This window comes from Mucilaginibacter flavus (genome assembly GCF_030409315.1).
GTDB classification, from domain to species: domain Bacteria; phylum Bacteroidota; class Bacteroidia; order Sphingobacteriales; family Sphingobacteriaceae; genus Mucilaginibacter; species Mucilaginibacter flavus.
On sequence record NZ_JAUFPS010000020.1, the window covers coordinates 57,672 to 115,342 of the forward strand.

48 protein-coding genes are annotated in these 57,671 nt (G+C 42.7%); 25 read left to right on the top strand and 23 right to left on the bottom strand.

All coding sequences use genetic code 11. From position 1 onward, the window contains the following. Positions 1 to 233 precede the first annotated feature (233 nt). Both QWZ17_RS06960 and QWZ17_RS06965 read right to left on the bottom strand, forming a co-directional pair. On the bottom strand, positions 234 to 1,427 hold the full coding sequence (locus QWZ17_RS06960) for a CapA family protein (protein ID WP_290304352.1): 1,194 nt from the start codon (positions 1,425 to 1,427) through the stop codon (positions 234 to 236). Between the two features lie 44 nt (positions 1,428 to 1,471). After that, positions 1,472 to 2,062, bottom strand: a complete 591-nt coding sequence (locus QWZ17_RS06965; RefSeq protein ID WP_290304354.1) for a C40 family peptidase — start codon at positions 2,060 to 2,062, stop codon at positions 1,472 to 1,474. 507 nt (positions 2,063 to 2,569) lie between these two features. On the opposite strand from QWZ17_RS06965, the gene pdhA reads away from it, so the two are divergent. Together pdhA and QWZ17_RS06975 are read left to right on the top strand one after the other, a co-directional pair. Next, a complete protein-coding gene (gene pdhA / locus QWZ17_RS06970; protein ID WP_290304356.1) occupies positions 2,570 to 3,565 on the top strand; it encodes a pyruvate dehydrogenase (acetyl-transferring) E1 component subunit alpha in 996 nt (331 codons plus the stop codon). A 105-nt stretch (positions 3,566 to 3,670) separates the two neighbouring features. Beyond that, entirely contained in the window at positions 3,671 to 5,314 is a 1,644-nt protein-coding gene (locus tag QWZ17_RS06975) for a 2-oxo acid dehydrogenase subunit E2 (RefSeq protein WP_290304358.1), read from the top strand. A gap of 329 nt (positions 5,315 to 5,643) precedes the next feature. Here QWZ17_RS06975 and QWZ17_RS06980 read toward each other — a convergent pair whose 3' ends face one another. Beyond that, the gene (locus tag QWZ17_RS06980; protein WP_290304359.1) at positions 5,644 to 5,895 is read right to left on the bottom strand and encodes a hypothetical protein; all 252 of its coding nucleotides are present in this window, start codon (positions 5,893 to 5,895) and stop codon (positions 5,644 to 5,646) included. Between the two features lie 14 nt (positions 5,896 to 5,909). Then, a complete protein-coding gene (locus tag QWZ17_RS06985) occupies positions 5,910 to 7,121 on the bottom strand; it encodes a PQQ-dependent sugar dehydrogenase (protein WP_290304360.1) in 1,212 nt (403 codons plus the stop codon). 225 nt (positions 7,122 to 7,346) lie between these two features. On the opposite strand from QWZ17_RS06985, the gene QWZ17_RS06990 reads away from it, so the two are divergent. Together QWZ17_RS06990 and QWZ17_RS06995 are read left to right on the top strand one after the other, a co-directional pair. Continuing rightward, positions 7,347 to 8,159 carry a hypothetical protein gene (locus QWZ17_RS06990; RefSeq protein WP_290304361.1) on the top strand — a complete coding sequence of 271 codons (813 nt, stop codon included), beginning with the start codon at positions 7,347 to 7,349 and terminating at the stop codon, positions 8,157 to 8,159. 266 nt (positions 8,160 to 8,425) lie between these two features. Then, positions 8,426 to 9,541 (top strand): DUF2911 domain-containing protein, encoded by a 1,116-nt coding sequence (locus QWZ17_RS06995; RefSeq protein ID WP_290304362.1) that lies wholly within the window; start codon positions 8,426 to 8,428, stop codon positions 9,539 to 9,541. Between the two features lie 54 nt (positions 9,542 to 9,595). On the opposite strand, the gene cfa is transcribed toward QWZ17_RS06995, so the two are convergent. The 5 genes from cfa to QWZ17_RS07020 all read right to left on the bottom strand — a co-directional run bounded on the left by cfa (position 9,596) and on the right by QWZ17_RS07020 (position 16,668). Further along, positions 9,596 to 10,711 carry a cyclopropane fatty acyl phospholipid synthase gene (gene cfa, locus QWZ17_RS07000; RefSeq protein WP_290304363.1) on the bottom strand — a complete coding sequence of 372 codons (1,116 nt, stop codon included), beginning with the start codon at positions 10,709 to 10,711 and terminating at the stop codon, positions 9,596 to 9,598. A 351-nt stretch (positions 10,712 to 11,062) separates the two neighbouring features. Then, complete coding sequence (locus QWZ17_RS07005; RefSeq protein WP_290304365.1) at positions 11,063 to 11,878, bottom strand: alpha/beta hydrolase fold domain-containing protein; 816 nt, start codon at positions 11,876 to 11,878, stop codon at positions 11,063 to 11,065. 103 nt (positions 11,879 to 11,981) lie between these two features. Next, positions 11,982 to 12,563: a Crp/Fnr family transcriptional regulator gene (locus tag QWZ17_RS07010; RefSeq protein WP_290304366.1), complete on the bottom strand. Its 582-nt coding sequence runs from the start codon at positions 12,561 to 12,563 to the stop codon at positions 11,982 to 11,984. A gap of 161 nt (positions 12,564 to 12,724) precedes the next feature. Then, the gene (locus tag QWZ17_RS07015) at positions 12,725 to 14,989 is read right to left on the bottom strand and encodes a Tex family protein (RefSeq protein WP_290304367.1); all 2,265 of its coding nucleotides are present in this window, start codon (positions 14,987 to 14,989) and stop codon (positions 12,725 to 12,727) included. Between the two features lie 602 nt (positions 14,990 to 15,591). Further along, entirely contained in the window at positions 15,592 to 16,668 is a 1,077-nt protein-coding gene (locus QWZ17_RS07020) for an acyltransferase (RefSeq protein WP_290304368.1), read from the bottom strand. 216 nt (positions 16,669 to 16,884) lie between these two features. Here QWZ17_RS07020 and QWZ17_RS07025 point away from each other — a divergent pair, with 216 nt between their 5' ends. After that, positions 16,885 to 17,667 carry a DUF5995 family protein gene (locus QWZ17_RS07025; RefSeq protein WP_290304369.1) on the top strand — a complete coding sequence of 261 codons (783 nt, stop codon included), beginning with the start codon at positions 16,885 to 16,887 and terminating at the stop codon, positions 17,665 to 17,667. Positions 17,668 to 17,722: 55 nt separating this feature from the next. Here the strand turns inward: QWZ17_RS07025 and QWZ17_RS07030 are convergent, their stop codons facing one another. Beyond that, on the bottom strand, positions 17,723 to 18,277 hold the full coding sequence (locus tag QWZ17_RS07030) for a hypothetical protein (RefSeq protein ID WP_290304371.1): 555 nt from the start codon (positions 18,275 to 18,277) through the stop codon (positions 17,723 to 17,725). A gap of 285 nt (positions 18,278 to 18,562) precedes the next feature. On the opposite strand from QWZ17_RS07030, the gene mnmL reads away from it, so the two are divergent. After that, positions 18,563 to 19,513 carry a tRNA modification radical SAM protein MnmL/YtqA gene (mnmL, locus tag QWZ17_RS07035; protein WP_290304372.1) on the top strand — a complete coding sequence of 317 codons (951 nt, stop codon included), beginning with the start codon at positions 18,563 to 18,565 and terminating at the stop codon, positions 19,511 to 19,513. Positions 19,514 to 19,775: 262 nt separating this feature from the next. On the opposite strand, the gene QWZ17_RS07040 is transcribed toward mnmL, so the two are convergent. Further along, positions 19,776 to 20,648: a hypothetical protein gene (locus tag QWZ17_RS07040; protein WP_290304374.1), complete on the bottom strand. Its 873-nt coding sequence runs from the start codon at positions 20,646 to 20,648 to the stop codon at positions 19,776 to 19,778. A 163-nt stretch (positions 20,649 to 20,811) separates the two neighbouring features. Between QWZ17_RS07040 and QWZ17_RS07045 the strand changes: the two genes are divergently transcribed. From QWZ17_RS07045 to QWZ17_RS07070, 6 genes are all read left to right on the top strand, one after another. Further along, on the top strand, positions 20,812 to 22,044 hold the full coding sequence (locus tag QWZ17_RS07045) for an acyltransferase family protein (RefSeq protein ID WP_290304375.1): 1,233 nt from the start codon (positions 20,812 to 20,814) through the stop codon (positions 22,042 to 22,044). Positions 22,045 to 22,053: 9 nt separating this feature from the next. Next, on the top strand, positions 22,054 to 23,388 hold the full coding sequence (locus QWZ17_RS07050; RefSeq protein ID WP_290304377.1) for an acetylxylan esterase: 1,335 nt from the start codon (positions 22,054 to 22,056) through the stop codon (positions 23,386 to 23,388). Positions 23,389 to 23,410: 22 nt separating this feature from the next. Next, positions 23,411 to 24,292 (top strand): hypothetical protein, encoded by an 882-nt coding sequence (locus QWZ17_RS07055; RefSeq protein ID WP_290304378.1) that lies wholly within the window; start codon positions 23,411 to 23,413, stop codon positions 24,290 to 24,292. A 31-nt stretch (positions 24,293 to 24,323) separates the two neighbouring features. Continuing rightward, entirely contained in the window at positions 24,324 to 25,640 is a 1,317-nt protein-coding gene (locus QWZ17_RS07060; protein WP_290304379.1) for an acetylxylan esterase, read from the top strand. A 128-nt stretch (positions 25,641 to 25,768) separates the two neighbouring features. Further along, complete coding sequence (locus QWZ17_RS07065; RefSeq protein ID WP_290304380.1) at positions 25,769 to 25,960, top strand: hypothetical protein; 192 nt, start codon at positions 25,769 to 25,771, stop codon at positions 25,958 to 25,960. Between the two features lie 108 nt (positions 25,961 to 26,068). Next, positions 26,069 to 27,781 carry a sodium:solute symporter family protein gene (locus tag QWZ17_RS07070; protein ID WP_290304381.1) on the top strand — a complete coding sequence of 571 codons (1,713 nt, stop codon included), beginning with the start codon at positions 26,069 to 26,071 and terminating at the stop codon, positions 27,779 to 27,781. Positions 27,782 to 27,995: 214 nt separating this feature from the next. Here QWZ17_RS07070 and QWZ17_RS07075 read toward each other — a convergent pair whose 3' ends face one another. The 3 genes from QWZ17_RS07075 to QWZ17_RS07085 all read right to left on the bottom strand — a co-directional run bounded on the left by QWZ17_RS07075 (position 27,996) and on the right by QWZ17_RS07085 (position 29,774). Continuing rightward, on the bottom strand, positions 27,996 to 28,844 hold the full coding sequence (locus tag QWZ17_RS07075; protein WP_290304382.1) for a DUF2911 domain-containing protein: 849 nt from the start codon (positions 28,842 to 28,844) through the stop codon (positions 27,996 to 27,998). Between the two features lie 149 nt (positions 28,845 to 28,993). Beyond that, entirely contained in the window at positions 28,994 to 29,338 is a 345-nt protein-coding gene (locus QWZ17_RS07080) for a VOC family protein (protein WP_290304383.1), read from the bottom strand. Between the two features lie 49 nt (positions 29,339 to 29,387). Beyond that, positions 29,388 to 29,774, bottom strand: a complete 387-nt coding sequence (locus QWZ17_RS07085) for a VOC family protein (RefSeq protein ID WP_290304384.1) — start codon at positions 29,772 to 29,774, stop codon at positions 29,388 to 29,390. Positions 29,775 to 29,979: 205 nt separating this feature from the next. On the opposite strand from QWZ17_RS07085, the gene QWZ17_RS07090 reads away from it, so the two are divergent. Beyond that, positions 29,980 to 31,167, top strand: a complete 1,188-nt coding sequence (locus QWZ17_RS07090) for a class I SAM-dependent rRNA methyltransferase (RefSeq protein ID WP_290304385.1) — start codon at positions 29,980 to 29,982, stop codon at positions 31,165 to 31,167. 260 nt (positions 31,168 to 31,427) lie between these two features. Further along, positions 31,428 to 33,023: a hydroxymethylbilane synthase gene (gene hemC, locus QWZ17_RS07095; protein ID WP_290304387.1), complete on the top strand. Its 1,596-nt coding sequence runs from the start codon at positions 31,428 to 31,430 to the stop codon at positions 33,021 to 33,023. Between the two features lie 60 nt (positions 33,024 to 33,083). Here hemC and QWZ17_RS07100 read toward each other — a convergent pair whose 3' ends face one another. Further along, entirely contained in the window at positions 33,084 to 34,037 is a 954-nt protein-coding gene (locus tag QWZ17_RS07100; protein ID WP_290304388.1) for a DNRLRE domain-containing protein, read from the bottom strand. A gap of 187 nt (positions 34,038 to 34,224) precedes the next feature. Between QWZ17_RS07100 and hemB the strand changes: the two genes are divergently transcribed. The 7 genes from hemB (at position 34,225) to QWZ17_RS07135 (ending at position 40,800) form a co-directional block, all read left to right on the top strand. Next, positions 34,225 to 35,196, top strand: a complete 972-nt coding sequence (hemB, locus tag QWZ17_RS07105) for a porphobilinogen synthase (RefSeq protein WP_290304390.1) — start codon at positions 34,225 to 34,227, stop codon at positions 35,194 to 35,196. Between the two features lie 199 nt (positions 35,197 to 35,395). Continuing rightward, on the top strand, positions 35,396 to 36,766 hold the full coding sequence (gene hemL / locus QWZ17_RS07110) for a glutamate-1-semialdehyde 2,1-aminomutase (RefSeq protein WP_290304391.1): 1,371 nt from the start codon (positions 35,396 to 35,398) through the stop codon (positions 36,764 to 36,766). A gap of 87 nt (positions 36,767 to 36,853) precedes the next feature. Next, on the top strand, positions 36,854 to 37,729 hold the full coding sequence (locus QWZ17_RS07115) for a sensor histidine kinase (RefSeq protein WP_290304393.1): 876 nt from the start codon (positions 36,854 to 36,856) through the stop codon (positions 37,727 to 37,729). Between the two features lie 10 nt (positions 37,730 to 37,739). Beyond that, positions 37,740 to 38,447, top strand: coding sequence for a response regulator transcription factor (locus QWZ17_RS07120; protein WP_290304394.1), 708 nt, complete (start codon positions 37,740 to 37,742; stop codon positions 38,445 to 38,447). Beyond that, positions 38,447 to 38,968: a tetratricopeptide repeat protein gene (locus QWZ17_RS07125; RefSeq protein WP_290304395.1), complete on the top strand. Its 522-nt coding sequence runs from the start codon at positions 38,447 to 38,449 to the stop codon at positions 38,966 to 38,968. The genes QWZ17_RS07120 and QWZ17_RS07125 overlap by 1 nt, the downstream gene beginning before the upstream one ends. Positions 38,969 to 39,119: 151 nt before the next feature. After that, complete coding sequence (gene hemE / locus QWZ17_RS07130) at positions 39,120 to 40,145, top strand: uroporphyrinogen decarboxylase (RefSeq protein ID WP_290304396.1); 1,026 nt, start codon at positions 39,120 to 39,122, stop codon at positions 40,143 to 40,145. A gap of 121 nt (positions 40,146 to 40,266) precedes the next feature. Further along, positions 40,267 to 40,800 (top strand): CopD family protein, encoded by a 534-nt coding sequence (locus QWZ17_RS07135; RefSeq protein ID WP_290304397.1) that lies wholly within the window; start codon positions 40,267 to 40,269, stop codon positions 40,798 to 40,800. Between the two features lie 93 nt (positions 40,801 to 40,893). On the opposite strand, the gene QWZ17_RS07140 is transcribed toward QWZ17_RS07135, so the two are convergent. After that, positions 40,894 to 41,079: a hypothetical protein gene (locus QWZ17_RS07140; protein WP_290304398.1), complete on the bottom strand. Its 186-nt coding sequence runs from the start codon at positions 41,077 to 41,079 to the stop codon at positions 40,894 to 40,896. Positions 41,080 to 41,170: 91 nt separating this feature from the next. Between QWZ17_RS07140 and QWZ17_RS07145 the strand changes: the two genes are divergently transcribed. Together QWZ17_RS07145 and QWZ17_RS07150 are read left to right on the top strand one after the other, a co-directional pair. Continuing rightward, positions 41,171 to 42,112 (top strand): SPFH domain-containing protein, encoded by a 942-nt coding sequence (locus tag QWZ17_RS07145; RefSeq protein ID WP_290304399.1) that lies wholly within the window; start codon positions 41,171 to 41,173, stop codon positions 42,110 to 42,112. A 19-nt stretch (positions 42,113 to 42,131) separates the two neighbouring features. Further along, positions 42,132 to 42,683, top strand: a complete 552-nt coding sequence (locus QWZ17_RS07150) for a DUF922 domain-containing protein (RefSeq protein ID WP_290304400.1) — start codon at positions 42,132 to 42,134, stop codon at positions 42,681 to 42,683. A gap of 5 nt (positions 42,684 to 42,688) precedes the next feature. On the opposite strand, the gene QWZ17_RS07155 is transcribed toward QWZ17_RS07150, so the two are convergent. The 4 genes from QWZ17_RS07155 to QWZ17_RS07170 all read right to left on the bottom strand — a co-directional run bounded on the left by QWZ17_RS07155 (position 42,689) and on the right by QWZ17_RS07170 (position 48,537). After that, on the bottom strand, positions 42,689 to 43,477 hold the full coding sequence (locus QWZ17_RS07155) for a hypothetical protein (RefSeq protein WP_290304401.1): 789 nt from the start codon (positions 43,475 to 43,477) through the stop codon (positions 42,689 to 42,691). 357 nt (positions 43,478 to 43,834) lie between these two features. Further along, a complete protein-coding gene (locus QWZ17_RS07160; protein WP_290304402.1) occupies positions 43,835 to 45,874 on the bottom strand; it encodes a M13 family metallopeptidase in 2,040 nt (679 codons plus the stop codon). Positions 45,875 to 46,155: 281 nt separating this feature from the next. Further along, entirely contained in the window at positions 46,156 to 48,207 is a 2,052-nt protein-coding gene (locus QWZ17_RS07165) for a M13 family metallopeptidase (RefSeq protein WP_290304403.1), read from the bottom strand. Positions 48,208 to 48,294: 87 nt separating this feature from the next. Beyond that, a complete protein-coding gene (locus tag QWZ17_RS07170) occupies positions 48,295 to 48,537 on the bottom strand; it encodes a helix-turn-helix domain-containing protein (RefSeq protein WP_290304404.1) in 243 nt (80 codons plus the stop codon). Positions 48,538 to 48,939: 402 nt separating this feature from the next. Between QWZ17_RS07170 and QWZ17_RS07175 the strand changes: the two genes are divergently transcribed. Continuing rightward, the gene (locus QWZ17_RS07175; RefSeq protein ID WP_290304406.1) at positions 48,940 to 50,079 is read left to right on the top strand and encodes an acyl-CoA dehydrogenase; all 1,140 of its coding nucleotides are present in this window, start codon (positions 48,940 to 48,942) and stop codon (positions 50,077 to 50,079) included. A 60-nt stretch (positions 50,080 to 50,139) separates the two neighbouring features. Further along, positions 50,140 to 51,393, top strand: coding sequence for a peroxiredoxin family protein (locus QWZ17_RS07180; RefSeq protein ID WP_290304408.1), 1,254 nt, complete (start codon positions 50,140 to 50,142; stop codon positions 51,391 to 51,393). 247 nt (positions 51,394 to 51,640) lie between these two features. Here QWZ17_RS07180 and QWZ17_RS07185 read toward each other — a convergent pair whose 3' ends face one another. The 3 genes from QWZ17_RS07185 to QWZ17_RS07195 all read right to left on the bottom strand — a co-directional run bounded on the left by QWZ17_RS07185 (position 51,641) and on the right by QWZ17_RS07195 (position 57,645). After that, positions 51,641 to 52,801 carry a PepSY-associated TM helix domain-containing protein gene (locus QWZ17_RS07185; RefSeq protein WP_290304409.1) on the bottom strand — a complete coding sequence of 387 codons (1,161 nt, stop codon included), beginning with the start codon at positions 52,799 to 52,801 and terminating at the stop codon, positions 51,641 to 51,643. Position 52,802: 1 nt separating this feature from the next. After that, complete coding sequence (locus tag QWZ17_RS07190; protein WP_290304410.1) at positions 52,803 to 55,220, bottom strand: TonB-dependent receptor; 2,418 nt, start codon at positions 55,218 to 55,220, stop codon at positions 52,803 to 52,805. A 241-nt stretch (positions 55,221 to 55,461) separates the two neighbouring features. Next, the gene (locus tag QWZ17_RS07195; RefSeq protein WP_290304411.1) at positions 55,462 to 57,645 is read right to left on the bottom strand and encodes a S9 family peptidase; all 2,184 of its coding nucleotides are present in this window, start codon (positions 57,643 to 57,645) and stop codon (positions 55,462 to 55,464) included. Between the last annotated feature and the right edge of the window lie 26 nt (positions 57,646 to 57,671).

Here is a 57,671-nt window from a genome sequence, read left to right on the forward strand (position 1 = left end):
CTCCTTCCCCAATGTCATTAAGTTAAGGAAAAACAGAATTAGAAATAATATCGAATAATGAATTTCGAATGTTCAACGCCGAAGGGTTTTACTTCATTATTCGATATTGGACATTCTGTGTTCGATATTAAAATCAACATTAAATCCTTAACTTAATGACATTGCCTCCTTCACCAAGGAAGGAATCGCACGTGCCCGCCGCTTCTTAATAAAACCCCAAATAGAACTAAGCCTTACTGCTGTGCCTTTGCCAATCCCAAAGAATCAGGCAACGTAGCCGTTATCTCACCATCATCATCAATGGCAAGGTTTCCTGCCGGGAAATCTGTTTGGGTAAGGGTACGTATGCGCATGGCCGCCCGGTTAAGTGTATCGCGCAATAATCCTAAATTATGATCCTGCCTGAACGAGATTAACCTGCCATGCAAAAACTGCCCTTTTTTATTTACATAAACTTTAAGCAGCGGAGCCAGGCCGCAAACACCGGCAACACTTACACAACGATAAGTGCAAAAATTACCCAGGCTGTAAGCAATTAAACGTCCGTTATAAATTTCCATAGCCCGGTTTACATGCGGACCGTTACCAAAAATCAAATCTGCCCCGGCATCAATAGCATTATGGGCAAAGACATGTACATCGCCACGTTTTTCGCCAATGAATGATTCCATCTGGAAAGGCACATGTTCATAGTTTACACCCTCGCCGCCGCCATGATAAGAAACGATGAGGACATCGCAACGCTGTTTTAATTCGCTGATGATACGGGCTGCACCTTTAAGGTCCAACAACGGAACGGTGGTAGCATTGGGTGCAAACGAACAGAACCCATATTTAACGCCATTCTGTTCAAAAACGGCGGTGGGTTTATCCAATAATCCCGCGTAATTAATGCCGAGGCTATCCAGCGTTTTCATAGTACTTAACCGCCCCTTAATATCAAAATCGGCAATGTGGTTGTTGGCTAAGCTCAGTACGTTAAAGCCCGCGTTTTTCAATACCCCTGCATATTTGGTAGGCATCCTAAATAAAAATGCTTTGCTTTTTTGGTGTAGCTTGTAATGTGCGGGATCGCCCTGGTCAAGTAACGTGCCTTCAAGATTACCGAATATCACATCAGAGTTATTAAGATCGGGTTTCACCGCGTTGAAGCTATTAACGGCACTATCCGGGGGCAGCATACTGCTATCCGGATACGATGTCCCTAACATAATATCGCCTACAGCGGCTATACAAAGGGTGTCATGCCTGGCGGGTATTGGAGCAGGCCCGGGTGGCTTGGCTGCAGCTACAACGGCCGTTTTTTGCTTTACAAGCGATTGTTTGTGAGCTTGTTTATTGTTATTGCAAGCTTGCAGCAACAATGCCATTGTAGTTGCTGCTAAAACTAAAATCCCGAATTTACCGGCAAAAAAAAATCCCCTCATATGCTTATGAAGGGACTAATTTAGATATTTAATTGAATTTCTTCTTAATTGTTACTTTCGTCATCACCACCCGCAGAGGCCGGGGCATTGCTCAGTTCTTCTTTAAATGATGCCAACATGCGGCCGCCTTTGTAAAAATAACGACTGTAATAATTATCATCGAGGCTGCTGATAGCCACACCTTTTGATGATGCATGGGCAAAACGGCCATTGCCTAAATAAATACCAACATGTGAAATTCTGCGGCTGTGAATTTTAAAGAAAACTAAATCGCCTTCTTTCAAATCATCTTTACCAACGGGATTAACCATGCTAAAAATATCACGTGAACTTCTTTTGATATCAAGGTTAAAAACTTCACTGTATAATTCTTTAGTGAATGCCGAGCAATCGATCCCTTTTCTTGATTCGCCGCCAAAGTGGTATGGGGTACCAATCCAGTCATAAACAAAGTGAAAAAGTTTCATATTTGAGGTTGCCGATAATGCAACACCCATAATCTGGGATAAGTATGTTTTAGCTAAACCGTCCTGCTCTTCAGTTTTATCTTCCGTTGTAACCGGAGCAGCTTTTGTTTGAGCCTGCGAGGCTAAAACAGTGAACATAAGGGCAATAGCCAGGGCAAATTTCTTCATTTAACGCGTTAAGTTTGTTGTTAGGGCCAACAAATTGTTTATTAAATCAGACACTTTGTCTATCGTTGATTACAAAACTATCCATATTTTTTAAAATTGCAAATTAATGATGCTTTTTTTTCAAAAAATGTAAAAAAAGGTCTTTTACAAACAATCTTATCAATCAATAGCACTTCCTATTACGTTTCTTCATCATTTAGGGTTACCTTATTTTAAGTATATTTTACTTTTGGTATAAAAAACATGCAAAAAAATAGTCTCAAAATCAGGACAATAGCAGTGTTTTAGCTGTTCAAACACTAAAAAGGCTATAAATTGCTTTTGCAAAACAGTAAAACCACCTTATAAAGTTTGGTTAAACAAACAAACCGCGCCATTTATTGCTTACTAAATGCGGCTGATATGAAATAAAAAATAAATCTTCATAACAATTTGGTTGCGGTTTCGATAATTTAAAGGATATAATTAGATTTGCGCTTTACTCCAAGAAACTGACTGTTTAAATACATGAGTTCAATCGAAATAACAAAGGACACTTACCTGATGTGGTACGAACAAATGCTGTTGATGCGCAAGTTCGAAGAAAAGACAGGACAACTATACGGACAACAAAAGATCAGGGGCTTTTGCCACCTGTACATTGGGCAAGAGGCCGTTTTGGCCGGTGCCATGTCTGTAATGAAGCAAGAAGACAGCATGATTACCGCTTATCGTGATCACGCGCATGCACTTGCCAAAGGCGTATCGCCAAATGCTATCATGGCCGAAATGTATGGTAAAGTTACCGGTTGCTCAAAAGGCAAAGGTGGTTCAATGCACATGTTTGATAAAAGCAAACACTTTTACGGCGGCCACGGTATTGTAGGCGGCCAGGTGCCACTTGGTGCCGGTGTTGCTTTTGCCGAAAAATATAAAGGCACCGAGTTTGTTAACATTACCTATATGGGCGATGGTGCTGTGCGCCAGGGCGCACTTACCGAAACCTTTAATATGGCTGCGCTTTGGAAATTACCTGTAATTTTCATTTGTGAAAACAATGGTTACGCTATGGGTACCTCTGTTGAACGTACTACCATCCAAACAGATATTTATAAATTAGGCTTACCTTACGGTATCCCTTCATCTGCTGTTGATGGTATGGACCCTGCCGCGGTACACGTTGCTATGGACGAAGCTATTTCACGTGCACGTGCTGGTGAAGGCCCTACTTTCTTAGAAATGCGTACTTACCGTTTCAAAGGTCACTCGATGTCTGATCCGCAGAAATACCGCACCAAAGAAGAGTTGGAAAGCTACAAAGCAAAAGATCCTATCGAAATGACCAAACAGGCCATTGTTGAAAAGAAATATGCTGATGAAGCCTGGTTTGAAGAAATGGACGCTAAAATTAAAGCCATTGTTGATGAAGCGGTACAGTTTGCCGAAGAATCGCCATGGCCGGATGCTTCTGAATTATATACCGATGTGTATGTTCAGGAAGACTATCCTTATATCAGAGACTAAATACTAAGCCAAAATTCAAAAGCCATTATTCATTTTTTGAATTTTGGCTTTTGAATTTTGACTTACAAAACGTTGTATTAAAATTATAACACATATAAAAAGTATATGGCCGAAGTAGTAAAAATGCCTAAGATGAGCGATACCATGACCGAAGGGGTATTGGCTAAGTGGCATAAAAAAGTTGGTGATAAGGTAAAATCAGGCGATGTATTGGCCGAGGTTGAAACCGATAAAGCTACCATGGATTTTGAATCGTACCAGGATGGCACCTTGTTGTTTATAGGTGTTGAAGAAGGTGCGGCCGTTCCGGTTGATTCGGTTATTGCCGTAATTGGTAAAGAAGGCGAAGATTACAAAACAGCCCTGGCCGGTAGTGGTAGCGAGCCTGCTGAAAAGAAACAAGAAAAAGCTGCCGAACCTGCACCGGTTGCCGATAAAAAACCTGCTGCTACGGCTGCACCAAAGGTTGATTTATCAGCCATACCTGCTACTGTTATCCGCATGCCCCTATTAAGCGATACCATGACCGAAGGCACCATTGAAAAATGGAACTTTAAAGTGGGCGATAAAGTAAAAGCTGATGACTCATTAGCTGATGTGGCAACCGATAAGGCTACCATGGAAGTTGTGGGTTACGAGGCCGGTACGTTATTATACATTGGTGTAAAAGAAGGCGAAGCTGCTGCCGTTAACGGTATTATAGCCATTGTAGGTAAAGAAGGTACCGATATTACTCCATTATTACAAGGTGGTAATGATGCGCCTGCTGCTGAAGAAGCTGCACCTGCTGCAAAAGCCGAAACTGCCGATGCCGCTCCCGCTGCTTCATCGTCAACCGATGATAGCCGTGTTAAAGCATCACCACTGGCACGTAAAATCGCGAAAGATAAAGGCATCAACCTTAATGATGTTAAAGGCAGCGCAGAAGGCGGCCGTATCATTAAAAAAGATATTGAGGAATACAAACCGGCTGCTAAACCAGCTGCAACACCTGATGCCGCGCCAGCCGCTGCTCCATCTGCGCCTGCTGCTAAAGCACCTGTTGTATTACCAACCTATACAGGCGAAGAGAAATTTACCGAAAGGCCGGTTACTCAAATGCGTAAAGCTATTAGCCGCCGCTTAAGCGAAAGCTTGTTCACTGCTCCGCATTTCTACGTAACCATGAGCATCGATATGGATCAGGCTATTGCTGCCCGTACCCGTATCAATGATATTGCTCCTGTTAAAATATCATTCAATGATTTTGTAGTTAAAGCAGTGGCTGTTGCATTAAAACAACATCCTGCCATTAACTCATCATTCCTGGGCGATAAGATCCGTACCAACGAGCATATTCACGTTGGTGTAGCCGTAGCAGTTGACGAAGGTTTGCTGGTACCTGTGATCAGGTTTGCCGATGGAAAATCATTAAGTCATATATCTGTTGAAGTAAAAGAACTTGCCGGTAAAGCAAAATCTAAAAAATTACAACCTGCAGAAATGGAAGGCTCAACCTTCACCATATCAAACCTGGGTATGTTTGGCGTTGATGAGTTTACCGCTATTATTAACACACCAAACGCGTGTATTCTTGCTGTAAGCGGTATCCAGGCTGTTCCGGTTGTTAAAAATGGTGCTGTGGTTGCAGGCAACGTAATGAAAGTTACCTTAAGTGCAGATCACCGCGTGGTTGATGGCGCTACAGCTGCTGCGTTCCTGCAAACATTAAAACAATTATTAGAAGAGCCAGTAAGGTTACTGATATAATTTTGTTGGACTTTTGGGACTTTGAGACTTTTGGACTTTTGTTGGACAAAAGATGAAGGACTAAAGGACAAAGGACTAAAAATATAAAAGAGCGATAGGGTTAACTTATCGCTCTTTTTTTGTGGAGTTTACAAATTCCCTCCCTCGGGAGGGGCGGGCTGGAAATGAGCGCAAAGGCAGGGAGGGGTTTCTAAAAGCGACTTAACATCATGTTAACGACTAAGTTTATTAAACCCCTACCTCCTCCTTCCCCCAAGGAAGGAATCGCACAAGTCTCCAATTCATATTTGATCAATATGTTAATAAGGCTAAATAACAGCTTCGCTCTTTTATTTCACCGACATAAACCCAATAGACTTCGCCACCTCTTCCTTAAAAGCAAGCCCCTGAATATACAGCTGATCGTCAATAATCTTGTAGCTAAATGACCGTTCATCTACCTTAAAACCATCCGCTTTAAATAACTCTTTGAGCTTTTCTGTAAGTTCTTTCCTGTCAAATACCGGGCTTACTTTCAGCAAATCGGTTGAAGGCTCCAATTTGATGCCTTCAACCTGGTATGAAAATATTTTTGAATCCATATATAAATATAGCCTTATTGCTTGCCAATGCGGTACATTTTACCATTATCAGTAACGCCATAAAGCGCGCCGTCTTTACCGGTATTTAATGCTCTCCAGCGTTCACGTTTATCTTTAAGCAAGCGTTCTTCGCCTACTACTTTGTTGTTTTTAATCACAAGGCGCACGATGTGCGAACTGCTTAGGCCGCCAACAAATAAATTACCCTTCCATTCGGGAATTTGGCTGCCGGTATAAAATGTAATACCGGCCGGGGATACCACCGGGTCCCAATAATAAATGGGCTGGGTCATGCCTTCTTTTTGCTGAATGGCATCGCCTACCGGCTGACCGCTATATTCAATACCGTAAGTAATTACCGGCCAGCCGTAGTTATTACCCGGGCGAATAATGTTAATTTCATCACCCCCACGCGGACCAAACTCATCTTCCCAGAGTTCGCCGGTCTCGGGGTTCCAGGCCATGCCTTCGGGATTACGGAAACCATAGGCATAAATTTCGGGCAATGCACCTGGTGTATTGGCAAACGGGCCACCTGCAACGGGCTTGCCGTCTTGAGTGATATGAATAATTTTACCAATAGCCGCGCCCAGATCCTGCGCTTTCATCCGGATATCGGCACCAGAGCGCTCACCGGTGCTTACAAACAGGTTGCCTTGTTTATCAAACAATATCCTCGATCCATATTGCAAAGTACCTTTATAAGCCGGCGTAGCGCGATAGATCACCTGTATATCATCAATCTTACTTTCATCTGCGGCTAATTTGCCCTTGGCTACGGCCAGGACATTGCCATCCGGTGTTTGCTCGGCGTAATCCCAGTAAATAATATGATTGCCGGTAAAATCAGGATCTATGTTCACGTCCAACAAACCGCCCTGCCCCTGGTTAACCACTGCCGGTAAATTGGTGATCTTTTTATCGGCTTTACCATCCGCTTTTAAAATTTGCATGGTGCCAACTTTCTCCGAGATCAGGAAACGTCCGTCGGGCAATACGCATAATCCCCATGGGTGGCTCAGTTCAGTATTGATAATAGTTACGGCATAAGGTGTTTGGGTTTTAACACCCGCAATACGGGTTTGGCCTTCAAAGGCCGGCTTGTATTGGCTGTTGGGAGTGTTAGTTTCAACAGGAGCGTTATCTGCGCTTGTTTGTGCCTGGCTGGCCGCCGCGGTTATAAGGGTAATACCCGTTATTAATGTTTTTTTTAATGTAGATAGCATTGGTTGCGTATTTAGTGTTTAGATAAATGTTACCCGTAAAAATACAATTTGGTTTTTGATATGCCTGTTTCACAATGTATTAAACAGGTTACATTTTGGCTTGTATGCATTAGCCGTCCCTCCCGGTTTAACCGGTATTCAATATTATGGTAATGTTATTATTGAAAAAATATTGAACACTTTAAAGCAAATTTTGTTTATTGCGTTAATAATTTATTAACTACCATGAAAAAACATACCTTATTACTCAGTTTAGTGGTCGCTGCAATAATAACCACTATTAATCCTGCGCATGCTCAGTTTGGCAGTTTATTACAAAAAGCTAAAGATAAAGCAGCCCAAAAAGCCAGCGATGCGATGGACAAAAAGGCGAGTACATCAACCGATCAAACAACCCCTAAAAGCAATAAAGCTACCATTCGCGAAGGGTTTGATTTTGTACCTGGCGATACGGTGCTACTTGCTGAGGATTTTGCCAACGCGGCCACCGGTGCATCTACACATACTTTTAAAACCAACGGATCGGCATCTGTAGTTACCATTGATGGCCAGGGTGGCAAATGGCTTGCCCTTGCCGACAACGCCACTTATAAATTTACTAAGCAGATATTTTACCCCAGGCACTTTACTGTTGAGTTTGATATTTTTACCGCTGTAGATGTTGTTAAAGATATTTATCCTATAACGGTTGGCTTTGTTAATGACAATAGCATAAAAGATTATAACAGCGGCACAGGCGCCTACCTGCAGCTTAAATATTATAACAATGATGATATTGAAGTTTATAGCTCATTCATCAGCAAAAACCTCAACACCAGGTTTGATCTTACGGCCTACGCCAACCGCCCTATGCACATCTCCATGAATGTTGATGGCGATCGTATGGCGGTATATATAGATAAAACCAAAATTGCCGATACTCAACTGTTTTTACCAACCACGGCAAAAAACTTTTTTATTAGCGGCCCAATGCAATACCATAATGGCGCAAAAGCGCTGGTAAGCAATTTCAGAATCATGGGCTTTAAAAAGAGCTAAGCCTTACCCTTAAATAGTCATTACCTGTTGCCTGCAATAAGTTATATAGCCAAACTTGCGAAGTTTTAAAAACTTCGCAAGTTTTTTTTCGCTGCGATATTTCTCGTTTCAATACGCCTTGTTGGCTTCAGTTTTGTTTAAAGATATTCCTTTAATTGCCTGTAACTAAATAAGGTTCGCTTTGTCTAAATTCCAAACAAAGCCCTGTTAAGCCATCAAACCATTTCAATTACGGGGATCATCAGCTTTTATTTAAACTTTATTGTATGAAAAGAAATTTCCTTACAGGTATTGCACTGGTAATATGCCAGGCTATTGGAATTAACGCCCATGCGCAGCTAACATCACCCGCAAACGGAGGCAATAAACGCGCCTCGGTGAGCGAGCAAATTGGCATCACAGACGTGAACATCCATTACGACCGCCCCGGCGTAAAAGGACGCGATGGCCATATTTGGGGCGGACTGGTACCGGTTGGTTATGTCGATCAGGGTTTTGGCACTTCTAAAGCCGCGCCGTGGCGGGCGGGTGCTAATGAAAACACCACTATTGAGTTTTCTACCGATGTTAAAATTGAAGGCCAGGCCCTACCGGCAGGCAAATACGCTTTGTTTATAGCTTATGACCCGGATGCACCTACGTTGATCTTTTCAAAAAATAACAGCTCATGGGGCAGCTTTTTTTATAACCCCGACGAGGATGCCTTACGGGTAAAAGTAAAAACAGTTAAAACCGATCAAAGTGTGGAGTGGCTTAAGTACGAGTTTACCAACCAAACGCCATCATCGGCAGTGGTAACATTGGAGTGGGAAAAGTTAGCTATTCCGTTTAAAGTCGATGTAGATCTTGTTGCCACCCAATTAGCATCTTTCAGGAAAGAACTACGCGGCGAAAGGGGCTTTACCTGGGATGGCTGGAACCAGGCGGCCTTGTTTTGCGCCCAAAACAAAACCAATTTAGAAGAAGGACTAACCTGGGCAAATACAGCAGTCGGGCCCGATTTTGGAGGCAGCCACAGTTTTCAGGCCTGGACAACCAAGGCAGCGATATTAGATAGTCTTGGCCGCGATGCCGAGGCGCAGGCTGCTATAAAAACCGCCATCCCTTACGGTGATATGAACGAACTGTATTTTTATGCCCGTGGTCTGGCTACACATAAAAAAGGGAAAGCAGCCTTTGATGTTTTCAAAGCCAACTATGATAAATATCCAACAGAGTTTTTAGCAAACGCCGGTATGGTACGCGCTTACTCGGCCATAGGCGATTATAAAAAAGCCCTCGCCCTTGCGCAGAAAACCCGCTCTTTAGCAAAAGACAAACCTAACCAGGATACTTTGGATAGGATGATAGCCAAACTACAGGATGGCAAGGATGTAAATTAAAAGCACAAACAAAAGCCCGGTTACTAATCAAATAACCGGGCTTTTGTTTCCTATTTATCTTACAGCCTCATATAGCCCAAGCTTTTTAGGCTTGGTATACACAATTTGCCAAAGATGATTTTTGCGGGCCCGAAATGACGCGGCGCTTGCGTTCAAATACAATAGCCACATGCGTTTGAAACTTTCGTCGTAAGCGGTGCTCAGTTCGGGCCAGTGTTGCTGAAAGTTTTTGGCCCATTCCATACAGGTACGGTCATAATAAACGCCAAAATTATGCCAGTCTTCCAAAATAAATAATCCCATAGCGGCGGTTGTAATTTGCGCTGCAGATGGCAGCATGCCATTAGGGAAAATATACTTATCTATCCAGGGATCGGTCACTTTAGTATTGTAGTTACCTCCTATGGTATGCAGCAGGGCAATACCTTCATCGGTAAGGTTTAAGGCAATTGTTTCCATGAGCGACCTGTAATTCCTATACCCTACGTGCTCCATCATACCTACGGTAACTACACGGTCAAATTGCTCTTTAATATCCCGGTAATCCTGCACGCGTATTTCAACGGGTAGCCCTTTATTTATTTCCCTGGCCAGCAAAGCCTGTTCTTCTGATATGGTTATACCCACTACAGAAACCCCATAGTTTTGAGCCGCGTATTGTGCCAGGCCGCCCCAGCCACAACCAATATCCAATAAGCGCATCCCTGGTTCAAGCTTTAATTTGCGGCATATCAGGCTAAGCTTTTGTTCTTGCGCGTCGTCAAGATTTTGCGCATTTTCCCAATAAGCACAAGAGTAAATCATCCTTTCATCCAGCATTCGCTCATATAAATCGTTACCTATATCGTAATGCTTATGAGCAACTTCCCTGGCACGGCTTTTTGTTTGCCTGTTCATGAATTTTGCTTTAAAAAAGTATTTTACTGTTTCAAAGTTTTTGGGAATGAGTTTATCAACCCGGTAATATAACATCCTGAAAAAGAATTCATCTAAAGCATCGGCGTCCCACCAGCCCTCCATGTATGATTCGCCCAGGCCAATAGAGCCCTGGCTTAAAAAACGATCATAAAATTCAGGGTTATGCACTTTCATATCCCAGGGGTTGGTGCCGTTAATAGCAATACCACCGCCGGTAAACATTTTTTCAATTATTTCTTTAGATGAGCCCACCTTGTATTTCCAGTTTTAGTGGTGAAGATATATTTTTTATACCACCGATGCAAAGTGATACGCCATGGGGCAGGAAAATCGCTTTTAACATTTCCGCCCAAAGTAAAACCTTTTAATAATCACACAACAGGTAGCCGCTATGCGGCATCTCATCTGGTTCATTTGTTTCTACAAACGGGTAGCCGCTATGCGGCAATTTTGAGTTTTATTAAATATTCGATGCCGCATAGCGGCTACCTATTTGTAGAACAACCACAATCATTTTTTGCTCCATAGGAGCTACCTTTTGCTACGCAAATTTTTAGAAGCGATTCCTTGAGCCTCGACATACACCGGCGATATTAAGGCTTATTATAGTACGCTTAAAAACTCGCTCATTTCTGTTAACACTTTTTGCGATGCTTCAGAATGAACGTTGGCCAATGGCCAAACATGGTTTTGGTTTTCATAGACGCTTAGTACCGTATTTTGCTGAACAGGCTTTACCTGGTTGTAAAAATTAAGGCTATCATCTAACAAAATTTCATTGGCCCCAACTACGATCAAAACCGGCGGGAAGGCGCTCAGCGGCACATTTTCGGGACTTGCTGTAGCTAATGATGCGTTACCGATATAATCCTTTGCCGAGCTTTTGGCATATTCCCTGGTCAGGATGGGATCTTTAGCGCGGTTTGTTTCATGCGATGGGTTGTCACAACTCAGGCTGATCCAAGGCGAAATCATTATGGCGGCTGCAGGCAACTTTATTTGCTGTTTAAGTAAATCGCCCACTAAAGAAACGATGAGGCCGCCGCCGGCGCTATCGCCAATCAAACTGATGCTGTAACCCGGGTAAATATTTAATAATGCCTTATAAATGTTAAAAACATCTGTGGGTGCTGCCGGGTAGGGCTGTTCGGGAGCCAGGGCATATTCTACAAAGAACACCTTGGTTTTTAGTTTTTGGCTGATATGACTTACCAAAGCCTGGTGCGAGCGGATGGAACCCACCGCAAACGCGCCGCCATGCAAATAAACTATTATTTTATTCGCTGCCGCGTTTGGCGGTGTAAACCAGTAACAGCTTACGCCATTTATAGCGGTTGGTTCTACGGTTACCGAATTGTCTTTAGGATATATTTTGCCTAATTGCTCAAAATTTTCTCTGCGTTTTTTGATGTCTTCCATTTGTTTTATGTTTTGAATGAACAGCACAAAGGTGAAAGCTATGGCGCGCGACAGCCCATAAACGAGTTTAAGAAATACCCTTAATATAGTTTAAGCCCGAGGCTTATTTTTTGGCGATATTGTTCCGCACCTTACTCAAAAACTCGGGCGTAATGCCCAGGTAGGAGGCTATTTGTGTGCTGGGCAAACGCTGGAACAAATGTGGGTACTGGTTGATGAACGATAAGTACCTTTCTTCGGCGGTAGAGCTGATGGCTTGCAGTATGCGATTTTCCAGTTCAACAAAACGGGTTTCCATAATCACCCTAAAATTCCTGTCAAACTTGGGGTTATTAGTGAACAGGTAAAACAGATCGGGCTTTTTGATCTGCAAAATTACCGACGGCTCAATAGCCTCTATATAAACGCGACTGGGCTTATCGGCATAAAAACTATCAATTTCCATAATCCAATCGCCTTCGGCCGCAAACTGCAGGTTGTGTTCTACACCTTTATCATCAACCTGGAATTTTTTAAAGCAGCCCTCGGCCACAAAGGTGTAATGCTTGCAAACATCACTTTCCTGCAAAATAAACTGGCGGCGCTTAATCTTTCGTTCGGTTACACGTTCGCGCAGTTCTTCCCGCTCCTCCGCATCCAACGGGAGGTAGTTATCAAAACTCGCGAATAATTTATTAATAGGCACGGGCAAAGTAATTATGTGGTTAAGATACACAAGTAATTGGAAAAGGAATAGTTTCACTTTCAGACGCGTTCTAAGCATCAATCGCCTCAAAAACAAAGCCCTGTTGTTTAAATGTTTTGCAGCACTCAAACAACAGGGTTCATTATAAAAGCGACTAAACGCTATTTAAATTTGTTTTTTAAAGCGGCCAGTTTTATGGCGATATCTGTTTCCGGGGCTTCAACCGGCTTTTTGTTGAACGATGGTTTGTTACCGGCCGGGCGCCTGTCGTCATTCCTTCTTTCCGCAGGGGCGCTTTTGTCGTTCTCTTTCATGGATAGGGCAATACGCTTGCGGTTAACGTCAACTTCGGTAACGGTAACCTCTACCTTTTGGTGAACTTTCAGCACCTCGTTAGGGTCTTTAATAAAACGGTTGGTGATCTGGCTTAAATGTACCAGGCCGTCCTGGTGAACACCGATATCAACAAAAGCACCAAAATTGGTAATATTGGTTACAATGCCAGGTAACTTCATCCCCACCTTTAAATCCCCAATGGCATTTACACCATCGGTAAAGCTAAAAGCTTCAAACTGCTCGCGCGGGTCGCGGCCGGGTTTGGCAAGCTCGGCCATAATATCATTCAGGGTTGGCAAACCAACTGTTTCAGAAGTATATTTTTGCAGTGGGATGCTCCGGCGGATAACCGCGTCGCCCATTAAATCCTTCACGGTACATTTCATGTCTTTGGCGATTTGCTCCAGCAAGCTGTAACGTTCGGGGTGTACCGCGCTTGAATCCAGCGGGTTTTCGGCGTGGTGAATCCTTAAGAAACCTGCCGCCTGCTCAAATGCTTTTTCGCCAAGGCGGGGCACTTTTTTAAGCTGATCGCGGCGTTTGAATGCACCGTTCTGATCCCGGTAATCCACAATGTTTTGGGCCAGTTGCGGACCAAGGCCCGATACATAAGCAAGGATCTGTTTCGATGCAGTATTTAACTCTACACCAACAGCGTTCACGCAACTCATTACGGTATCATCTAATGAGGTTTGCAGCTTGTTTTGATCCACATCGTGCTGGTATTGGCCTACGCCTATTGATTTAGGGTCTATCTTCACCAATTCGGCTAACGGGTCCATCAACCTGCGACCGATGGATACCGCGCCCCTAACGGTAATATCTTTATCCGGAAACTCTTCCCTTGCTACGTCAGACGCGGAGTAGATAGAAGCGCCGCTTTCGTTCACCATTACAATGGCAACGCCCGGCAGGTTAAGGTTACGCACAAACAATTCTGTTTCGCGGCCGGCAGTACCGTTACCAATAGCGATGGCTTCAATTTTATATCGGTCAAACAGGTGTTGAACCGTTTTTTCGGCCTCGCGGGCCTGGCCTGCGCCAGTGTGCGGGTAGATGGCGGTATTCTCTAACAATTTGCCCTGCTCATCCAAACAAACCAGTTTACAACCGGTACGGAAGCCTGGGTCAATAGCCATAACACGTTTTTGGCCAAGCGGCGCGCTCAATAATAACTGGCGGGCATTCTCGGCAAATACACGAATGGCTTCCTCATCGGCTTTCTTTTTGGTAAGCAGGCGCACTTCGGTTTCCATTGATGGCTTAAGCAGGCGTTTGTAACCATCTGCAATAGCTTGTTTTACCTGGTCGGCACTTGGGTTGTTGGCTTTTACAAAGCTATCCTCCAGGGCGGCAATAGCCTCTTCTTCGGCAGGTTTAATATCCAGCCAAAGAATTTCTTCTTTTTCGCCGCGGCGCATGGCTAATATACGGTGGGATGGTGCCGATTTTACGGGCTCCGTCCAATCAAAGTAATCTTTATATTTTATGCCTTCTGCTTCCTTACCGTCAATCACTTTTGACTGAAAAGTACCTTTCTCTACAAAAAGCTCGCGGATGCGTGTACGTACTTCGGCATTTTCGCTGATGGTTTCGGCAATAATATCGCGGGCACCTGCAAGGGCTTCTTCAATACTGTTAACGCCTTTTTCGGCATCAATAAAAACAGCAGCTTCGGTTTGCAGGTCGGTTTTGCGTTGTTCCAAAAGCAAATCGGCGAGGGGCTGTAATCCTTTTTCGCGAGCGGTGGTTGCTCGGGTTTTACGTTTGGGGCGATAAGGCAGGTAAATATCCTCTAAGGCAACCATAGTTTCGGCCTCATTGATCTGCTTTTCCAGCTCGGGCGTTAGCTTGCCCATATCTGTAAGCGATTTCAGGATAGCCTCGCGGCGTTTATCCAAATCGCGCAGTTGCTGAGAACGGTCGCGAATCTCGGCAACCTGTACCTCGTCGAGCGTACCGGTAACCTCCTTGCGGTAACGGGAAATAAACGGAACGGTTGCACCTTCATCAAGTAAAGCTATGGTAGCGGTTACCTGTTTTTCGGTAATGGAAAGCTCTGTGGCTATTTTTTTAGAATGCGATATCATACATCAAATTTCGGACTGCGAAGTTGAGGGAATAGGCCCACAATTCAAAAAAAGTTTTTTAACAACCGGGGGAGAAGTGACTCTTGGACTATTGGACAAAGGAGCAAGGACGGGAAGACAAAGGAGCAAGCTGGAAAAGCTATAGGAGGGAGGATAAACTGAAAATGGGCTGAAAGAAAAACTCTTTTAGCCCATTTTCAATAGCTATAAACTGGCTTATTTATATTGTTTCACCGCAATAAATAGGATTATCGTAAAAACCGCTAAAACAAAAGACAAAGCCGACCGACGATTGGCTGCCATGGCATCGGGTATACGACCAGTTGGTACAAGTTTTTGATGCTTCTTCCTGTAACTTAAACTCAATATCAACAAAAACGCAGCAATAATTAGTATAGTGTATTCCATATTGCAACTACGCACAAAGTAGCATTTTGGTTTTGTAACATTTTTATATGAACAAAAATGAACGGGACGGGTTACATTGCTAAGTTAAAGAAACCATATCTTGCGTCTTTGGTGCCCAAATCCTGTTGTGCAAATCGATTTGCAAATCTGCTCTCCATAGCGGCGGACGCAAAATATTGCGTTTCTACAGGAAACTAAATTGTTCGATTCAACAACGGCACCCGTTTCAAAATCTTCACCATTATAAAAGCCAGGCTCAAGGCCATCAACATTTTGATGGGGATAACCCACAGTAGGCTCAACGTGCCAAAATCAATATTTAAAAAACCCTTACCAAACATGAGCTGCATACACAATACATGTAAAATGTAAATGCCGTAGCTTTCCTGACTGATGTGGTTTGCTATCTTTTTCCACCATTGTTGTTTGGTACTAAAGGGATAGTTTTTCATAAACAGGAACAAGCCTGCTACCGCGAAAGGAATTTCGGGGGTAACATCGCTTTCAATTAAATCGGTTGCGTGTTTAAATTGGTATACCTGCAATAAAATAATGCCCGCTATTGATGCTATGAACGCGATAACACAAAGGGTGTACAGAGTATTCAGCGTTCTTTTAGAGAAACTGAAACTCTTTAAATAATATCCCAGTACAAAATAGCCAATGTAACCGGTAAAAATATGCAGTTCGATGTTGTTGGCCGTTTCAAGGGAAACATCAATAATCCCCAAAACACAATTGGCAATAAACCAAATCACAATAAAATACAACACCTGGCTTTCGGTAGCCGACCGTATAAACAGGTTAATAATAGGGTAAGCGAGGTAAATCCCCGTCATCATATACAAAAACCAAAAGTGAAATACCAGCGGTACACTGTAAAAGGCTTTTAAGTAATACAAGAAACTGGCGCTGGGATAGGTTTTATCAAAATAATGATAAAACAACATATAAAACGCGCTCCAGAAGACTAACGGAATAACCAGTTTAGGCAGGCGTTTGCTAAAAAGTTCTTTAATGGTAACATCTTTTTTAGGGCTAAGCAATAAACTGCCGCTAAGCACCACAAACATGGGTACGCAAAACCGGCAAAGCCCGTTATAAAACGCTGCTGAAAGCCAATCATTTTGCGGAATATGCCCGTATTGCGCTGCCGGATCGGCAGCGTTATGAAGTGTAATCACCGCCACGGTAGCCAGCGCCCGCAAAAAATCCGCATAAAACAGATGCGGTTTTGATTGGATAGCGTCGGTAGCTGCAGTTTGCGACATAAAGTGCAAGATAGTTGTTTTGGAGGACTTTGGGAGTATGAGACTATTGGAGAAGCGGACTTTGGGACTATGGGATTGGTGTACTTTCTCTGTTGAAATATGTTTCTCTGTTTTTACTCGCATACTTCGTCGTCTTAATCAAAAAGTCTTTTAGTCTTACAGTCCGCCAATCCAATAGTCCCCCAAAATCCTATCTTTGATAAAATCTAAACTTTTATGAGCCAGGCAACCACTATTGATCAAATCATTCAGCAATTAGAGGCCATTATTAGCGATGCCGTTGTAACGGGCAGCAGGGCGGGGTATTTTGCCGCATTGTACCATAAAGTTACCTGCAAGGTAAAGGAAGGTATTGTCAACGGCGAATTTGAGAATGGCCCAAGGATGGAATTATTGGATATTACATTTGCCAGCAGGTATATTGCCGCCTACAATCAATGGCAACTAAAACAGCAACCATCGGCATCGTGGCAAATCGCATTTGATATTTTTAGCAAGCCTTCAAAAATGGTATTACAGCATTTGCTGATAGGTATGAATGCACACATCAACCTCGACCTGGGCGTAGCTGTGGTTGAAACAGCGCGCGCCTTTAATCAGCCATTAGCCGAAATTCATAAAGATTTTAACGCCATTAACACCATCCTTTCGGCGCTTACCTACGAAGTAATTAACGAACTTAACCAGGTGTCGCCCCTTTTATCTTTAGCCGGTTTGCATGCGCAAAACAATTCAATATTGATCCAGTTTGCGCTTGGTAACGCCCGCGATGGGGCCTGGGCTTTTGCCGAAGATATTGATAGCCGCACCGGGCAGGATTATATCAACTCCATAACAAGCCGCGACGTCGATATCAATAAATTAGGCAAAGGCATTGTTTACCCGGTGGGTTTGCTCAGCTTTACGGTATGGATCATCCACCTGTTTGAATGGCGTAATCCATCCAGGATAACTAAGGTATTAAGTGAGTACAAGAAGGCTTATTTGAAAGTGAATTGAGTTTTGGGACAAAGGATTTTTGGAGCAAGGAGCAATAGCAGGGAAAATAAGTAGTTTAATTATGCAAATTATAATATGCCGCTATCTTTCGCGCTTTGAGGTAATTTAAAAAACCATGGGCGGTTGATGTAGTGTTACCTTTGCCAAGAGAAGTAATATTAAGATATATTAAATTATCATCAAATAGTATTGTGATTATCCTACCCCATATCGGGCTGCCAACTGGAGTTATACTTCTCATTATCAATTCATCGTTTACCTGGTAATCCAAGTCGGCATAAAAGGCGTCTAATACTTCCGTTATCTTTTGTTTGTTTTGTGATATATCTTCGCCCTTGGTAATTACAAATGCATTGCGGTAAAACATGCTTAGAACCATAAAAAGTTCTATTGCCACACAAATGGGTACTGCCCATATAAGTTCTTTAGAGCCTGAAATTGACGTCAATATAGGTATCAGAAAAACAAACAAAAAAACTGACATAATGCTGTATGAAATTACATAGTCGAAAATAACACCGCCGGTTATTTTGTATATAAGTTTATTCTTGATGATACTTTTGGGGTAATTCACTTGCGGGATGGTTCGTACAATGTAGTCTTCGTTCATTTAGAGTTTATTTTAATTAAGGTATGATATCTACTTTTTGTACCGGGCAACGTCTATGATGGTGTGAAGATAGCTGGGCAGGTTCCGCATATATATCACTAATAATCCAAGAACTTCGAAAAAGTAAGGTGCCCCCATTTTATAAAAATGAGCAAAAATGGCGTAATCACCAATATTCTATTTTAATATTTATAACAACTGCTAATCCAAAAGTATTTCATTATTAAGAATCTGCACATCTGAAATCTGCACACCTGCACATCTTTTCACTATCTTTGCGCCACAATGCAATTAACAGGCGATACAACACAGGTGTGGGAAAAGGGCTATAATAATTATGGCCCGTGGTTGAAGGAGAAATACAAGGGGCACCGTGTGTTTAAAGTTATTGTTGATGGTGGCTTTACCTGCCCTAACCGTGATGGCTCAAAAGGCTACGGCGGTTGTACGTATTGCAATGTTGATTCGTTTACGCCATCGGTAAGCCGTAACGCGCCTACTATTCGTCAACAGGTAGAGGAGGGGATGGAACGTGCCCGTAAAGGCAACAAGGCCGATAAATTTATTATCTACTTTCAGCCCAATACCAATACCTATGCCCCGGCGCATTATTTAAAAATGATGTATGACGAGGCTTTGAGCTATGGTGCCGAAGATATTGTTGGCCTGAGCGTGGGTACCCGCCCCGACTGTATCGATGCCGAAAAGGTAGCCCTTTTAGAAAGCTATACCGATCGTTTTGATGTTGACCTGGAAATGGGCATGGAATCTATTTATGATGAAACCCTTAACCAGATTAACCGCGGCTGTAGTCACCAGGAGTTGGTGAACGCGCTTAAATTGGTTGAAAACAGCAAGCTTGATATTTGCGTACACACAATCTTTGGTTTCCCTTGGGAAACGCATGACATGATGCTAAAGTACGCCGATGAGATCAATCGCTTTCCTCAAATAAAATTTGTAAAATTTCACCACCTGCATATTGTAGAAGGATCGGTAATGGGCGTTAAATACAAACGCGAACCATTCAAACTATTTGGCATTGATGAGTATGCCGACTTTTTATGCGAACTGCTGCCCCGCGTTCGCCCGGATATCGTAATCCAGCGCCTCTTCGGCCTTAGCGACCGTGAATTATTGATCGCGCCAAACTGGGGTTTAAAAAAATCAGAAATCCAGTATTATATCGATCAGCGGATACTGAGTAAGGGGGTAGTACAGGGGTCTGCCCTTTAAAATTGTTGCGGCTACTGCAGCGAGTTAGGTTGCGCTAAACTCGCGACAACTTTTTATAAGTTCAAACTTATTCCTCCTAAATACGTTTAACCGCTTTATAACTCTGCTGCCGCGAGTTTAGCGTAGCGTAACTCGTGGTAATTTACAATTTAAGCTTCCAGCTTAAATTACCTTGCAAACTATTGCAGTCGATTTAATTTAAAAACTAAATTATGAAAGCTACGGTTGCTCTCGGCTAAGCCTGTGGCTGCTTGAATAATGATTACCTGTGATAGTAGTATTTAAACATCCTATCCATCTTTTTATCAACGTAAAAGATAGAGGTGTACAGGGTGCCATCAGAATTATAAATTAGCTTGTTGGTGTATTTGGTTTTTTGTAAGCCAACAGTTTCAAAACCAATAATTTCAATACATTGATTATATCGGTTGAATTTATACGTACACCAATACGCTTCGTCTTCGCCCGGTTTTAGTTTATTTATATTGATAATTTTATCTCCGTTTTTAGTGGTATCAGTTTGCATGGTAAAACTGTATTCCGGAGTGTCTTGTTTATAAAAATAATCTATAACCTCCAGATCATTTGCATCGTTATATCTTGCTAAATTGGAAATATAGGATGGTTGGTTACCTGTTGTTTTAGTAATACGATATAACCGCCCCATGGAATCGTACTCTCTTTTTTCCCTGTTAACAAATAAAGTGTCTGAGGGATAATTTACATGATTTTCTAACCTGCCTATTGTATCGTAGCTGTATTCATGAATGGTGTAAATACCTTTACGATAAAAATTGTTTTTTGAGTAAAAATAGGCTGCTTTTTTATTTATCAATCCAAAAGCATAATAAGTGTATACAATTTTTTGATCTAAATAATTCTGCCTGTTAAAATGCACCTGGTCTGTTAATTGCCCCTCGGTATTATAGTTAAAATTTGTTGCGTCCAAATAAATTGAGTCGGCAATACCTTTGCGGCTTAAATGATACTCATAGGTCTCTCTACGTACAATTTTGTTTGCAATAATAAATTTATTAGGAAACTGATCAATGCCCAGAAATTGTTCAATGATTTCTTGCGCTTGCACATTATTAAATAAAACTATAAAGAAAAGTGATAGTAAAGTTTTTTGCATAAAGTTTGGTATGATGCGAAATAACAAAATTTCAAATATTTAAGCGCAGCAGATTCGCAAACTTATTCGCCCCAAATACGTTTAACGGCTTTATAACTTTTGGTATCGGTTTTGTTAACTTATGGTTGAAAAAACTTGTTGAATTTCCTAACGTATATCTGTTTTGTCACAAAGAGCGCAACAAAATTATATCCCGGCCCTAACCGGCGTACGTGCAATGGCTGCCTACCTGGTGTTCATATCGCATTTTGCTTATGTTTTTGATGAGAAATTTCCTCACTCTGTGCAACGTTTTTTTAACGAGTTCCACATCGGGGTTACTATTTTCTTTGTGCTTTCGGGGTTTTTAATCGCTTTCAGGTATTTTGATAGTTTTAAACTTACTAAAGACTGGTTTAAACAATACCTTAAAAATAGGGTGGCTCGTATTTACCCCATGTACGCTATTTTAACCATGGGGGCATTTATAGCATATCATTTTACGCAAAATCCAATAGTTACGGCCGGGCAAAATCCCGTGGTGATGTTTTTTATGAACATTGTATTCCTCCGTGGCTTTTTTGATCAGTTTAAATTTACGGGGGTAGCGCAGGGTTGGTCCCTTACGGTTGAGGAGTGCTTTTACTTTTCGGCACCGTTTATTTTCCTCATCGCCACCAAATACAAAAGGTTTTATATCCAGCCTATAGCAGTTACTGGTTTGGGTGTTACGCTGGTTTTAATTTTTAGCCATGTAAACTGGTACGGTTTCTTTGGCAATTTTACTTTTATGATGCTGTACACCTTTTTAGGCAGGTGTTTTGAGTTTTTCGCGGGCATTCAGCTGGCGCTTATTGTGCGTAAACAAAGGCTTGATGGTACCAGTAAAAAAAAGTTTACCTATTTGGGCTTTCTCATGATATTCGTTTGCGTATGGATCATGTCTGTTTTGCCTATTCCGAAAGGCCAGGAGGCAGGGTTGCATAATCCCTTTGGCATCATCACCAATAACTATTTACTGGCAACTTCAATAGCGCTGTTCTTTTACGGCTTGCTTACCGAAGCTACCATTCTTAAAAAAATGCTATCAACCCATTTTGTTGAATTATTGGGTAAAAGCTCTTATATATTTTATCTTATACACTTAGGGTATATGTATAATTATATACATGAGGGTTTTAACTGGCTTAATGATTATACTTTTAATTTGTATGATAAATGGGGAGTTGATTGGCATTCGCCGTTTGAGTACGATAGTTTAAACCTTCTGTATGCTTTTATCGTTCTAAATATAATTTCAATCACTTTGTTTAAACTTATTGAGGAGCCGCTTAACCATTATATTCGAAAATCAGACTTTTTGATCAAGAACAAGGCGCGAAATCCGGAAAACGAGTCGGCAAAGATCAGTGCATAATTACTATTTATGGCAACGAACTTTAAAACGTATTTAATTTTATTATTTGCAGTAACCACATTTCAGCAAGCCTTCGCCCAGCACGATTCGCCCGTATCAAAAAAAGCAACCCCGCAAAAAGAAGACGAGGAAACGGTATCAACCGTACTAAACATCGATAGTAAGGATGGCATCTTTAATTCCGCGGCCTCATTTACTTTCGATGTAAAAAATACTTACAATGTTGAGCAGGAAGGTACCGTATCTTATTTGTTGACCGACGAAAAGGGCATTAAGGTTAAAGCATTTTCAAAGCCTGTAAAAATTGCCAAAAAAAGCAACGAGCATTACAACTTTGACATCTCCGGTTTAAAAACGGGTTTCTACAAGCTTAACGTAATGATCAATGTATCTGATTATGATGATACTACCCGGCGCGCCTTCGGCATCAGGGCTGATGAAATTAAATCGGCTTATCCAAAACCCGCAGATTTTGACAGTTTCTGGAAAACAGCCAAAGACGAACTTGCCAAAGTAAAACCGCAGTTTAAGGTTACTGAGCAGCCTTCACAAAATACAGATAACCGCAGGGTGTTCCTTATCGAAATGAAATCGTTGGATAACCTTACCATTCGCGGCTGGATGACGATACCCAAAACACACAATAAAAGCAAAGCATTCTCGGTATTGTTAGGTTTGCCTGGTTACCAGGTTACACTAAAACCCATTGTTGGGCGCGACGATGATCTGGCCATTATCACCCTAAATACCCGCGGCCAGGGCAATAGCCGCGATGTGATCCATACCGAGCGGGATGCATTTATATCATACAATATTGAGGATAAAAATAAATACGTAATGCGCGGCGTAATTATGGATTGTGTGCGCGCTGTTGATTTTATTTTTTCACGTAAGGAGTTAAGGCACGACCAAATTTTGGCTACCGGGGGTAGTATGGGCGGTTATTTAGCAATAGCATTGGCAGGCTTAGATAGCAGGGTTACCATCTGCTCGGCACAAAATCCCATCCTGAGCGATGTGCACAATCTGGTGGGTGCGGTTGAATGGCCTGTAAACGATATCAGGAAATATGTAGCCGGCAAACCCGATGTTACGTTTGACCAGGTTTTGAGCAACATGGAGTATTTTGATACCAAAAACTTTGCTACTAATGTTAAATGCCCGATATTGCTTGGTTTAGGTTTACTTGACCCTTATGTACCACCCAGCAACGGTTACGCGGTTTATAACTCGTTAAATACCGATAAAAAAGTAATGGTTTATAAAGACCTTGGGCACGAGGTAAGCCAAAAATATAAAGATTTTGAAGGCGCGTGGATGCGTGATACCTTTGGATTGTTTTAAACAGATACGAATGATTAAATATATGACCCCGAACAAAAGCTTATTCAAATATTTGATTGCTGTAGTGATGCTGATTGCTGCCGTTCGTCAAAATAGTTATGCCGATGGTTTCCCTGTCAGGCCCGGTCGTTTTATATTATCACCATCTGTAAGTTACTTTTTTGCCAGCAAGCAATTTGATTCTACAAGCCACCGTCGCCCATTTGATGATAACGGGCGCTTTCACTCTTTAAGCTATTCGTTATATGGTGAGTATGGTATTAGCCGTAAATTTACCTTATCGGCCTTGGTACCATATTCCATGAACTATTTTAAAAATGATCTATCGCCCACAGCAACAACCATTAATGGTTTCCAGGATGTAGAGATCGGCCTTAAATACTACCTGGCTAACATCAATTACAAATACTATTTCAGCTTAAAGGCTACAGGTATCATCCCAACATACCGAAACAATGCCAACTTGGGCTACGGACAATACGGGGGCGAATTGAAACTGGCTTTTGCGGGCAGCGGTCATCTGTTTGGTAAACAAAGCTTTTTTGTATTGGAAAATGCCGTTCGCGATTATTTTGGCATGAGCGAAGATGCAGTTTTTCAGGATAGGTATGGTGCTACATATGGCTTAACGCTTGATAGGAAGTTTAAAGAGCAGCTTTCTCTTAGTTTTAGCGGCTTTTACACCACCAGTACAAATACATTATTCAACAATACGCCAATCATATCGGCCAACCCCAATACAGGCAGAAACTTTGCCTTTAACCAGGTATCCTTAAGCTATGGACACGCGTTTGCTAAAAACCTATCGTTGTTTTTAACCGGCGGCACGTTTATAACCGGGCGCAATACAGGCGCTGGTACCAGTGTTTCGGCATCTTTAAATTATCGCATAGATACCCGGTAGTAGTTTACTATATTTGAGATACTGAAATATTATGACCTGCAAAAAATCCCCCATCGCTGCAATAAGTTTGGTATGCCTGCTTGTTGCCAATTCCCTGAGCGCCAAAACGCATGTTCAAAAAACCAATACCGATGAAGATGTTTCCACAACGCTTACCGCGGGAAGTAAAGATGCTATTTTTAGCAGCCGTGCAAGTTATACTTTCAATGTGAAAAATGCTACCGATGCCCCGCAAACGGGTACGGTATCATACATAGCGGTAACGCCCGCGGGTGTTACGGTAGCTAAAGAAACCCGTAAGGTTACCTTATCAAAACATAGCAACAATAGTTATGATTTTACGGTGCCCGCGCAAAAACCGGGTTTTTATAAAATTAACTTTATGGTGAATGTATCTGATTATGACGATACCACCCGCCGCGTTTTTGGTATAAGGCCCGATGAAATCCAATCGCAACACGGTCGCCCGGCAGATTTTGATAGCTTTTGGACGAATACCAAGGCCGAATTAGCCGCTGTTAAGCCCAATTTTAAAATGACCGTGCAGCCCTCACAGGAAACTGAAAACCGGAAGGTTTACCTGGTGGAAATGCGCTCGCTTGATAATATTACGGTGCGTGGCTGGCTTACTATTCCTAAAACAACCATAAAAAATAAAAAGTTCACCACCTTTTTGGCTTTACCCGGTTACCAGGTTGATTTAAAACCCATGCTTGGGCAGGATGATGATATAGCCATACTGGCGCTTAATGTGCGCGGTCAGGGTAATAGTCGAGATGTTATTCATCCTAAAAGGTTGGATTATATTAGTTTAAATGTAGAGGATAAAAACAAATACGTACTGCGTGGTGCCATTATGGATTGCATCCGCGCTATCGACTTTATATGCTCGCGCCCCGAACTTGATTCTAAACGCATTGAAGTATCCGGCGGTAGTATGGGCGGTTTCCTCGCGGCCTCTGTGGCCGGCCTTGATAATCGTGCCCAGTTGATTTCCTCACAAAACCCTATCCTGAGCGATATTCGCAACCTTACCGATCAGGAAGACTGGCCGATGTACGATCTGCGCAAGTACGCTGGCGAAAAAGGCATAAAATTTGACCAGGTGCTGGATAACCTTGATTATTTCGACATTAAAAATTTCGCTCAAAACATTCAAACCCCCGTATTGTTGGGCATCGGTTTGCTCGACCACCTTGCACCACCCAACAACGAGTATGCCTTTTACAACCTTATTTCTAAAAAATACCGCGACATTATGGTATTCAAAGATCTGGGCCACGAAGTACCCATGACCTATGTATTGGAAGAGGGCCATAGGATGCGGGATAAGTTTGGGTTGTTTTAGTAAGTTCCCGCAGGTTTAACGAAGCGTAACTTGCCGCAATCATCAAATTATAAAAATCATTTCTCCAAATAAACTGTTGCTATAATTCAATTAATCATTTACTTTTGCTCCGTTAACACACAACAGATATGAGTAATCACGAAGAAGAAAAAGACAACCTTGATTTTGTATTCTATATAGTTGCCCTGCTATCGGGAGCATTTGTAGGTTTAGTAATTGATAAAGGTTTTACCTGGGTAGTTGTTGGTGGTGTGTTGGGCTTATTAACTGCAGCTGCCTTCCTCAATATTTTGGTAAGAGGTCGTGGAGAGAAGATCTGATCCTGATCTTCCTTCCTTCATAAAAAATTGGAACCAGTTTTACGGCATTGTAGTCGCATGGCTGGTTTTTTTAGTTTTTGTATTTTGGCTCATTACTAAATATTTTGAATGAGCTTACCCGATTGGATAGTTTTAGGCCTCACGCTATTTGGCATAGTGCTGTATGGCATATGGAAAAGCGGCAGCAATAAAAACATCGATCAATTTTTGATGGGCAACCGCTCATTGCCCTGGTACCATGTAGGCTTTTCGGTTATGGCTACCCAGGCCAGCGCTATCACCTTTTTATCGGCCCCCGGGCAGGCATATTCAGATGGGATGCGTTTTGTACAATTTTACTTTGGCCTGCCCTTGGCTATGATTGTGCTTTGCATCACCTTTGTACCCATTTTTCACAAGTTAAAAGTTTATACGGCCTACGAGTTTTTGGAGCAACGGTTTGATTTAAAAACCAGGGCGCTCACAGCTTTCTTGTTCCTGGTATTGCGTAGCCTATCAACAGGTGTGGCTATTTATGCGCCTGCTATCATCCTATCAACCATTTTAAATATCAATACGGTTTACACCACGCTGTTTATTGGAGGCCTGGTTATATTTTATACGGTTTATGGCGGTAGTAAGGCTGTATCATACACCCAGTTGCTGCAAATGAGCATCATTTTTATGGGCATGTTTGTAGCCGCCGTTTTACTGGTTGTGTTGCTGCCAAAAGGTGTAGGCTTTGGCCACGCCATAAAAATGGCAGGCAAACTGGGCCGCATGAACGTGATTGACTGGAAGTTTGACTGGGATAACCGCTACACCGTGTGGAGCGGACTGATAGGCGGCTTTTTTTTACAACTCTCCTATTTCGGTACCGATCAGAGCCAGGTTGGGCGCTATTTAACCGGTAGCTCGGTAGGGCAAAGCCGTTTGGGTTTGATCATGAACGGCTTAATCAAAATTCCAATGCAATTTTTGATCTTGCTGATTGGAGTATTGGTTTTTGCCTTTTACCAGTTTAACAGGCCGCCCTTGTTTTTTAACAATTACGAAGTAGATAATGTTAAAAAGGGAGCCTACGCCACCCAATACAACCACCTTGATGAGCAATACACCCAAGCCTTTGAAAACCGGAAAACCAAAACCGGGGAACTGCTAAAAGCCATCGATAGTAAAAATCCGCAACAGGTAGATAAAGCCCAGGAGGCTTTGAAACTGGCCGATTTACAAGCCCGCATGATAAGGCAGGGTGCTTTAGCGGTAATGAAAAAAAGCAACCCGGGAGCCGATGAAAACGATACCAATTACGTTTTCCTCACCTTTGTTAAGCAGTACCTGCCCCGGGGCTTGGTAGGTTTATTGATAGCCATCATTTTTTTGGCTTCCATGGGGTCAACAGCCAGCGCGCTCAACTCCCTGGCTTCAACAACGGTAGTAGATATCTATAAACGCACCATAAACAAAAACGCTTCTGATAAAAATTATCTTAATGCATCCCGGTTAGCAACTGTTTTTTGGGGCGTGGTATGCGTTATCATGGCGCTATACGCCAGCAAACTGGGTAACCTGTTAGAGGCAGTAAATCAATTAGGCTCATACGTATACGGCACCGTGTTAGGCGTGTTTGTGGTAGCCTTTTACATGAAAAAAATAAAAGGAACCCCGGTATTTATAGCCGCGATAATCAGTGAAACTGTCATCATATACCTGGGGGTAAGCAAAACCGTAGCCTATTTATGGTTAAACCCCATAGGGTGTTTTTTGGTGATGATAGTGGCATATTTGATAAATCAGATATCGTCTAAATCTTCTAAGCCGCCATTAGCGCCTAACAAATAGCATATTCTTTGTAAAGACATATTACATGTGTCTCTACGGAAATCATTCGCTGACTACTTAAACGCGGAACCCACCCCTGCCATTACACTATTCCAACGCGCCCCCTCCAAGGAGGGGATTTGAAACAAAAAGGGCTTTTGCTGTTTGCAAAAGCCCTTTTTTAAAAATTTGTTCTTAAAGTCCTCTCCTTTGGAGAGGATTTAGGTGAGGCTTCTTAATCCTTCGCGTTATCCAAAGCCTGTTGATTTAACCTTAGGTACTCATCATCTTTACTGGCCTTTGAAAGGGCTACGCCTGCTTCGGCCGCGGCAATAGCGCCCGCTTTATCGCCTTTACGCAATAACAGGCGCGATTCCCAAAGTTTATACCAGGGGCCTTTCGGTTCTATTTTTTCGGCTTCGTAAACCCAGCCTAAAGCTTTATCAACATCTTTGTTGTTTTCGTAATAGTACTGAATGGCGTTGAAATAATAAGGCTTGCGATCGCCTTTCATTAATTCGTCAATGTTTGCGGTAATTTTGGCATCATCGTCGGTTTCCAGGTGAATTAAGGCAGCGGTATGGTCCCAAACCAGGTATAAATCTGTTGATTTTGTAGTCGAGTTGGCAAAAGCCATCGTAAACGTTTCGCGTTTTTCGCTCACGCGGAGTGGTTTTATGGCAAAACGTACAAAATCTTCGCTTTGTTTATAGCTATAGGCTCCCCATTGTTTAACCACTTTATTGAGGATCACCGTCCACTCATTTTTTTCGGGAATGGTAAAAAGAGAATAGGTACCGGCAGGAACGGAATTACCTTCAATTTTTACTTTTTCGGTAAAGGTGATGGTGGTCGCGGCGTTGGCACCTGTGCGCCAAACTTCGCCCCACGGAATAATGCCTCCAAATATTTTGCGTTCTTTAACATTTGGGCGCGAGTAGGTGATCGTGATTTTGCCCAGTCCAAAATCCTGGATAATGGTTTGCGTGGAACTGGCCTCAGGAATACGTGGTATTTGGGCATAGCTTTTATAGCTACAACATGCTAACAGCACCGTAACTAACAGGAAGTACGTTTTTCTCATATTATGTTTCAGACAACTAAGATACCAAATGTTTTTAATCGGGAATTATTGTGTTGGAGTGATAATATTATGAAAAGTTTAATGGGGGGTGGTTAATAGTTGATTGAGTTGGATTAGATTGAGCTGGGTTATTAATACGCTGATCTGTTTTATTCTAAAAAAGCAAGGGTATACCCGTCAGGGTCAGCAATGTAAAACTCTGTGCCGTAAGGCATTTGCCTTAAAGGCTGAATTATGGTAACCGGGAGCGTTTTGATCACTTCAAAAAAATCATTGATGCCGGTAATCTCGAAAGTTAAATCTATGTGCTCATCATCACTGTTGCTTACCCTGTTCTTAATAGCCGAATAACCCAATTTTAGGTGGATACTAAAACCATCTTTGATAATCCCCGCATAAAAATCTTCATACCTAAAATCAATTTCAAAGCCCAGGTTTTGCCTATAAAAATTCAGGGACTGTTCAAGATCGGCCACTACAAAAAGCGGACTCATCTTCTTAATTTGAGGATACGCGGGATGCATATTACGTTGTTTAAAATAGTTATTTAGGTCTGCCAAAAAACAATACATAGCCGTCGGCATCTGTTATTTCAAATCCGCGTAAACCATCGCTGTTATCATGAATAGATTTCCTGAATACTACCCCGTTTGAAGTAAACTCTTCAAATAATACATCTGGCTCTTCTACAGAAACAAATGCGTCCCAGGCGGCCCACTCATGCCGGGTATGGTTAGGAATGGGTTTAATATCTGGGGCAATGGCCTTTAGCATGATAGAAACAGCATCACGACCCAGCATTGCATAATACTCATCACCCTCAGGCCCTATAAATAGTACATCAAAACCGAGCTTATCTACATAAAAAGCCACCGAATCTTTTAAATTGGAGACAATAAAAAAGGGCGAGATGAAATTGAGTTTCGACATTGTTTTAGCTTTAATTGCACACTAATGAGTTAAATAACAATCTGTTGCTGTAAATATCAGCAGTTAAACCAACGAAAGCAAATCATAGCAATAAGCGTGAGGTGCATTTCGTTTATGCTTGTCAATAAAAACGATTTGTCCGCCCAATTAACCAGGCTCCTAATCAACCCAATCAACTACTCACCAATTTACTACCTTTGCACCTATGATTGATGTTGTATTAAATAAAGGCAAAGAAAAAGCTGTATTGCAAAGGCACCCCTGGGTATTTAGTAGGGCTATCGATAAAGTAAAAGGTAAACCCGCCAATGGCGATGTGGTACGCCTGCTTAATGCAAAAGGCGATTTTATGGCTTATGGCTTTTACAACGCCCAATCACGTGTGGCCTTGCGCTTGCTGGAGTGGGATGAAGCCGTTGAAATTAATGACGATTGGTTTCGGAGCAAATTAGCCGCCGCTGTTAAAAGCCGCGCCAATGTTTTAGAAAACGGCACCAATACCTGCCGCCTGGTTTTCAGCGAAGCCGATTACCTGCCGGGATTAATTGTTGATAAATACGCCGGTCATTTGGCCGTACAGGTGCTTACCTCCGGCATGGAACGCATGATGCCCGTTATTATTGACGAGCTGCAAAAGTTATTAAATCCCCAAAGCATATCGGATAAAAGTGATGCCGCATCCCGCGCCCATGAGGGGATGGCCGAAGCAGAGAATAAAGTATTAGCCGGCAGTCCGCCGCCCGAAATTGTGGAGGTAATGGAAAATGGCGTTGTTTACGGTATCAATATTACCGAAGGCCAAAAATCGGGCTTTTATTGCGATCAGCGGGATAACCGCCACGTAGTTGCTACTTACGCTAAAGGCAAAAAAGTGTTGGATTGCTTTTGCTATACCGGCGGCTTTACACTAAATAGCCTGAAAGATGGTGCCGCATCGGTGACCAGTGTGGATAGCTCGGCATTGGCCATTGAAACGCTAAAAGAAAACATCCTGTTAAATAAACTTGATGCTGATAAACATACCGCCATTAAATCGGATGTAAACACGCAATTACGCAAGTTTAGGGACGATGGCAAAAAGTTTGATATCATTGTACTCGATCCACCTAAATACGCGCCATCCCGGTCTGCATTAACACGCGCGTCACGCGCATATAAAGACCTGAACCGTTTAGGCATGTTATTACTTAATGAAGGCGGCCTGCTGGCCACGTATTCCTGCTCGGGAGCTATGGATATGGAAACCTTTAAGCAGGTAATTGCCTGGGCCGCCCTTGATGCAGGCAAACAGGTACAGTTTATTTACCAGTTTCACCAACCCGAAGATCACCCGGTAAGGGCATCGTTCCCCGAAGGTGAATATCTGAAAGGCCTGCTGTGCCGGGTATTTTAAGGATTTATAGATTAAGGAACAAGGAATAAAAACAAAATCGGGAAAGACTTCCGACGTTTTAAAAACTTCGGAAGTCTGGTTCTGCCTGTCTGCCTGAGTTTCGTGATCAATGCCCGCATTTGTAGAAGCACCCATTATATAGGCATTGCCTAAAATCCACACATAAAGGTCATTTTGCTACCATTTAGCCAATTAGTGTAATTTGAAGTTTATTTGATAGCTATAAAGAACTAAATTTGCGGCTGCAAACAATCATTCTTTTGGACAGAAAACTGATAATAGGAACACGTGGCAGCGAATTAGCGCTGTGGCAGGCTAATTTTGTGAAAGACAGCCTTGCGGCCATCAACATTACCGCCGAACTAAAAATCATAAAAACCCAGGGCGACCGTATCCTTAATCTTAGCTTTGATAAGCTGGAAGGCAAGGGTTTTTTTACCAAAGAATTAGAAGAAGAACTGATAGCCGGCACTATTGACCTTGCGGTACACTCGCATAAAGATTTGCCGACCGAAAACCCTCCGGGACTCATCATCGCAGCAGTTTCAGAACGGGAAGATCCGTCTGAACTGTTGTTGATATTGAAGGATTGTGTAGATGTACACCAAAAGCTTTCCGTTAAATACGGCGCTACTGTGGGGACATCATCAAACAGGCGCAAAGCTCAATTATTAGCTTACCGTCCCGACCTGGAGATAGCCGAATTACGTGGCAATGTACCTACCCGCATAGGTAAGCTGCGCGATGAAAAATACGATGCCATTATGCTGGCCAAAGCCGGCGTAAGCCGTTTAGGGATTGACCTGAGCGAGTTTCATGTGGAAGAATTAACCCCTGCTGAGCTAATCCCTGCACCTGCACAGGGCGCTTTGGCCATTCAGATCCGCGAAACCGACCAGGAGCTTTTTGAAGCCCTGCAAGCCCTGCACCACCCCGATGTTGCCGAGGAATTAGCCGTTGAACGTACGGTGCTCAAATTGTTTGGCGGCGGCTGTCACCTGCCTTTAGGCTGTTACTGCCGTAAAGAGGATGGCATGTTTGAAGTATTTACCTCAAAAGCCAATGAAGGGGATGAATTTCCGGATAGGTTTTTTATTACGGCGGATAAAACCGATGGCCTTGCCGAAAAAATTGTATCCATGTTTACAGCTAAGCGCGCGCTTGCTCAAAGCGTGTTTATTACCCGCGAACTTTCGGAACAAAGCTATTTTCGCAAGGCGATGAAAAAGCATGGCATTGCCATAGATGCACGCTCACTGATCCGTACGGTACCGGTGATCACTAAACTTGATCCTTATATTTTAAGGGATATCAACTGGATTTTCTTCAGCAGTAAAAATGCTGTTGAATATTTCTTTGCCCTTAAGCCTCAATTATCCCCTAAAGTAAAGTTTGGGGTAATGGGTACCGGCTCTGAAGATACCCTGCGCCGCAACGGTCATTTTGCCGCCTATGTTGGCGAAAGCGGCGATACTACCGAAGTTGCCGCCGATTTCGCGGCTATAGCCAATGGATCAAAAGTATTGTTCCCCGGTGCCGAAGGTTCTTTGCGTAGTATACAGCAAGGCCTATCTGCCGAAACTAAAATAGTTGACCTTACGGTTTATGAAACCGTGTTAGAGGAAGAAGTAGAAGCTACCGGTGCCGATATCCTGGTGTTTACCAGCCCATCAAACGTAGAGGCTTATTTTGCGGATAATTTACTGGAACCAAACCAGCAGGTAATTGCAATAGGTAAATCAACCGGTAAAAAGTTTGATGAAATGGGTACCCGGTATAAGTTGCCATACTCGCCCGACGAAGTAGGCTTAGCCGAAGCTGTTTTTGGAACAGACTGCCTGACCAACAGGTGTTAAAAATATTATTCTAAATAAAAACGGTGTCTGCAGCTTATGGCTACAGACACCGTTTTTGTTTTAGTGCTTTATATACTTCACTACCAGCCGTGGGTGCCGGGTAGCATCACTGTAATAGCTTGAACAAAATATGCGGCTGGTATATAACACTTCATTTTGCAAAAATAGCTTAAAGCCATAATTGGCATTACCGCTTATCATCGCGCTCACCATATCCTTTACGTTAACATTCATATTCAAAAACGATTGTGTAGTACTTGCCAGTACAATTTGGTTTGCCGTTAGTCCCGCCGGCTGGTTTGCCCAGTTAACAGTTGTCTTATCCCAATCTGTAGCTACCTGTTGTATTATAAATGAGTTATCGGTGCCAGAGTTAGCATGCACCAGGTCGCCGTTTTGAGGTATCGTATCCGAATACAGGCGAAGTTCCGCAGAAACGATGGTGGCATTTGAAGGGATACTACTCAAATCAAATTTTAATAAATCGCGTGTTGTTATAGGTTGCAATCCAATAGTCCAGGCGCAAAGCGGTTCTTCTATAGATGTGCGGTTAGTAGCATCCTGCCCGTTGTATATGGCTATATTAACCTCATAAGGGTTATTTGTTGGTGAAATATCGAGCGTCGATACCTCTGCCGGTTTAACAGTTACGCCAAGAGTATCTATGCCTGTAAGCCCATTCTTGTCAATCACCATAAACTGAAACTGGTAATTACCGGCAACAAGATGTTTTGCTGTAGCGGCTGCCGAGGCTTCATTTACGATGGTCGCTTCAGACGGGCCCGATATCTGGCTCCATAAATATCCTGATATAGGATCGGCTGTATTGCCATTTTTCCCGGTAAGTTGTACCGAATCAAGCGGCAGCGTAATGGTTACATCGGCTTCGGCCTGGGCAGCAACTTTTTGAATTGTTGGGGTTTGGGCTATTGGGGTCAGGTCGGTTTTTTTGCAGGCGCCAAGCACCACAAAAAAAACCAGTGCAAGGGGCAAAGGCAATCTATTGGTTTTCATTGCTTATCAGACAGTTAAGTAAATCAAAGGTAATTAATATTTTGAATTTGCAAATGCCGCTGTAAAATCATCCTTACGCCATAAATTACCTTTACCTGTCTAAAAAGTCATATAATTGAGCGCGTTTGTATAAATTTGCTTTCCTTAAATCCGAATTAATTATCGGAGCTTAAGTATCGATCATAACATGTTACAAAGACCTCGTAGAAACCGAAAAAGCGAAGTAATACGCCAAATGGTACAGGAAACACACGTTAGCGCGGCTAACCTGATATTCCCACTGTTTATTGTTGATGGCGTTAACCAAAAAAGCGAAGTGGCCTCCATGCCAGGCATTTACCGGTATTCCATTGATAATTTATTACGCGAAATTGAAAGTTGCCTTAAGCTTGGCTTGTATTCTTTTGATTTGTTCCCCAATATCGACGATTCATTAAAAGATACCATGGCTACCGAAAGCTACCGCGAGGAAGGCTTGTACCTGCGCGCCATTCGTGAAGTTAAAAAGAACTTTCCGGAGGCTTGCGTTGTTACCGATGTGGCTATGGACCCCTACAGCAGCGACGGGCACGATGGCATTGTAAAAGATGGCCATATCCTTAACGATGAAACGCTGGAAGTATTGGGTAAAATGGCCCTGGCGCACGCGCAATGCGGTGCAGATATTATAGCGCCATCAGATATGATGGATGGCAGGGTTGGTTACATTCGTAATGTTTTAGATGATAACGGCTTTACCAACGTTTCTATCATGTCATACTCGGCTAAATATGCCAGTGCTTTTTACGGTCCGTTCAGGGATGCCTTAAATTCGGCACCAAAATTTGGCGATAAAAAAACGTACCAGATGAACCCGGCCAACCAGCGCGAAGCACTGATAGAGGCCAACCTGGATGAACTGGAAGGCGCCGACTTTTTAATGGTGAAACCTGCTTTACCTTACTTAGATGTAATAAAGCTGATAAAAGATAATACCGAACTGCCTGTTGCAGCCTACAACGTAAGCGGCGAATATGCCATGATTAAAGCCGCTATACAACGCGGCTGGCTTAATGAGCAGCGCGCCATAACGGAGGTGCTCACCAGCATCCGCCGGGCCGGCGCAACAGCGATACTAACGTATCATGCCAAAGAGGTTTTGGAGAATAAATGGCTGTAATTGAGGCAAAAGGTTAAAGGCGAAAGCTAAAAGGTAAAACGAATGTTATAAAACTCGTCATTGCGAGGTACGAAGCAATCCCCAACTATACAAAGCGGATTTGCAAATCGGGAGATTGCTTCGTACCTCGCAATGACGGAATTTTAAGCTTTAGGATTTAACAATTAGAGTTTAAAAATTAGGATTTAGAGTTTAAAAAATGTTAGATTCAATTAAAAAGATGTTTTCGGGCGAGGCTAATGAGCCGGTAAATACTACGGGGAAGCCTGATATCAGCAGAGAAAAATCTGCAGAGTTATATGCAAAGGCTAAGACTTACTTTCCGGGTGGGGTAAATTCACCTGTAAGGGCGTTTAAATCCGTTTACGGCACACCGCTGTTTATACAAAAAGGCGATGGTAGCCACGTTTGGGATGCCGATGGCAACGAGTTTATTGACTACTGCTGCTCTTGGGGACCGCTTATTTTGGGCCACAACAACGCTAAGGTTAAAGAAAAGGTAATTGAGGTGATGCAAAACGGTATGTCGTTTGGCGCGCCAACAGCCTTAGAGAATGAACTTGCCGAGCTGATCCTGAAAAACAATAAATTTATTGAAAAGCTGCGTTTTGTAAGCTCCGGTACCGAAGCTGTGATGTCGGCCATCAGGCTGGCACGGGGTTATACCAAACGCGATAAGATCCTGAAATTTGAAGGCTGTTACCATGGCCATACCGATGCCCTGCTGGTAAAAGCCGGTTCGGGATTGGTTACCTTTGGCGAAACCTCATCAGCTGGCGTACCCAAAGCTTTTGCTGATGAAACCATCGTTGTATCTTTAAACGATAAAGAAGCGCTTACCAAAGCTTTTGAAGATTTTAAAGACCAGATTGCTGCTATCATCATTGAGCCTATCCCGGCTAATAATGGCTTGCTGTTACAAGAAAAAGAATACCTGCAATTTTTACGTGATATATGTACACAAAATGGCACGCTACTGATATTTGACGAAGTGATCTCGGGTTTCCGTGTTGGCTTTGAAGGCGCGGCAGGGTACTACCAGATTAAACCAGATATTATCACCTATGGTAAAATCATCGGTGGTGGTTTGCCTGTTGGCTGCTACGGTGCATCTGCAGCAATTATGGGCAATGTATCACCTGATGGTGGCGTTTACCAGGCAGGTACACTATCGGGCAATCCGGTTGCAATGGCAGCAGGCATAGCCCAGTTAAGCGAACTTTTGCGCATGGGCTTTTACCGTGACCTGAACAACAAACGCGAAGAATTTACAGAGGCCATTCAGCGTTTTGCTACGGCCCGCAATTATAAATTTAAGGTATTTGGTATCGGTTCGATATTCTGGTTTGCATTTACAGATAAAGAGTATATTCGTAAAGCCGAAGATATTGATGCCGCAAGCATGGAAAAATTTAAAAAGTTTCATCGCGAGCTCATCAACCGGGGGATATACCTTGGTCCATCGGGTTACGAGGTTGGCTTTATATCATCAGCCCACACCAAAATTGATCTGGAAAAAACAAAACGCGCTATTTTTGATAGTCTTGATTTAGTATTTAACGGGAAGTAGTTTGCAGTTAACAGTGGGCAGTTTGTAATTAAAAGCAAATTATTAAAACCTGCAAACTGATAACTGCCAACAGCAAACTGAACTAACATGAAAAAAACATTTGTAATATTTTACGCGCTAATTATCTACGCCGTTGCGGAGCTGATTTGGTGGGGTTATATGCTGGTTTCTTTACAACCAAAGCGTACCGGGATGATCCTGGGCGAAGGAGCGATGTTTGTTGCTGTGTTTACCATAGGTGCCTACAACCTGCATAAATCATTTAATCGCCAGCAAAAGTTATCTGAGCAAAAAAAGAACTTTTTGCTTTCGGTAACACATGAGCTTAAATCGCCGCTGGCATCTATTAAAATATTGCTGCAAACCATTCAAAAGCGCAATTTAACCCGGGAGCAGATCCTTGATTTTATTGATAAATCATTGAACGATGTGGAACGCCTGGATGATATGGTTGAAAATATGCTATTGGCATCAAAAATTGAAAACCGCTCCTACAGTTTCCCTAAAGCAAGTTTTAATCTTTCGGTTTTGGTTGATAGCATTGTTAACCGCCTGCAAATTACCAAGTGCGATTGCAACCAACAAATCATCGATGCCGAAATTGAACCGAAGATTGAGATAACCGGCGATAAATTCGCGCTTACATCGGTAGTTACCAATCTTATCGAAAACGCGGTTAAATATTCAAGTCCCTGCTCGGCAGTAGCTGTTAAGTTGTTCTCAAAAGATGATAAGGTTTACCTGGAAGTAGCCGACCACGGGATAGGTATTGCCGATCATGAAAAAGCCCGTATTTTTGACCGTTTTTACCGTGTTGGCAGCGAGGAAACCCGCAACACCAAGGGTACCGGTTTGGGCCTGTATATAGTAAAAGAGGTGCTGGATAAGCACCATGCCAGCATTAAGGTGAAAGACAACCGCCCCGCAGGCAGTATTTTTGAAGTTGTATTTGGATTAACCTAAATTATAAGTCATGCTTAACAAAAAAAGAATTTTATTGGCAGAAGACGAAGAACACTTGTTAGAAGCCATCAAACTTAACCTGGAGCTGGAAGGTTATAAAGTTTCTACAGCTAAAAACGGTAAAAAAGCTTTACAGTTATTTAAAGAAGAGCGCTTTAACCTGGTTATATTAGACGTAATGATGCCCGAAATTGACGGCTTTGTGGTTGCAGAAACCATCAGGTTGGAAAATACCGAGGTACCTATTATGTTCCTTACTGCTAAAAACACCAACGAAGATAAAATTGCCGGTTTAAAAAAAGGTGCCGATGATTATTTAACCAAACCTTTTAACCTGGAAGAACTGATTTTAAGGGTGAACAACCTGGTAAAACGCAGCCTGAAAGGCGAAGACCTTAAAGAGTTTAACAGCTACAAAATAGGCGAAAAAACCATCCACTTTAACTCATTTGAGTTGGTTAATGAGGATGGCTCAATTACCGCCCTTACCAAAAAGGAAACTATGCTGCTTAAACTGCTGATTGAGCGCCGTAACGACGCCGTATCGCGTGAGCAGATCCTGGAAACGGTTTGGAACTACGATGTATATCCATCAACCCGTACTATTGATAACTTTATCCTTACCTTCCGTAAGTACTTTGAACCAGATCCTAAAAACCCGGTTTATTTTCACTCTATCCGTGGCGTAGGTTATAAATTTACCGATAATCTGCATTAATGTTCAGCAACAGGGTACGCATATTTATAGCTTTTGTTTTCCTGCTATCATTGGGTTTGCTGCTTCGCCTTCATATTTATGAGCTGGCAGCGGTGGCGGTAATGATGATTGTACTGTTGATATGGGATTATTTTAAGCAGGGTACCCTGGTAGTAGCGGCCAAACATTTTCACAACAAGGATTTTGAAAAGGCCGAAAAATCATTGAAAGAGATAAGTAATCCCAAATGGCTCAGTAAAAAACGCCGTGGGTTTTATGAGTATATATATGGCGGCATATGTATTAACAAGCAGGAGTTTGAAGCCGCCGAACAACATTATGAACTGGCTGCCAAATACCCGTTAAGAAACCTTAACGATCATGTGGCGGCCCTGGTAACTGTAGCCAATATTTGCATAAGGCGAGGTAACTACGAAAAAGCGAAAGCCTATTTGCAGCTTACCGAGCAACATGCCGATAAAATTACAGCCAAAATGAAGGATGTGATTCACAAACTTCACAAGGAGACTTTAAAAAAATAAGAGTCAAGAATCAAGAGTCAAGAATCAAGACAGGAACTTTGCACGTGGAATTAACAGTTGCCATCTGCAACTGCAGCCCGTTGTTGGTGTTGTCACCAACAACTAAAAGTCTTAATTCTTGATTCTTAACTCTTGACTCTCTTAAAAAAATATGAGAGATTCGTTATTAATAAAAGCAGCTTTTTCCGAAAAAACAGAACGACCGCCGGTATGGATGATGCGCCAGGCTGGTCGTTTCATGAAAGAATATTGGGATATTAAAAACAAGTATTCCTTTTTGGAAATGTGCAAAACACCAGAGCTTGCTGCTGATGTTACCATGTTGCCGGTTAATTTATTGGGGATTGATGGTGCCATCCTGTTTTCGGACATATTGGTTACCGGCGAGGCCATGGGCGGCGATTTAAGCTTTAACGCCGGCGTAGGCCCTAAATTTGCCAACCCCGTACGTACCCAAAAAGATATCGATAACTTGCAAATCGATGTGATTGACAGGCTGCAATATGTTGCTGATGCTATTAAAGTTATCCAGCAACGTTTAAATGGCAGCATTCCATTAATTGGGTTTGCGGGCGCGCCGTTTACCGTAATGAGCTACCTGGTCGAGGGCGGATCATCAAAAGATTTTAAACTGACCAAGCTGATGCTGCACAATGAGCCCGAAATGGCCCATCAGCTTTTATCAAAAATTGCTACAGTTACGGCAGATTATCTTAATCTGCAAATTGAAGCTGGTGTAAACGCCGTGCAAATATTTGATAGCTGGGCACAAGCTTTGGCCTGGGACGATTATAAAGAGTTTAGCCACTATTATATACAGCAAATCATCAGCAAGCTAAACCGCAAGGATATTCCGGTGATCTCTTTCTGTAAAGGAAGTTCGGTTTTCGCACCGTTAATGGCCGAGGCTAAACCAGATGTGGTATCTATCGACTGGAATGTAGATTTGCTGGATATCAAAAAACGTTTACCTGCCGGCGTAGCCGTACAGGGGAACCTTGATCCGCACATACTATATGCCGATAAAAAAGTAATTAAAGACCGCATCTATCGCCTGTTCGACCGGATGAAGGACGAGCCTGGCTTCATCTTCAACCTGGGCCACGGCATTATGCCCGATATCCCGTTTGATAATGTGAAGTACGCGGTAGAGGTAATAAAAGAGTATAGCTACTAATTAATAACAGGCGTCATTGCGAGGCACGAAGCAATCTCCCAACTATACAGAGTGAACTTTTAAGCTTGCTCTGCCAATTCGGAGATTGCTTCGTACCTCGCAATGACGTACTTTGATAAATATGTACAACTACGTTCTCGCCATACATATCATTTTTGTAGTCTGCTGGATGGCGGGGCTGTTTTACATGGTGCGCCTGTTTATTTACCATACCGAGGCACAGGATAAACCCGAACCGGACCGTAGCATCCTATCGGCACAGTTCGAAATCATGGAGAAAAAGCTGTTTAATGTTATAACAGCACCATCCATGTTCATTGTGATCATTGCCGGTTGTACCATGGTTTACCTGAAACAGGGTTGGATGCTGATGGCCTGGCTACAGGTTAAAATGCTTTTTGTGCTGGGACTTGTAGCCTATCACCACATCTGCGAGCATAAAATGAAGCAGATGCGCAAAGGTATTTTTAAGTGGACATCTACCCAGTTGCGCCTTTGGAACGAATTAGCCACCATTCTGCTATTTGCTATTGTTTTCCTTGCTGTGTTAAAGGACGGCCTCAGCTGGATTTTCGGCGTTGTTGGGATAGTATCATTAGGTGTGATACTGATGATAGCTGTGAAGATTTACAAGCGGTTCAGGGAACGAAAATAGCATACTATTTTACAACTATTTAAATAGCATAACATATTTAGAGACGCGTAATTGCGTCTCTAAATGTATAAAGCAGATGTGTGATGCGATGATTTAGGCCTCGTCCTTAGTGTTTTTGACCAAACCTATCCCCGTAAAGAAAAATAATAATGATATAATACCCACTACAACCAAAGTAGTGGTTTGGCCGTGATGATTGATAATATCAACCCCGGTATAAATTAAGCCGATGATTCCCAACACGGTAAGTATGGCTCCGAATGTGCGTTTTAAGTTCATGATAACGGTTGCTGTTTTATAAAGCATTTGTATAAAAACAAATAACACTCCAATTATTTGCCTACATTTATTTAACTAAACAAATAGCCTTATGACAGGACAAATCATCACTTTTATTATCCTATTTATTGTACTGGTAGTTATCTTATCTTCATTTGTGTCTGTAAAACAGGGCACAATAGTGGTAATTACAGTATTTGGCAAGTATCGCCGTATACTTACACCGGGGCTTAATTTTAAGCTGCCATTTATTGAAAACATCTATTCCAAAATATCCATCCAGAACCGCTCTGTCGAGCTGGAATTCCAGGCCGTAACTTTCGACCAGGCGAATGTGTATTTTAAAGCCATGCTGCTGTATTCGGTACTGGATCAGCAGGAGGAAACCATTAAAAACGTGGCCTTTAAGTTTGTTGACGAACGCAACCTGATGCAGGCGCTGATCCGTACGGTTGAAGGCTCCATCCGCGCGTTTGTGGCTACCAAGCGCCAGAGCGAGGTATTGATTTTACGCCGCGACATTGTGGAACACGTAAAAGAACAATTGGATGTGATACTGGAAGGATGGGGCTACCACCTGCAGGATTTGCAATTGAATGATATCACTTTTGATGATGTGATCATGAAATCAATGAGCCAGGTAGTGGCATCAAACAACCTGAAAGCCGCTGCCGAAAATGAAGGCCAGGCTTTACTGATCACTAAAACTAAAGCTGCCGAAGCCGAAGGTAACGCCATCAAAATTTCGGCCCAGGCCGAGCGCGAAGCTGCCCAGTTACGTGGCCAGGGTATAGCGCTGTTCCGTGAGGAAGTTGCCCGTGGTATGACAGTTGCCGCCAAAGAAATGGCCGGCGCTAATATGGATACCTCGGTAATTTTGTTCACCATGTGGACGGAATCTATCAAGCACTTCTCTGAAAACTCAAAAGGAAACGTAATTTTCCTTGATGGCTCAACCGATCAGATGCAACATACGTTAAAAGAAATGATGGCCTTAAACCTTTTACATACCGACGACGTCAAAAAGAAGTAAAATGTTTAACTCCTGATTAATGAAGATAAAATTGCTGAAGTGGATTGGCGTAAGCGCCTTGTGTTTGATGATGTATGGCGCCAGGGCGCAGCAATACCAGCAGTATCACCAGTTAACTGCTAATGATTTTTGGGGCACGCCGCGGGCAAATGCCGGCGGCGTTGTTGCTTATACCAACTGCACTATTGATTTTAAGTACCAGGCCAGCAACCATAATAGCTATTACCTTATTAATGCTACGGTAAACTTGCTGTTAAACAGTAACAAATCCTGGCTCGACAGGAGCCGTGTAACATCACAGGCCCAGCTTGCCGAGATATTAAAACACGAGCAGGGGCATTACCTGATAGCCTACCTGGAGCAGCAGGAGCTTTTACGACAAATAACTAAAACACGTTTTAGCTACAACTACAAATACGAGGCGATGGAGTTGTTTAACCGCATTGATGCCAAGTACAAACAACTCAACAGTGATTACGACGAAGATACCCAGCACATGACCAACCGCCAGCAACAACATAGCTGGGACCTGTATTTTAAAAAACGACTGGAGTTTGAGCCTACTGAGTAGGGTATTTATCTTAAGCCCTCATATTTGCTATATACCGATGTTTGCCCAAAATCCATCCGGAAAACAAGCATGATTTGGCCGTATTGGTCGGGGGAGTTGTTCTTAAAAACTTTGGGATCATCGTTATAGCCATCAAGTCCTTCGCCAAAGGTTACATTGTATTGATAGCCAATGTTGATATGGTACCGGGGTTCATCAAAGTTGTTATTTATTTTAAAATCGTACCCAAACCTTAAAGCCACCAATGGGTTTAAGCCATTGTCTTTGCCTGGGAAGGTATAATTTAACGGGCCATTAGCAGCTATAAGATTGGTACGCTGCACATCAACAAGGTTATTACCTATAACACCCACGCCGCAACCGACGTATAAATCTTTTAAAGCGGTTAAAACATCATTGTCCGAATAATTAATGAAACTACCGAATAAAGCATCAGCACGTATAACCATTGCTTTATAGGCATTTTTGAAATACCTGCCGTAGGCATCTTTATCAACCGTACGACCGCCGCCCGATAGCGTGCCAAACTGAAACTCGGCGGCAAGCGGTAAAAAAGGCGTAAAGTTATAGGTAAAATTAAAATTGAAGCCCGGGTGGGCATCATGCCGTTTGGTGTCCGCGAAAGCTTTATCGTAACTTGCCCCTGCACCAAAACCATAATCATAGTAGGTAATAAGCACAATATCAGATACCGGGGCATAAAACAGGCTCCTTTTATTGGTGTTGTTAAACGCGTATTGCGCGTTTGCATATAAAGAAATAAAACTAAGCGCACAGGTTAAAATACGCTTCACAGTGATGGGGTATTCATTTATAGGTTCGTTTTTTATTCAAAAAAAGCGCAATCTATAAATTAGAATAACATTCAATCTATTTACATCAAATAATATGCGATAATAGCCTATTAGTTAAAAACAAGACGAATTTTGTTAACCATTCGGCAAAACTACCCATTGCAAAGGCCATAAAATGAGGTAGTTAATTTTATTTACTTATACGCAAGGCCATTTCTCTTCCTGTTAAGAAGGAAACAATTTAGAAGTAATTAAAAATAACAACTATTGGGTAAACAAGCTTTCGGCGCATCGTTATAAAGTTAACAGCCACATGGTACATTTAACCCATGTGGCTGGTGCTGTTTACATATAGGTTTACCAGATTTTTACACGCTTATCTGGGTCTAACCACATCTTATCGCCTTTTTTGATATGGAAGGCTTCGTAAAACTCCGGCACATCACTAAACGGACCGTTTACACGTAAAAAGCCGGGAGCGTGAACATCTGTGAGGATTTGGTTGGCAAGGGCCTCATCACGTTCCTGGCCAAGCCAGCCAATAGCGTAACCTAAAAAGAAACGCTGCATGGGGCTTAAGCCGTTGATGGATTTGCCCTCTTTATATTGTTTGGTCTTTTTAAACGCATCTATCCCTAAAACAATACCGCCCAGGTCGGCTATGTTTTCGCCTAAAGTAGCTTTACCGTTTACGTGCAGGCTATCTAATACAATGTAGCTGCTAAACTGATCGGCAAGCATATTGGCGCGTTTGGTAAATTTCACTGAGTCGGTTGGCGTCCACCAGGTTTTAAGATTTCCTTTAGCGTCAAACAAACGACCTTCATCATCAAACCCATGGGTGATTTCGTGACCAATGGTTGAGGCGGCTACATAACCGTAAGCAACGGCATCATCTATTTCGCTATCCTTTACGCCCGGTATGGTAAACTGAGCCGCAGGCAGCGTAATCTCGTTATTTGAAGGACTGTAACTGGCATTATAGGTTTGCGGTGTCATACCCCACTCGGCATGGTCAACCGGTTTGCCCATTTTGTTAATGTTAACCAGGTAAGCCCAGTGCCTGGCACGCATCACGTTGCCGGCAAATGATTCACGATCCATGATCAGTGTCGAAAAATCTTTCCATTTATCAGGATAGCCAACTTTGGGGCGAATGGCATTTAGCTTTACCAAAGCCTTTTGTTTGGTTTCGGGGCTCATCCAATCCAGTTTGGCAATATGCTCGCGGTAGGCCTGGCGAATGGCTTCTACCATATCGGTATACCGCTGTTTAGCCGTAACCGGGAAATACTCTTTCACAAATAAAAAGCCAAGCGCTTCGCCCATTAAACCGTTTTCGGTATCCAATACTCTTTTCCAACGCGGCAGTTGTTCTTTACGACCCGAGATCACCTTGCCACTGAAACGGAAACTTTCGGCATCGGCAGCGCTGTTTAAATATGGCGCGTATGACGATATTAGTTTCCAGCGCAAGTAAGCTTTCCAATCGGCGGCGGGGAATGTTTTCAGCGCGGTATTTAAGGCTCTGTAATATTCGGGCTGGCCAACAATTACCGAATCTACCGGTTTTAATTCAAGCGTTTTAAATACAGTAGGCCAGTTAATTGCAGGCGTAAGCGCGTTTAATTGCGCAATGGTCATTTTATGATAGTTGGCGTAAGGGTCGCGTAATTTTTCAAGCTTGCGGCTGCTATCGGCCAAAAACTTCTCTATTTTGTAAATGCTTTCGGCACCTGCTTTGGCCTGCTCCTCACTATAGCCCGAAATTTTGAGCATAGCAGGCAGGTGATTAGTAGTATAATCCGTACGGATTTTTGTGGTGCGGGCGTCCGTTTTAAAATAGTAATCGCGGTTGGGCAAACCCAGGCCGGCTTGTCCTAACTGTAGCATCATTTTGGAGCTGTTTTTAGCATCCTGACCTACCCGGCTGCCAATAACGTTGCGGGTACCGGTAGCCGTTAATACCGCAGCGGCATTCAATATCCCGTTAACGTTGTTGGCAGCATCAATCAGGGCCAATTGCTCTTTCAAAGGATTGATGCCCTGGTTTTCGATATTCACTGTATCGAGGCCGGTAAAATAAAAATCGCCAATTTTTTGCGTGATGGTGCCCTTGGCGGCATTGGTTTTCAAGGCATCTTCGTTAATCTTTTTAAGCCTGTCACGTAATTCTTCAGATACCACGTTTCCAATACCCCAGCTTGAGTATGCCGCCGGGATTGGATTCCGTTTTAGCCAGCCACCATTGGCGTACTTGAAAAAGTCTGTCCCCGGACTAACCGAGGTATCCAGGTTGTTAAAAACCGGATCATTGGGTACAGCTATGTAGGCGCTTAAGGCCAAAGCGGTTATAGCAATCCCGCCCAAAATAAATTTCTGGTAATGTTTTGTCATATCAACTCGTTTGCATCAAATTTAATTAAAAAACAAACGCCTTATTAAAAGGCGTTTGTAACAGTGTTGTGTTGAAAAGAGGTGGTTATAAAACTATGTAACTACGAGTTGCAAATCCGGTGCATTTTTACTAAGCTCCTTTTTTACTCTGTCATGGATATGCACGAAGCATCTATTCGTAAGCTTACAGAGCAAACCCGCATGGAGTAGAATAGATCCTTCGTTACACTCAGGATGACAGCCGTTTTATAATCAGGCATTAGTAAAAGAGAGGTTCCTCCCTACCAAATCTTAACCCGCTTCGCCGGATCAATCCACATCTTATCACCCTTTTTAATATGGAAGGCTTCGTAAAACTCCGGTACATCTGTAAAAGGTCCGTTTACGCGCATAAAACCGGGGGCGTGTTCATTGGTAAGAATCTGGCTTGATAGCGCCTCCTGCCTGTCCTGGCCAAGCCAGCCCAAGGCATAGCCCAAAAAGTAACGTTGCAGGGGTGTGAAGCCATTTATTGATTTGCCTTCTTTGTATTGCTCTGTCTTTTTAAAAGCATCCAGCCCAATTACAATGCCCCCTAAATCAGCAATGTTTTCACCCTGGGTGGCTTTGCCGTTTACGTGCAGGCCATAAATGGTATAGCCGTTAAACTGATCGATAAGCATTTTGGCACGCTGGCTAAACTTAACCGAATCCTGTGGCAACCACCAGGCTTTTAGATTTCCTTTGGCATCAAACTGGCGACCCTGGTCGTCAAAACCGTGGGTCATTTCGTGGCCTATGGTTGATGCGGCGGCGTAGCCGTAAATTACAGCATCGTCAATATTTTCGTCTTTAAAGCCTGGGATAGTAAAGATACCAGCCGGCAACACAATTTCATTATTGGATGGATTGTAGTAAGCATTATAAGTTTGCGGCGTCATTCCCCATTCCGTACGGTCTACAGGTTTACCCAATTTGGCTGCATTGAATTTATGCCACCAGTTGTTGGCGCGCATTACGTTCAGGGAGTATGGCCCACGATCAATCTCCAGTGTCGAAAAATCTTTCCAGTTATCGGGATAGCCAACCTTAGGCATTACTTTACTTAACTTGAAATAGGCTTTTTCTTTGGTTGGCGCACTCATCCAGTCCAGTTTTTCAATATGCTCTTTAAAGGTTTCGCGCATGGTTTCCACTAATTTTACGTAGCGCTCCTTTGTTTTTTCGGGAAAGTATTCTTTTACAAATATTTGTCCTAACACCTCGCCCATTAAGCCGTTTTCGGTATCCAATACGCGTTTCCAGCGGGGCAACTGCTCTTTATTACCTTCCAGCACGGTGCCATAAAAGCGGAATAGCTCCTCATCAAAAGGCTTGCTCAAATATGATCCGAACGATGATACCAGGTTTTTACGCAGGTAGTTTTTCCAATCGTCAATACTGTAAACATGTAGTGCTTTATTCAAGGCCCGGTAATACTCCGGCTGGCCAACAATTACGGTATCCACGTTTTTGTAATCCATTTTTTCAAATGTTGCTTTCCAGTCAACATCGGGTGCCAGTTTGCTTAAACCGGCAATGGTCATTTTATTATAGTTGTGGTACGGGTCGCGCAGATCTTCCAATTTACGGCTGCTATCGGCCAAAAATACTTCTAAGGCATAGGTTTTTTTGGCAGCGGCGTTGGCAGCATCGGCAGGTAAACCTCCTAATTTAAAAATAGAGGGTAAGTGTTTTTGCTGATAATCTGTACGGATAGCCACACTGTGCGCATCGGTATTAAAATAATAATCGCGGTTTGGCAGGCCGATGCCCGATTGCCCTAATTGTAGTAATAGCTTATCGCTGTTTTTGGCATCCTGGCCTACATAAGTTCCTAATGGCGTAGTTACACCAATGCCATCCAGGTGGGCAAAGGCATTAACCAGGCCTTTGATGTCTTTAATATCATCTATCTTTTTAAGTTCATCCTTTAGCGGAGCAAGACCTTGTTTTTCTATATCCACGGTATCCATGCCGCTATAATAAAAATCGCCTATTTTTTGGGTGTTGCTACCTTTGGGGGCGTTGGCTTTAAGGGCATCTTCATTAATCTTTTTCATTTTATCGCGCAGCTCTTCCTGCACAACATTGCCAATGCCCCAGGCAGCGTAGGCCGCCGGGATTGGATTTTTTTTGAGCCATGCGCCGTTGGCATATTTAAAAAAGTCGTCGCCAGGTTTTACGCTGGTGTCTATATTTTTAATCACCGGATCATTGTCGGCATATAGTTTTGTTTTGTCTTTACATGATGTGATAACGGCAATGCCTAAAGCTCCCGTCAATAATGCCCATGGCGAAATTTTTTTTATCATAAATTAACTTAAGTGTATTAAAAAAAATACAGCGATTGTATGGAATAGCAGATTTTAGGACAGCATTTTAACTAAAAACAGGCAGCCTCAATAAATGCCCTGAAAAAAACCAGCCAAAGAAACATCAAAATAATAACAAACTTTTCGGAGCGTATCCAGCCGGATATCTATTTTCCCCGACTCCAGTCGGGCTATATTGATGTTAGTTTCGCTAAAAAATTTCTCTTGTGTAACCTGGTTCTGGCGTCGTAAATTTTTGATCTGTAGCGCGATTTTCTTCTTAAAAGCCTCGTCGGAATTGCTAAGGTATTCAAAATCAGTAAGTAGCATTGTTGGGTAAGATTAATTTTACATTGATCTTTGATAGGGGCTTCAAAAATATTTAGCAAACAGTATTTAAAGTTCGTGAAAAAATATTGGTAATAATATGCTTAAGTAAACTATTTTATTCGATAAAAGTTTAACCGTCATCAATTATTGGCAACAAATTTGTTTACTACAATTCGCCCTGCATACGATCTGTGAAAAAAATTAAAATCACCTACCTGTGAAAAACTTTTTTTGAATTCTCAGACGCCCAAGTTGAGATTTTTTGTTCTTTGTTTTGGGTTTAATCAATAGTTTAAATTAATTAGGGGAAAGGGAGCTTCCAAAAAGGCTCTCTTTTTTTTGTGCATAATTTTATTTGCTATGCATGCATAGCTTTTTATATATTTATGTTTTTATCATACTATGCATTTTGAATTTACAGAAGAGCAGCTGATGATTAAGCAGGCTGCCTGCGATTTTGCCCAAACAGAATTAAAACCCGGCGTAATTGAGCGCGATGAGCACCAGAAGTTTCCCGCCGGAGAGATAAAAAAATTAGGAGAATTAGGGTTTTTAGGGATGATGGTAGCGCCACAATATGGCGGTAGCGGCATGGATGCCATATCCTATGTACTGGCTATGGAAGAGATAGCCAAGGTAGACGCTTCGGTAGCCGTTATATTATCGGTAAATAACTCGCTGGTTTGTACCGGACTCGAAAAGTTTGGCACCGAAGCTCAAAAACAAAAATACCTTGTTCCCTTAGCCAAAGGCGAGCACATCGGGGCGTTTTGCCTTTCGGAACCCGAAGCCGGCTCCGATGCAACCTCGCAGCGTACCACCGCTATTGATATGGGCGATCATTACCTGCTTAACGGTACTAAAAACTGGATCACCAATGGAAGCACCGCATCTACCTATATTGTAATGGCCCAAACCGATGCCGCTAAAAAGCATCACGGCATCAACGCTTTTATTATTGAAAAAGGAATGGAGGGTTTTACCATTGGCGCCAAAGAAAATAAAATGGGTGTACGCGGTTCAGATACGCACTCCATTATGTTTAGTGATGTTAAAGTGCCTAAGGAGAACCGTATAGGCGATGACGGCTTTGGTTTTACCTTCGCCATGACATTGTTGGGAGGAGGCCGCATAGGTATTGCCGCCCAGGCTTTGGGTATAGCAGCCGGCGCTTATGAACTTGCATTGCAATATTCAAAAGAACGTAAAGCCTTTGGCAAATCACTTGCCGATTTGCAGGCCATTCAGTTTAAACTGGCCGATATGGCTACCGAGATTGAAGCCGCACGCTTGCTTTGCCTTAAAGCCGCCTGGCTAAAGGATCATGGGCAGCCTTATGCCCAGGCCAGCTCCATGGCCAAGCTGTTTGCATCTGACGTGGCTATGCGGGTTACTGTGGAGGCCGTGCAAATTCACGGCGGATACGGATATGTAAAAGAATACCATGTAGAACGGATGATGCGCGATGCCAAAATAACCCAGATTTACGAGGGTACATCAGAAATTCAGCGGATTGTCATTTCGCGCGAAGTGTTGAAATAACGGGCTGATTTTTATACTTTTGAAAAAGTATATTAAATTAGTAGACTATTTTTGTTCAACATGAATTTCAAATCCATCATAAGCACTTTATCATACGCTTTATTATTACAAGCGGCATCGGCACAAACCAAACTTAAAACAGGTATTTGGCGCGGCGCATTAACCACCAAATCGGGTGCCGAGATCCCTTTTAATTTTGATGTAAAGGATACAGCAGGTAAACAGCAGCTGGCTATTATTAATGGTGCCGAGCGCTTTAAAGTAACCGATGTTGTGGTTCAGGGCGATTCGGTTTTTATCCATATGCCGCTTTTTAATTCGGAATTTAAACTGAAACTAAACGACGGTAAATTAAGCGGAGCATGGGTAAAGCACCTGGCCAACCAGGATGTATTAACCCCTTTTGCCGCCGAACCTAATACAGCCTGGCGTTTTTTTAAGAACCCCGAAAAAGCTACTTTTAATGTAAGGGGCAGATGGTCGGCCATTATTGGCGAAGGCGCGGGTGCCGATACCACAGTTGGCGAATTTAAACAGGTTGGTGCAAAACTTACCGGTACCTTTTTAACCACCACCGGCGATTATCGTTATCTTGAAGGTATTGTTACCGGCGATAAACTATATCTATCCTGCTTTGATGGTGGCCATGCTTATACTTTTACCGCTACAATTAAAGAGGGTAAAACCATTACCGATGGCAAGTTTTACGCGGGTTACTCAAGCGTGCAGTCATGGACTGCCGTAAAAGACGCGAACGCCAAATTGCCCGATGCCTATTCGTTAACGGCTTTAAAGCCCGGTTTTAAAAAGATAGATTTTTCTTTTAAAGATATCAATGGCAACACCGTTTCCCTACAGGATGCCCGATACAAAAACAAAGTAGTTATAGTACAGATTTTGGGTTCATGGTGCCCTAATTGTATGGATGAAACCGCCTACATGGTAAACTACTACAAAAAATACCAGGCTAAAGGCGTTGAAGTGGTTGGCCTTGCCTACGAGCGTACCAATGATTTTGCCAAATCGCAAAAAGCACTGTTGCAGGTTAAAAACCGTTTTAACGTGCCTTATCCGTTGCTGATAACCGGTTACACCAGCGATAAAGCCGAAACCAGCAAAAGCCTGCCCATGCTATCAAAAGTAGTAGGTTTCCCTACTACTATCATTATTGATAAAAGCGGCGATGTACGCAAAATTCACACCGGCTTTAGCGGTCCGGGTACAGGTGTGTATTATACCGAATTTACCAACGAATTTGAAAGGCTGACAGATGATTTGCTGGCGGAGCAAGTGGAGGTGGTGAAGGGGAAATAGAGGCAGCCTCTAAATCTCCCCTGAAGGGGAGACTTTTAAATCTAACTCCCGCGAGGTTAGCGTAGCGTAACTCGTGAGAAAAGCTGGCTGAAGCCTTTGGCTTCCGTTAAAATAACGCTGAAGGACAGGAGGGCAGCTGAAAGCTGCAACCATGATACCCACGAGCTGAAAGCTCGCGGGAGTTCAGTAATAGAGCGGCGAAAGACTTACGAAGTTTTTTAAACTTCGTAAGTCTGGGTCTGCAATACTAAGCATCCTGCGGCTTCACCACCCGCCTGTGTACCACATTCTTTGCTTTTTTTCCTTTTCCCTTTTTGCGTTTACCCAGCCAGATTATAAAACCGGTAACAGGTAATGATGCACTGATAAGGCTGGCTAAAAACGCGATGATCTTACCTGTTAAGCCAAGTACCTGGCCTACGTGCAAATCATAATTCATATCGTTCATTTTCATGCCGGGGCTTTTCTGTGTATGAAGGGTTTGCTTTAAAAGCTTGCCGGTATACTTTTCAAAAGAGTAGCTATCGCTTTTATAAAAATGAAGGCTTTGCGCATAAGCTGTTATGCCGATAGTACCGGCGGCTGAGGCATCATCAAAAATCAGGAACATTCGCGCCTGAGGTGATAAGGCTTGTGCCTGGGCAAATGCTCTGTCAATCACAAAACGGTTATCAACCTTAGTTTTTAAAAGTGAATCGGATTTAGGGAACTCCTTTTCTGACGGATAGGCCTTGCCCAGGTTGGCAGTTGAATAAATGCCTTCCCGTACCACATCGAAAACCATGGATAGGCCCGTTAGCGCCAATATAATGGCAACGCTGGTAGCATAAAAGCCCAATACGTTGTGCAAATCGTAATTAACCCTGCGCCACCGGCCGTTCCATTTTATGGTTAGGCTGCGCTTCCGGTCGGTTTTACGTTTTGGCCACCACAGGATGATGCCGGTTATCATCAGCACAATAAAAATAATAACCGAAATACCCACCACCAGGCTGCCAATTTTAGGTGGCATCAACAGGTACAGGTGGATATATTCAACTATGATGAAAAAGTTTTTAGTCGGATTTTCTTCATGGATCACCTTGCCGGTGTAGGGGTTCATGTATACGTATAACATGCCCTGTTCTTTAGGCAGGTTAACCAGTAAGCCGGCGGGCCTGTCTTTACCGTAATAATATAAATAACTGGCGGTCGAGCCGTTATGGGCTTTTAATCCTTCGGCTTTTAAGGCAGATGGGGGCAGGTAGGGTTTGTGTACAGTTTCTACATGCCGGTAGCTGTATAGGGCATCCTGTATCTCGTCCTGAAAACAAAACAGACAGCCGGTAATACTTACAATAACCACCACAAGCCCGGCAATAAAGCCGAGCCAGCGGTGGATAAATAACATGACTTTTTTAAACGTCATATCAGAATTTATAGGTAAATGTAAGAGCGTAGTTCCTCAATTTTTGTGGGTTAACGGTGGTGTAACCTATCCAGTATTGTTCGTTGGTAAGGTTGTCCATTTTAAAACCTAACCTGTAGTGTTTAATATCGTAAAATACAGATGAGTTAAATACGGTGTAAGCAGGCAATTTAAATACACCCTGGCTTACGCTGTTGATAATTGTATTATCGCTGGCATAGTTACCGCCAAAACCCAAGCCCAGGCCTTTAACCGCGCCTTTTTGTAAACGGTAGCTTACCCAAAAATTAGCAAGGTAAGGTGATGATGCTGTACCTGGGCGGCGATTAGCTACATCAGTATTGGTTGTGGCATCGTATTTCGAGTAGTTATAAGAGAAACCTAATACAGCGTTTAAACCGGCAATGGGGTTGGCTATAATTTCTGTTTCGATGCCTTTGCTTAGCTGGGTACCATCCTGCAGTACACGGTTTGGAACAGATGATGGGCGAGTGATATCTTTAACCTTTATATCGTAGTAGCTTACCGTACCGCTTAATTTGCCATCAAACAAATCAACCTTTACACCACCTTCAATTTGGTTGGCATGCTCTGGCTTAAGTGGTTTGTTGTCTTCGGTAATACCGGTTTGGTTACGGAAACTGTTTTGGTAGTTGGCAAATAATGATAAATGATCTTTAATTGGCTGATAAACCAAACCGAACTTTGGCGAGAAAGCCGTTTGCTGATAACCGCCAGATACTGTTTTGGTTGTTGGATCAACATTGCCAATGTTCACAAAACGATCAACGCGTAAACCTGCCGAAGCGATTAACTGATCGGTAATATTAAATACATCTGATACATACGCGCTGTATGTATTTCTGATGTACATGTACGGATAGGTGTAGCCCGGGGTGCCGGTGGCGTAAATGGCATCCATAGCGGCTTTATTAAAGTTAGTGTAATCCTGGTTGCCTTGTAATGATACGGCATCAAGCGTGCTGCCAAAAAAGTATTGTTTGGAGTTGTCCCTGAAGAAATCTAACCCGGCAACAACCCTGTTGCGGAATTTGCCAATCTTGAAATCGCCATTAAAGTTTTGCTGAATTTCGATCATGTCATCATAACTGTTTTTGGTCGACTGATCATTGCGGGAAATGGAATCATGCGGCATCAGGTAAAAATACGGACCGAAACCATCAGAGTAGCTGTGTGTAGCGGCGATGTTGGTACGTGAGGTCCACGAGTTGGAGATTTTATATTTTATCTCGCCAAAAAAATTGGCGTTTCGTGATGTCTGCGTCAAATCGTTACCGGCGTAGCTTTGTTTGTAATCAAGCGGTAATTTATCGGCGCTGCTATACCCCAATTGAGCGATGGTTACGCCATAAGGGAAAAAGAAGATGGATTTACCAATGTTTTTACCGTATGATAGTTCTGCATCAAATGAAATGCTTAGCCTGTCGTTTACATTATATAATAAGCTTGGCGCAATGAATACGTTACGGGAAAAACCGGTAGTTTGAAAACTTCCTTCGTGGTTATAAGCGGTGTTTAAACGGAAAAGTACTTTTTTCTTAGCATCAAGTGGCGTGTTGATATCGGCGCTCACCCGTTGAAAATCAAAGTTACCTCCCGATGCCGAAACTTCGCCGCCAAAAGAGTCAAAAGGTTTTTTAGTTACCCTGTTAATTAAACCACCATATGATGTTAAGCTACTGCCGAACAAAGTGGCAGATGGGCCTTTAATAATTTCGATGCTTTGGATATTAGCCGCATCAATGGTATTGGTGATGTTACCGGCCAGTCCATTGCGTAAACCACTTTGTACAATAAAACCACGGCTGTTGTAGTAAGAGCCACCATCGCCGCCACGGCCGGTTGCTTCCCACATTTTTTGGATGCCCGACGCGTTGCGGATTGCGTCATCAACAGAAAATACCTGTTGCTCCTGTAGCAGCTGGCTGCTGATAGTATTATAAACCGATGCGTTTTCGAGGTTATTTAATGGCATTTTGCTAACGTCAACACTTTTCCTGCTTTTAAACTTGTTGGTTTTGTTTGAATTGATGTTAACTTCCTGCAAACCGTGAGTAGCATCTGATACGGTGACAGCAGGAACTGTTACCGTTTGCCCTGCCGTAACTTCAATGCTGCTTTCCTGGCCTTTGCTGCCAACCTGCGAAATTACCAGGGTGTATTTGCCCTGGACGGCACGAAATTCAAAATCACCGTCTTCGTTGGTAACAGTACCAAATTTGGTGCCTTTTAACATGACCGAAACGTTATCGGCAGGCTGACCATTAGTAGTTGAAATATGTCCTTTTATTGTGCCGCGGTTTTGCTGTGCAAGTACGGGACGAGAACTAAAGAGTAATATAGCTGACAAAAAAAACAGAGCGAAGAGTCTGTGAAAAGATAGTTGGGGTTGTGTCATTTTATTTAGACTAATTATAAATAATAGTCAAAAGTACTCCATTATGACAATTGGTCCAAATTTATTTAGAAAGATTATAAATAATATATTGGTATGAGTTTAAAATCAGCGGCTTAATATACGTTTGAAGAGTGTAGGTTATACATCTTAAGCGGGTTGAAGTGTTCAAATCTCCATTAAAACAAAAGGCCGGCTGATTTTGGTCAGCCGACGTTAAAAGGAGTTTTTAAGTATTCAATAATTATCTGCCTCCCGGAGGGCATTTTTCCTTTAAATATTGGGTAAACAAGGTGTGCAGGTGCAATGATGTACCCGGCCCTTCAAAAATACCATGCGTACGGTTAGGGTACGACATGAGCTGAAATTGGCGGTTGTATTTAACCAATTCGTCAATCAGCTCCTCGGCGTTTTTGTAGTGTACGTTATCATCACCTGTACCGTGAATATACAATAGGTTACCTCTTAAGTTTTTGGCATAAGTGATAGGCGAGCCTTTGATGAAAGGCGCACGACCTGCATCATCAATCGGTACGCCCATATACCGTTCCTGGTAAATATTATCATAAGTAAGCTGATCGCCAACTGCGGCCACCGCTATGCCTGTTTTATAAATATCCGGATATTGGAACATCAGGTTTAAGGTTGTTGAACCGCCACCGCTCCAGCCATGTACCGCTATACGGGTCGAATCGATAAAAGGCCATTTGATGATCTCTTTAGCGGCCATAGCCTGGTCGCGCACGTTAACAATGCCTATGTTTTTGTAAATAGCTTTACGCCACGCGGTGCCTTTTGGCGCAGGCGCGCCACGGCCTTCAACAGACATGTATATGTAACCATCATCGGCCATGCTACCTACATATAAACCGTTACGACCGGCCCCCCAGGTATCGGTTACCGTTTGGCCGGCTGGTTCGCTGTATACGGTAAACAAAACAGGGTATTTTTTATTTGGGTCGAAATTGGTTGGTTTCATCATCCAGCCATCCATTTCAATGCCATCGGCGGTTTTTACTTTAAAAAACTCCGGTTTGTTTTTAACATTGGCGTTCAATACAATTACTTTACCGCCAATGTGTTTATGCTCTGGGAGGGTAACAACCTCGCTAACCGGTGGGGTGTAGCTGTTATTGAAACTGTGCAAGGCCACTTTACCGTTAGGCGAAATATCATAACCATGTGTACCCGGCTGGTCGGCAGGCGATACGCGCTCGGCTTTGCCACCGGCAAGTTTTATTTTGTACAGATATTTCTGGGTTGCATTATCCGGCGATGCGGTGAAGTAGATGTAACCGCCGGCCTCGTCAATCAAACTCAGGTTAATGATATCATAATTGCCTTTGGTAATCAGGGTTTCCTTGCCTTCGCGGCTTATTTTGTAAATGTGCTTCCAGCCATCTTTTTCGCTTACCCATAAAAAGTCTTTGCCTTTGTTTATCCACTCCCAGCCAATAGGGTCGCCGTTGTTCCAACGTTCTTTACCATCCAACCAGGTATCACTTTTTTCCTCGTGGATGATGTGGGCTGTACCATTTGATATGTTACCTACAAAAATGCGACTTTCGGTTTGGGCGCGGTTTTCCTGTTCCAGAATGATCTCGTTAGGGTTCAATGTCCACTCCATGCGGGGGATGTAATGCTGAATTGGGTCGCCCGGCAAATCAATCCATTTGGTAGCTGCCGAATTTACATCAACGATACCAATTTTGGCAGAGCTTGGGTTTTCGCCCGCTACAGGGTATTCTACCGGTACCACAAACGGATAGATAGAATCTGTTGTGTTCAGCATGTAATAGCTTTTAATTTTGGTAGCATCAATTTGCCAGTAAGCAATATTACGGCTATCCGGCGACCAGCGGAACCCGTCGCGGCAGCCAAACTCTTCTTCATAAGCCCAATCAAAAGTACCGTTAATTAGTCTTGTGCTACCATCGGTTGTTAATTGCTTAACGGCACCATTTGTCAAATCCTCTACATAAATATTATGCCCGCTTACGTAGGCTGCTTTACTGCCATCTGGCGATAGTTTAGCAAACATTAATGACGATTCGGGCAGGTTTTTACCTATTTGCCAAAGCTTTTGGGTGCCGGTATCAAATACCCAGTAATCACCGCGGGTATCATAACGCCACACTTTTTTGGTGTTAGTGTTAATCAAAACCTTCTTGCCATCATCAGATATCGTAAATCTTTTTACGCCTATGGGCTTGCCCCCTTTGGGAGTAAGCATGGCCGCGCTTATCCAAACTGTTTTTTTGCTGCTGTCGCGGGTGTCATAAACAGTAATTTCGCCGCCGGTTGTTTTGTAATACTGATAACCATCGTTTGCCCAATGCGTGGGCGCGCGCTGTGCCTGCACCTTGTTGTTGCCCAAAATGAACAAAACAACTGCAAAAAATAATAAACCCGAGCGGTTAAATTTCATATAATTATACTTTGAATTAAGATTGC

Bases quoted from the DNA above. Each gene is read 5' to 3' on its own strand.
- QWZ17_RS07080 (WP_290304383.1), bottom strand. From the start codon at position 29,338: ATGAGTCCGCTTTTTGTAGTGGCCGATCTTGAACAGTCCCTGAATTTT.
- QWZ17_RS06990 (WP_290304361.1), top strand. From the start codon at position 7,347: ATGAAAAAACATACCTTATTACTCAGTTTAGTGGTCGCTGCAATAATA.
- QWZ17_RS07030 (WP_290304371.1), bottom strand. From the start codon at position 18,277: ATGAACGAAGACTACATTGTACGAACCATCCCGCAAGTGAATTACCCC.
- QWZ17_RS07180 (WP_290304408.1), top strand. From the start codon at position 50,140: ATGAATTTCAAATCCATCATAAGCACTTTATCATACGCTTTATTATTA.
- QWZ17_RS07160 (WP_290304402.1), bottom strand. From the start codon at position 45,874: ATGACAAAACATTACCAGAAATTTATTTTGGGCGGGATTGCTATAACC.
- QWZ17_RS07015 (WP_290304367.1), bottom strand. From the start codon at position 14,989: ATGATATCGCATTCTAAAAAAATAGCCACAGAGCTTTCCATTACCGAA.
- hemL (WP_290304391.1), top strand. From the start codon at position 35,396: ATGTTAGATTCAATTAAAAAGATGTTTTCGGGCGAGGCTAATGAGCCG.
- QWZ17_RS07115 (WP_290304393.1), top strand. From the start codon at position 36,854: ATGAAAAAAACATTTGTAATATTTTACGCGCTAATTATCTACGCCGTT.
- QWZ17_RS07075 (WP_290304382.1), bottom strand. From the start codon at position 28,844: ATGAGAAAAACGTACTTCCTGTTAGTTACGGTGCTGTTAGCATGTTGT.
- mnmL (WP_290304372.1), top strand. From the start codon at position 18,563: ATGCAATTAACAGGCGATACAACACAGGTGTGGGAAAAGGGCTATAAT.
- QWZ17_RS07005 (WP_290304365.1), bottom strand. From the start codon at position 11,878: ATGGAAGACATCAAAAAACGCAGAGAAAATTTTGAGCAATTAGGCAAA.
- QWZ17_RS07060 (WP_290304379.1), top strand. From the start codon at position 24,324: ATGACCTGCAAAAAATCCCCCATCGCTGCAATAAGTTTGGTATGCCTG.
- QWZ17_RS06985 (WP_290304360.1), bottom strand. From the start codon at position 7,121: ATGCTATCTACATTAAAAAAAACATTAATAACGGGTATTACCCTTATA.
- hemB (WP_290304390.1), top strand. From the start codon at position 34,225: ATGTTACAAAGACCTCGTAGAAACCGAAAAAGCGAAGTAATACGCCAA.
- hemE (WP_290304396.1), top strand. From the start codon at position 39,120: ATGAGAGATTCGTTATTAATAAAAGCAGCTTTTTCCGAAAAAACAGAA.
- QWZ17_RS07040 (WP_290304374.1), bottom strand. From the start codon at position 20,648: ATGCAAAAAACTTTACTATCACTTTTCTTTATAGTTTTATTTAATAAT.
- QWZ17_RS07145 (WP_290304399.1), top strand. From the start codon at position 41,171: ATGACAGGACAAATCATCACTTTTATTATCCTATTTATTGTACTGGTA.
- QWZ17_RS07100 (WP_290304388.1), bottom strand. From the start codon at position 34,037: ATGAAAACCAATAGATTGCCTTTGCCCCTTGCACTGGTTTTTTTTGTG.
- QWZ17_RS07120 (WP_290304394.1), top strand. From the start codon at position 37,740: ATGCTTAACAAAAAAAGAATTTTATTGGCAGAAGACGAAGAACACTTG.
- QWZ17_RS06965 (WP_290304354.1), bottom strand. From the start codon at position 2,062: ATGAAGAAATTTGCCCTGGCTATTGCCCTTATGTTCACTGTTTTAGCC.
- QWZ17_RS07190 (WP_290304410.1), bottom strand. From the start codon at position 55,220: ATGACACAACCCCAACTATCTTTTCACAGACTCTTCGCTCTGTTTTTT.
- QWZ17_RS06960 (WP_290304352.1), bottom strand. From the start codon at position 1,427: ATGAGGGGATTTTTTTTTGCCGGTAAATTCGGGATTTTAGTTTTAGCA.
- QWZ17_RS07135 (WP_290304397.1), top strand. From the start codon at position 40,267: ATGTACAACTACGTTCTCGCCATACATATCATTTTTGTAGTCTGCTGG.
- QWZ17_RS07090 (WP_290304385.1), top strand. From the start codon at position 29,980: ATGATTGATGTTGTATTAAATAAAGGCAAAGAAAAAGCTGTATTGCAA.
- QWZ17_RS07140 (WP_290304398.1), bottom strand. From the start codon at position 41,079: ATGAACTTAAAACGCACATTCGGAGCCATACTTACCGTGTTGGGAATC.
- QWZ17_RS07050 (WP_290304377.1), top strand. From the start codon at position 22,054: ATGGCAACGAACTTTAAAACGTATTTAATTTTATTATTTGCAGTAACC.
- QWZ17_RS07055 (WP_290304378.1), top strand. From the start codon at position 23,411: ATGACCCCGAACAAAAGCTTATTCAAATATTTGATTGCTGTAGTGATG.
- QWZ17_RS07185 (WP_290304409.1), bottom strand. From the start codon at position 52,801: ATGACGTTTAAAAAAGTCATGTTATTTATCCACCGCTGGCTCGGCTTT.
- QWZ17_RS06995 (WP_290304362.1), top strand. From the start codon at position 8,426: ATGAAAAGAAATTTCCTTACAGGTATTGCACTGGTAATATGCCAGGCT.
- QWZ17_RS07065 (WP_290304380.1), top strand. From the start codon at position 25,769: ATGAGTAATCACGAAGAAGAAAAAGACAACCTTGATTTTGTATTCTAT.
- QWZ17_RS07125 (WP_290304395.1), top strand. From the start codon at position 38,447: ATGTTCAGCAACAGGGTACGCATATTTATAGCTTTTGTTTTCCTGCTA.
- QWZ17_RS07150 (WP_290304400.1), top strand. From the start codon at position 42,132: ATGAAGATAAAATTGCTGAAGTGGATTGGCGTAAGCGCCTTGTGTTTG.
- QWZ17_RS07025 (WP_290304369.1), top strand. From the start codon at position 16,885: ATGAGCCAGGCAACCACTATTGATCAAATCATTCAGCAATTAGAGGCC.
- QWZ17_RS07175 (WP_290304406.1), top strand. From the start codon at position 48,940: ATGCATTTTGAATTTACAGAAGAGCAGCTGATGATTAAGCAGGCTGCC.
- QWZ17_RS07085 (WP_290304384.1), bottom strand. From the start codon at position 29,774: ATGTCGAAACTCAATTTCATCTCGCCCTTTTTTATTGTCTCCAATTTA.
- QWZ17_RS07170 (WP_290304404.1), bottom strand. From the start codon at position 48,537: ATGCTACTTACTGATTTTGAATACCTTAGCAATTCCGACGAGGCTTTT.
- pdhA (WP_290304356.1), top strand. From the start codon at position 2,570: ATGAGTTCAATCGAAATAACAAAGGACACTTACCTGATGTGGTACGAA.
- QWZ17_RS07020 (WP_290304368.1), bottom strand. From the start codon at position 16,668: ATGTCGCAAACTGCAGCTACCGACGCTATCCAATCAAAACCGCATCTG.
- QWZ17_RS07165 (WP_290304403.1), bottom strand. From the start codon at position 48,207: ATGATAAAAAAAATTTCGCCATGGGCATTATTGACGGGAGCTTTAGGC.
- QWZ17_RS07195 (WP_290304411.1), bottom strand. From the start codon at position 57,645: ATGAAATTTAACCGCTCGGGTTTATTATTTTTTGCAGTTGTTTTGTTC.
- QWZ17_RS07070 (WP_290304381.1), top strand. From the start codon at position 26,069: ATGAGCTTACCCGATTGGATAGTTTTAGGCCTCACGCTATTTGGCATA.
- QWZ17_RS06975 (WP_290304358.1), top strand. From the start codon at position 3,671: ATGGCCGAAGTAGTAAAAATGCCTAAGATGAGCGATACCATGACCGAA.
- QWZ17_RS06980 (WP_290304359.1), bottom strand. From the start codon at position 5,895: ATGGATTCAAAAATATTTTCATACCAGGTTGAAGGCATCAAATTGGAG.